Annotated in this window: 43 protein-coding genes (1 of these 43 running past the window's edge); 27 read left to right on the top strand and 16 right to left on the bottom strand. The window is 61.8% G+C overall.

What is annotated here, in order from left to right; genetic code table 11:
• From AC1Z3V_RS00215 to AC1Z3V_RS00170, 10 genes are all read left to right on the top strand, one after another.
• On the top strand, window positions 1–2,891 hold the 3' end of the coding sequence (locus tag AC1Z3V_RS00215) for an LEPR-XLL domain-containing protein (protein WP_483496540.1). Its footprint begins 24,085 nt before the window's first position; only the last 2,891 of its 26,976 coding nucleotides appear in the window; its start codon lies off the left edge, out of view; it ends in the stop codon at window positions 2,889–2,891.
• A 35-nt stretch (window positions 2,892–2,926) separates the two neighbouring features.
• A complete protein-coding gene (locus AC1Z3V_RS00210; protein ID WP_483496538.1) occupies window positions 2,927–4,801 on the top strand; it encodes a GAF domain-containing protein in 1,875 nt (624 codons plus the stop codon).
• A gap of 10 nt (window positions 4,802–4,811) precedes the next feature.
• The gene (locus AC1Z3V_RS00205) at window positions 4,812–6,959 is read left to right on the top strand and encodes a peptidase M50 (RefSeq protein ID WP_483496536.1); all 2,148 of its coding nucleotides are present in this window, start codon (window positions 4,812–4,814) and stop codon (window positions 6,957–6,959) included.
• Between the two features lie 111 nt (window positions 6,960–7,070).
• Window positions 7,071–7,892, top strand: coding sequence for a SapC family protein (locus tag AC1Z3V_RS00200; RefSeq protein ID WP_483496534.1), 822 nt, complete (start codon window positions 7,071–7,073; stop codon window positions 7,890–7,892).
• A 23-nt stretch (window positions 7,893–7,915) separates the two neighbouring features.
• The gene (locus AC1Z3V_RS00195) at window positions 7,916–9,892 is read left to right on the top strand and encodes a preprotein translocase subunit SecA (RefSeq protein ID WP_483496532.1); all 1,977 of its coding nucleotides are present in this window, start codon (window positions 7,916–7,918) and stop codon (window positions 9,890–9,892) included.
• Between the two features lie 52 nt (window positions 9,893–9,944).
• Window positions 9,945–10,757, top strand: a complete 813-nt coding sequence (locus tag AC1Z3V_RS00190; protein ID WP_483496530.1) for an efflux RND transporter periplasmic adaptor subunit — start codon at window positions 9,945–9,947, stop codon at window positions 10,755–10,757.
• A 198-nt stretch (window positions 10,758–10,955) separates the two neighbouring features.
• Complete coding sequence (gene cmoA, locus AC1Z3V_RS00185) at window positions 10,956–11,723, top strand: carboxy-S-adenosyl-L-methionine synthase CmoA (protein WP_429817849.1); 768 nt, start codon at window positions 10,956–10,958, stop codon at window positions 11,721–11,723.
• Window positions 11,724–11,735: 12 nt separating this feature from the next.
• Window positions 11,736–12,470, top strand: a complete 735-nt coding sequence (locus AC1Z3V_RS00180; protein ID WP_483496528.1) for a methyltransferase family protein — start codon at window positions 11,736–11,738, stop codon at window positions 12,468–12,470.
• Between the two features lie 157 nt (window positions 12,471–12,627).
• Window positions 12,628–13,281, top strand: coding sequence for a response regulator (locus AC1Z3V_RS00175; protein ID WP_483496526.1), 654 nt, complete (start codon window positions 12,628–12,630; stop codon window positions 13,279–13,281).
• Window positions 13,282–13,285: 4 nt separating this feature from the next.
• Window positions 13,286–14,602 (top strand): sensor histidine kinase, encoded by a 1,317-nt coding sequence (locus AC1Z3V_RS00170; RefSeq protein WP_483496524.1) that lies wholly within the window; start codon window positions 13,286–13,288, stop codon window positions 14,600–14,602.
• 30 nt (window positions 14,603–14,632) lie between these two features.
• On the opposite strand, the gene AC1Z3V_RS00165 is transcribed toward AC1Z3V_RS00170, so the two are convergent.
• Together AC1Z3V_RS00165 and AC1Z3V_RS00160 are read right to left on the bottom strand one after the other, a co-directional pair.
• Window positions 14,633–15,958, bottom strand: coding sequence for an MFS transporter (locus AC1Z3V_RS00165; RefSeq protein WP_429817855.1), 1,326 nt, complete (start codon window positions 15,956–15,958; stop codon window positions 14,633–14,635).
• Window positions 15,959–16,051: 93 nt separating this feature from the next.
• On the bottom strand, window positions 16,052–16,336 hold the full coding sequence (locus tag AC1Z3V_RS00160) for a hypothetical protein (protein ID WP_483499670.1): 285 nt from the start codon (window positions 16,334–16,336) through the stop codon (window positions 16,052–16,054).
• Here AC1Z3V_RS00160 and cyoA point away from each other — a divergent pair.
• The 5 genes from cyoA (at window position 16,251) to AC1Z3V_RS00135 (ending at window position 21,248) form a co-directional block, all read left to right on the top strand.
• The gene (gene cyoA, locus AC1Z3V_RS00155) at window positions 16,251–17,366 is read left to right on the top strand and encodes a ubiquinol oxidase subunit II (protein WP_483496522.1); all 1,116 of its coding nucleotides are present in this window, start codon (window positions 16,251–16,253) and stop codon (window positions 17,364–17,366) included. The two genes, AC1Z3V_RS00160 and cyoA, sit on opposite strands and share 86 nt — an antisense overlap.
• Window positions 17,367–17,442: 76 nt before the next feature.
• Window positions 17,443–19,446 carry a cytochrome o ubiquinol oxidase subunit I gene (gene cyoB, locus AC1Z3V_RS00150; RefSeq protein WP_483496521.1) on the top strand — a complete coding sequence of 668 codons (2,004 nt, stop codon included), beginning with the start codon at window positions 17,443–17,445 and terminating at the stop codon, window positions 19,444–19,446.
• A 5-nt stretch (window positions 19,447–19,451) separates the two neighbouring features.
• Entirely contained in the window at window positions 19,452–20,072 is a 621-nt protein-coding gene (gene cyoC, locus AC1Z3V_RS00145) for a cytochrome o ubiquinol oxidase subunit III (RefSeq protein ID WP_429817861.1), read from the top strand.
• A complete protein-coding gene (cyoD, locus tag AC1Z3V_RS00140; protein ID WP_483496520.1) occupies window positions 20,069–20,470 on the top strand; it encodes a cytochrome o ubiquinol oxidase subunit IV in 402 nt (133 codons plus the stop codon). Before cyoC ends, cyoD begins: the two co-directional genes overlap by 4 nt.
• Window positions 20,471–20,498: 28 nt before the next feature.
• Complete coding sequence (locus tag AC1Z3V_RS00135) at window positions 20,499–21,248, top strand: SURF1 family protein (RefSeq protein WP_483496519.1); 750 nt, start codon at window positions 20,499–20,501, stop codon at window positions 21,246–21,248.
• 420 nt (window positions 21,249–21,668) lie between these two features.
• On the opposite strand, the gene AC1Z3V_RS00130 is transcribed toward AC1Z3V_RS00135, so the two are convergent.
• The 3 genes from AC1Z3V_RS00130 to AC1Z3V_RS00120 form a co-directional block, all read right to left on the bottom strand.
• The gene (locus AC1Z3V_RS00130) at window positions 21,669–22,151 is read right to left on the bottom strand and encodes a GlcG/HbpS family heme-binding protein (RefSeq protein ID WP_429817978.1); all 483 of its coding nucleotides are present in this window, start codon (window positions 22,149–22,151) and stop codon (window positions 21,669–21,671) included.
• An 87-nt stretch (window positions 22,152–22,238) separates the two neighbouring features.
• On the bottom strand, window positions 22,239–22,847 hold the full coding sequence (locus tag AC1Z3V_RS00125) for a response regulator transcription factor (RefSeq protein WP_429817867.1): 609 nt from the start codon (window positions 22,845–22,847) through the stop codon (window positions 22,239–22,241).
• The gene (locus AC1Z3V_RS00120) at window positions 22,844–24,301 is read right to left on the bottom strand and encodes a sensor histidine kinase (protein ID WP_483496517.1); all 1,458 of its coding nucleotides are present in this window, start codon (window positions 24,299–24,301) and stop codon (window positions 22,844–22,846) included. Before AC1Z3V_RS00120 ends, AC1Z3V_RS00125 begins: the two co-directional genes overlap by 4 nt.
• Window positions 24,302–24,970: 669 nt before the next feature.
• On the opposite strand from AC1Z3V_RS00120, the gene AC1Z3V_RS00115 reads away from it, so the two are divergent.
• Window positions 24,971–25,180: a CsbD family protein gene (locus tag AC1Z3V_RS00115; RefSeq protein ID WP_483496516.1), complete on the top strand. Its 210-nt coding sequence runs from the start codon at window positions 24,971–24,973 to the stop codon at window positions 25,178–25,180.
• Between the two features lie 132 nt (window positions 25,181–25,312).
• Here the strand turns inward: AC1Z3V_RS00115 and AC1Z3V_RS00110 are convergent, their stop codons facing one another.
• From AC1Z3V_RS00110 to ric, 4 genes are all read right to left on the bottom strand, one after another.
• A complete protein-coding gene (locus AC1Z3V_RS00110) occupies window positions 25,313–25,966 on the bottom strand; it encodes a glutathione S-transferase family protein (protein WP_483496515.1) in 654 nt (217 codons plus the stop codon).
• A gap of 178 nt (window positions 25,967–26,144) precedes the next feature.
• Window positions 26,145–28,466 (bottom strand): PBP1A family penicillin-binding protein, encoded by a 2,322-nt coding sequence (locus tag AC1Z3V_RS00105; protein WP_483496514.1) that lies wholly within the window; start codon window positions 28,464–28,466, stop codon window positions 26,145–26,147.
• Window positions 28,467–28,637: 171 nt separating this feature from the next.
• Window positions 28,638–29,786: an NnrS family protein gene (locus AC1Z3V_RS00100; protein WP_483496512.1), complete on the bottom strand. Its 1,149-nt coding sequence runs from the start codon at window positions 29,784–29,786 to the stop codon at window positions 28,638–28,640.
• Between the two features lie 30 nt (window positions 29,787–29,816).
• A complete protein-coding gene (gene ric / locus AC1Z3V_RS00095) occupies window positions 29,817–30,488 on the bottom strand; it encodes an iron-sulfur cluster repair di-iron protein (protein ID WP_483496511.1) in 672 nt (223 codons plus the stop codon).
• A 433-nt stretch (window positions 30,489–30,921) separates the two neighbouring features.
• On the opposite strand from ric, the gene AC1Z3V_RS00090 reads away from it, so the two are divergent.
• On the top strand, window positions 30,922–31,179 hold the full coding sequence (locus tag AC1Z3V_RS00090) for a DUF6894 family protein (protein WP_334198469.1): 258 nt from the start codon (window positions 30,922–30,924) through the stop codon (window positions 31,177–31,179).
• A 68-nt stretch (window positions 31,180–31,247) separates the two neighbouring features.
• On the opposite strand, the gene AC1Z3V_RS00085 is transcribed toward AC1Z3V_RS00090, so the two are convergent.
• Complete coding sequence (locus AC1Z3V_RS00085; RefSeq protein ID WP_483496510.1) at window positions 31,248–32,369, bottom strand: HPP family protein; 1,122 nt, start codon at window positions 32,367–32,369, stop codon at window positions 31,248–31,250.
• A 38-nt stretch (window positions 32,370–32,407) separates the two neighbouring features.
• Window positions 32,408–33,466, bottom strand: coding sequence for a LysR family transcriptional regulator (locus AC1Z3V_RS00080; RefSeq protein ID WP_483496509.1), 1,059 nt, complete (start codon window positions 33,464–33,466; stop codon window positions 32,408–32,410).
• Window positions 33,467–33,484: 18 nt separating this feature from the next.
• Here AC1Z3V_RS00080 and AC1Z3V_RS00075 point away from each other — a divergent pair, with 18 nt between their 5' ends.
• Entirely contained in the window at window positions 33,485–34,081 is a 597-nt protein-coding gene (locus tag AC1Z3V_RS00075) for a 5-formyltetrahydrofolate cyclo-ligase (protein ID WP_483496508.1), read from the top strand.
• Window positions 34,082–34,086: 5 nt separating this feature from the next.
• Here AC1Z3V_RS00075 and AC1Z3V_RS00070 read toward each other — a convergent pair whose 3' ends face one another.
• Both AC1Z3V_RS00070 and metB read right to left on the bottom strand, forming a co-directional pair.
• Window positions 34,087–34,389: a hypothetical protein gene (locus AC1Z3V_RS00070; protein WP_429817888.1), complete on the bottom strand. Its 303-nt coding sequence runs from the start codon at window positions 34,387–34,389 to the stop codon at window positions 34,087–34,089.
• Between the two features lie 162 nt (window positions 34,390–34,551).
• Window positions 34,552–35,709: a cystathionine gamma-synthase gene (metB, locus tag AC1Z3V_RS00065; RefSeq protein ID WP_483496507.1), complete on the bottom strand. Its 1,158-nt coding sequence runs from the start codon at window positions 35,707–35,709 to the stop codon at window positions 34,552–34,554.
• A 291-nt stretch (window positions 35,710–36,000) separates the two neighbouring features.
• Between metB and AC1Z3V_RS00060 the strand changes: the two genes are divergently transcribed.
• The 3 genes from AC1Z3V_RS00060 (at window position 36,001) to AC1Z3V_RS00050 (ending at window position 37,865) form a co-directional block, all read left to right on the top strand.
• The gene (locus AC1Z3V_RS00060) at window positions 36,001–36,210 is read left to right on the top strand and encodes a dodecin (RefSeq protein ID WP_429817892.1); all 210 of its coding nucleotides are present in this window, start codon (window positions 36,001–36,003) and stop codon (window positions 36,208–36,210) included.
• 167 nt (window positions 36,211–36,377) lie between these two features.
• Complete coding sequence (locus AC1Z3V_RS00055) at window positions 36,378–36,998, top strand: pentapeptide repeat-containing protein (RefSeq protein WP_483496506.1); 621 nt, start codon at window positions 36,378–36,380, stop codon at window positions 36,996–36,998.
• A 135-nt stretch (window positions 36,999–37,133) separates the two neighbouring features.
• Entirely contained in the window at window positions 37,134–37,865 is a 732-nt protein-coding gene (locus tag AC1Z3V_RS00050; protein WP_483496505.1) for a GNAT family N-acetyltransferase, read from the top strand.
• 124 nt (window positions 37,866–37,989) lie between these two features.
• Here AC1Z3V_RS00050 and AC1Z3V_RS00045 read toward each other — a convergent pair whose 3' ends face one another.
• Window positions 37,990–38,196, bottom strand: a complete 207-nt coding sequence (locus AC1Z3V_RS00045) for a hypothetical protein (protein ID WP_429817898.1) — start codon at window positions 38,194–38,196, stop codon at window positions 37,990–37,992.
• A gap of 449 nt (window positions 38,197–38,645) precedes the next feature.
• Window positions 38,646–38,813 (bottom strand): hypothetical protein, encoded by a 168-nt coding sequence (locus AC1Z3V_RS00040; RefSeq protein WP_483496504.1) that lies wholly within the window; start codon window positions 38,811–38,813, stop codon window positions 38,646–38,648.
• A gap of 470 nt (window positions 38,814–39,283) precedes the next feature.
• Between AC1Z3V_RS00040 and AC1Z3V_RS00035 the strand changes: the two genes are divergently transcribed.
• The 5 genes from AC1Z3V_RS00035 to AC1Z3V_RS00015 all read left to right on the top strand — a co-directional run bounded on the left by AC1Z3V_RS00035 (window position 39,284) and on the right by AC1Z3V_RS00015 (window position 46,021).
• Window positions 39,284–40,045 carry a GGDEF domain-containing protein gene (locus tag AC1Z3V_RS00035; protein ID WP_483496503.1) on the top strand — a complete coding sequence of 254 codons (762 nt, stop codon included), beginning with the start codon at window positions 39,284–39,286 and terminating at the stop codon, window positions 40,043–40,045.
• A gap of 362 nt (window positions 40,046–40,407) precedes the next feature.
• Window positions 40,408–41,856: a TolC family outer membrane protein gene (locus AC1Z3V_RS00030; RefSeq protein WP_483499481.1), complete on the top strand. Its 1,449-nt coding sequence runs from the start codon at window positions 40,408–40,410 to the stop codon at window positions 41,854–41,856.
• A gap of 33 nt (window positions 41,857–41,889) precedes the next feature.
• The gene (locus AC1Z3V_RS00025) at window positions 41,890–44,067 is read left to right on the top strand and encodes a type I secretion system permease/ATPase (RefSeq protein WP_483499480.1); all 2,178 of its coding nucleotides are present in this window, start codon (window positions 41,890–41,892) and stop codon (window positions 44,065–44,067) included.
• A gap of 61 nt (window positions 44,068–44,128) precedes the next feature.
• Window positions 44,129–45,409 carry an HlyD family type I secretion periplasmic adaptor subunit gene (locus AC1Z3V_RS00020; protein WP_483496502.1) on the top strand — a complete coding sequence of 427 codons (1,281 nt, stop codon included), beginning with the start codon at window positions 44,129–44,131 and terminating at the stop codon, window positions 45,407–45,409.
• A 3-nt stretch (window positions 45,410–45,412) separates the two neighbouring features.
• Window positions 45,413–46,021 carry a ribbon-helix-helix domain-containing protein gene (locus AC1Z3V_RS00015; RefSeq protein WP_483496501.1) on the top strand — a complete coding sequence of 203 codons (609 nt, stop codon included), beginning with the start codon at window positions 45,413–45,415 and terminating at the stop codon, window positions 46,019–46,021.
• 55 nt (window positions 46,022–46,076) lie between these two features.
• Here the strand turns inward: AC1Z3V_RS00015 and AC1Z3V_RS00010 are convergent, their stop codons facing one another.
• Entirely contained in the window at window positions 46,077–47,003 is a 927-nt protein-coding gene (locus AC1Z3V_RS00010) for a transglutaminase-like cysteine peptidase (RefSeq protein WP_429817908.1), read from the bottom strand.
• Window positions 47,004–47,518: 515 nt separating this feature from the next.
• Between AC1Z3V_RS00010 and AC1Z3V_RS00005 the strand changes: the two genes are divergently transcribed.
• The coding region (locus AC1Z3V_RS00005) for a hypothetical protein (protein WP_483496500.1) at window positions 47,519–57,671 on the top strand (10,153 nt) is incomplete at its 3' end.

The following is a 57,671-nucleotide window of genomic DNA, read 5'->3' as shown; positions in this document are numbered from 1 at the left end:
TGGTCGGACTGGTGCGCACCGACTTCACCCGGCCGTGGAACCCGGGTGACGTCCTGCGCTTCGGCGCCGACACCGATCCCTGGAACGCGCCGAAGCCGGTTCAGAGCAAGCTCGGCGAATTCTTCCTTTATGACGAGTACGACCCGCGTCGGGCCATCCTGTTCAATGCGAACGGAAGCGTCTGGAAGTCGGGTGTTGCGCCGACGCAGTTCCAGTACTTCCTCAACCTCGTCGACAATGAAGGCCCGTTGGTCAATGGCGCGATCGCGTTCTCGCCCAACGGAACGCCGATTGCCTTCGCCGACCGCAACACGGACGGCAGCGACGCCATCTTCGGCGATCTCGGCAATGACTGGATCGTCGGCGGAACCGGGCGCGACCACATTTATGGCGGCTGGGGCAACGACCTCATGAACGCCGATGACGTGCTCAGCACCAATGGTTGGCTCAATGACCAGCCGGAGACACATCCGGTTTACGAGGACCGCGTCTTCGGTGGCGCCGGGCTCGACATCCTGATCGGAAACACCGGCGGCGACCGCCTGATCGATTGGGTCGGCGAGTTCAACAGCTATCTCGTGCCGTTCGCGCCGTTCGGTATTGCGACGGTTAGCCGCCAGGTGCCGCCACAGCTCTTCGACTTCCTCTATGCCCAAGCCTTCAGCGACGGTGTCGACATCACGCGGACGGCTGACACCGGCAACGTCAACGGGAGTGACAAGTACAGCCATGTGTCGCAGTTCCAGGGTGGTGTCGAAGGCGAGCTCGGTCTTGTGACCCAGAAGGATCACGGTATCTGGCAGGACCAGACCGGTGGTCCGACCGACCCGCAGGCCGGCAACATCCCCGGCGGCAAGCGTGACGTGCTACGCACAGCCGACTTCAACGACGGGACGCTCGACGTCTTCGCCGCCGACCAGGGCAAGTTCACGGTATCGAGTGGCATGATGTCGGTCGAATCCGCGACCTCGTCGGGGCAGGCGGCAGCGGTCTTCTACGCCGATCAATATCTGCCGATCTATTTCGAGATCTCGGCGAAGATCACGGCGCAGAAGCCGTTGGCAGGCTGGAAGGCGAACTCCTACGTCATCTTCGACTACCGCTCGCCGACGGACTTCAAATGGGCAGGCATCAACATTTCGAACGACCAGATCGAAATGGGCTATCGCGATGCCAGCGGCTGGCATCAGGTTGCCAAGTCGAACAAGCCCGTTCAGTTGAAAGCCGGCATAACCTATGACGTGCTCGTCGCCGTCAACGGCACGAACGTCACGGTGACGGTCGCGGGTGTGAACTGGTTCGGTTACACCTTCGCGCCAAGGATCGAGGACGGCGCGCCGGTGGGCCTCAACCGCGGCATGGTGGGCGTCGGCAACGATGGCTCCAAGTCGAAGGTGGACAACTTTTCGGTTCAGATCTTGCCACCGAACCTGTCGCTCGACTATGCCGACAACTTCGACGGAACGGGGCGCTTCCCGATGACGGGGACGGCTGCAACAGGCTGGACCGTCGCCGGCGGCCGGCTTGCCGGCGCGGCGGGCGCTGCTATCAATACGTTCAACCTCGGTACCACGCTTAGGGCAGATTCCTACCTTGAGCTGGAGGCCAAGCTTTCGACCGCGGGCATCGGCGGCATTGTCTTCGACAGCTACGGTCAGAACGACTATAAGTTCGTCGCGCTTGATGTCGCCGGCGACAAGGTGCTTGTCGGTCATGTCACCGCCAAGGGCGGTTACAAGGTTGATCAGTCCTTCAGCCGTGTCCTTGATGCCGGCGTCGACTATACGTTGAAGGTGATCTTCAAGGGGGCGGCGGTCAGCGTTCAGGTGAATGGCGGCCTCGTCGGCACTTATGGCTACAATGCTGTCCTGGTTGATGGCGGTTTCGGCACCATGTCGCGTGTCGGATCAAGCTCGTTCGATCGCTTCCTGATCCGGACCAATGACCCCGCCTTCAACACGGCGGCCAATCTGCTGGCCGCGACTGGCGATGCGGCCGTCACCGGTGGCGAGATCACCAGAGGACAGGCTTTCTCGGTGCTCGACGATGCCATCGCCCTCTGGGCGAAATCGGGTCTGCTCGATGCGGCAACCCTGGCGCGTCTCGGCACGATCGACCTTGAGATCGTCGATCTCGAGGGCGACCGACTGGCCGAAGCCGTGTTCGGTGCAATCAGGATCGACCGCAACGCCGCGGGCCGGGGCTGGTTCGTCGATCTCACGCCGCAGGATAACGAGGAGTACAGCCTGGTCGACGGCAAGTGGCAGGCCATTGCCGGCGGGCCGGCCGAGGGACGTTTCGATCTCCTCTCGGTCCTGCTCCATGAAATGGGTCACGAGGCCGGGTTGGCCCACTCTGCCGGCAATACTGTCGGCGACGTGATGGCCGAAACGCTCGGCATCGGCGAGCGCCGGTTGCCGTCGGCAGTAAACCAGCCCGAAGCGCGCAACGACGCGGAGGTGTTCGACGAAGAGTTGGGTCTGTTCGTAAGCCCGACTGAGCGACGGCTGATGAAACTTGCCGGCATCAGCGTCTCGGATCTCCAGATATCGGGAGGCGGTAACGCGAGCGAGGTTGCCGCGGCATCCGGTTGGACCAGAAACGGGGGAGACGTTCCGGCTACCACCTGGCAACCGGCAACCGGCGGAGGCCATGGCATGGCGCACTTCGGCAATGATGACGTGAAGGCCTGGGTCTTCGACGAGGCAACCGGCACATTTGTCGATCCAACGGCCTGGACGGCCGATATCGGTGATCATGCCGTCAAGACTTCCGGCGCCGGTGAGAACGACGCCGACACCAGTGAGCAGGACGTGTTGAACGGCATGATCGAGTGGGAGGCCCGAAAGGGACTGCTTTCTCGATTGGTCAGTCTCTTTGGAGGGCGATAGCGTGCGAATAAACTGTCTGGCCATCGCGTGCCGGCATGACTGATCAGATTGCCAGGGAATATTCACCACCGCCCCCGGTCGAAGGCCCGGGGGCGGTGAAGTACGCTATTTTGGACCAAGCGCTCTGGCAAAAATTCCGCAATGCGATCAAGCCGGAAGAATTCGTGGAGACATGGCTCGCCATACTCTGCCGTCAGATAGCAGGGGTCGCCAGCGGCATGGTCATGCTCGGGGAGCCGGACACCGGACCCTATACGCCGATCGCCTTCTGGCCGGAAAGGGGCCTCGACGAGGGATTGACCGCCGCCGCCGAAAAGGCGCTGAGCCAACGTCAGGGCATATCCACCGGAACCACCGGCAGCCGCATGGTGCAATTGATCGCTTCGCCCTTGATCGTCAACGAGCGCCTGTACGGCGCCTGCGCACTTTCGCTTTCCGCCGAGCCATCTGCCATCAACGAGGTGATGCGCAAGGTGCAATGGGCCTCCGGCTGGATCGAGGTGCTGCTCAGGCGCCAGCTCCAAGTCGAAAACGAAGAAATCAATGAGCGAAACCGGCTGGCCTTCGACATGCTTGCCGCGGTGCTTGAGGCGAAGGGTTTCGTCGAGGCGGCCACAGCGCTCGTTACCGAACTCGCCATGCGGCTTGCATGCGACCCCGTCAGCGTCGGTTTCGTCCGCGGACGGCGATGTCGGGTCGCGACCGTCTCGCATGCGGCGGGCTTCGGCAACAAGGTCAACATTATTCGCGACATCGGCGCGGCGATGGACGAGGCTGTCGATCAGCGTGCGATCGTTCTCTACCCGCCGCAGGAGCACTGGGAATATCGCGTCGTTCGGGCACACGAAGAGCTGGTCGAGACGCACAAGTGCGGGGGCGTTTTGACGATCCCCCTGCAATCGGGGCATCAGATCGTCGGGGCGCTGACGCTGCAGCGCCCACGCGGCAGTACCTTCGACGAGACCACGGTCGACCTGTGTGACGCAGTGGCAGCGGTCGTCGGACCGGTTCTCGAGGAAAAACGCCGCAACGACAGGAACGTCCTAGTGAAGCTCTGGGAGGCCGCCGGCGACCAGTTGCGGCGGCTACTGGGGCCAGGTTATTTCGGCCGCAAGCTCGCGACGCTGATTGCTGCCGTCCTGGCCGCCTATTTCAGCGTGGCGACGACGGAGTACTCCGTCACGTCTTCGGCCGTCGTTCGTGGCACAATCCAGCGAACCGTCGTGGCGCCGTTCAACGGCTACGTCTCCAGTCAGTCGGCAAGAGCCGGCGAAGTGGTCAAGCAGGGCCAGATCCTGGCGCAGCTCGACGACCAGGATCTGACACTCGAACGGCTTCGGCTGACGACCACTCGGCAGCAGAAGACGACTGAATACGACCGGGCACTGATGCAGCACGAGCGTGCCGAAGCGCTCATCGTCAAGGCGCAGATCGACCAGGCCGACGCCCAGCTCGCTTTGATCGACGAGCAACTCAAGCGCACCCGGCTGCTCGCTCCCTTTGACGGCTATGTGGTCAGCGGCGACCTCAGCCAGTCAATCGGCGCGGCGGTCGAGCGCGGGCAGGAGCTCTTCACGATCGCACCGCTGGAATCCTATCGCGTCATCCTCGAAGTCGATGAAAGCGACATCGATGATGTCGAGATCGGCCGCAAGGGCGTCCTGCGGGTTTCCGCACTTCCTCAGGAGCCGCTCACCTACCGGATCGAGCAGATCACCGCGATCTCCACACAGAAGGAGGGCCACAATTTCTTCAAGGTCGAAGCAGCGCTGGATCACGTCAGTGATCGGCTGCGGCCCGGCATGGAGGGTATCGCCAAGACCGCCGTGGACGAACGGCTCCTGATCCGCGTTTACACCGACAAGATGGTGCAATGGGCCTATCTCGCCGCGTGGCGCTGGTTGCCGTGAGGACGCGGATATGGAACGGTCCTACTTCAGTTCGTCCTGGTACCGCATCGCGCAACTGAAGCTGAAGCTGCGCGGCCATGTTCGCGTCCATCGCACGGTCTTCCGTGGTCAGCTCTGGTACGTGCTGCAGGACCGGACCTCCGGGCGTTTCCACCGTTTCACGCCCGAGACCTATTTCATCATCAGCCTGATGGATGGCGAGCGCACGATGCAGGCGATCTGGGACATCGCCTGTGACAAGCTCATCGACAAGGTCGTCACCCAGGATGAGGTCATCCAGCTTCTCGGGCAGTTGCACGCGGCGGACGTCCTGTTCGGCAATGTTCCGCCCGACATCAATGAAATCGCCGAACGCGGCAAGAAGGCGCGCAATCGCAAGTTATTGATGAGTTTCGGCAATCCGCTCGCCATTCGCTTCGGCCTGCTCGATCCGAACGAGTTTCTGAACGCCACCGCCATCGTCGGGCGGGTGCTGTTCTCGTGGTTCGGCGCGCTCGTCTTCATCTGTCTTGTCACCTATGCCGCCGTTCTTGCCGGCATGAACTGGAACGCGCTGACCGCCAATGTGACCGACCGCGTGCTGTCAACGTCGAACCTCTTCCTAATGCTGATCGCCTATCCGCTGATCAAGACCCTGCACGAACTCGGGCACGCCTACGCCGTCAAGCGATGGGGAGGCGACGTTCACGAGGTCGGCGCGATGATGCTGGTCTTCATGCCGGTACCGTATGTCGATGCATCCGACAGCCTGGCTTTTGCCAGCAAATGGCAGCGCGCCCTCGTCGGCGCTGCCGGCATTTTCGTGGAAATGACGCTCGCCGCGCTCGCCCTCATCGTGTGGGTCAATGCGGAGGAGGGGCTCGTTCGGGCCTTCGCCTTCAACGTCATGCTGATCGGCGGCGTGTCGACCTTGCTCTTCAACGGCAACCCGCTCCTGCGCTTCGACGGCTATTACGTCCTGAGCGATGTTCTGGAGATTCCCAACCTCGCGAGCCGGGCCAACAAATATCTTGCCTACCTCGTTCAGCGCTACGCGTTCAAGATCGGCGCGGTCAGTTCACCGGCGACGGCGCCCGGGGAGGAGTTCTGGTTCGTCCTCTATGGCGTCTCGGCGTTCTTCTACCGCCTCGTGGTCACGAGCGCGATCATCGCGCTCGTCAGCCAGAAGTTTTTCATCGTCGGCACGTTGCTCGCCATCTGGGCATTGATCCTGATGTTGGCCGTACCATTGGCGAAAGCCTTCTGGTTCCTGCTGACGAGCCCGCTGCTGCGAAGAAACCGGGGTCGGGCTTTCGCGGTCGTCGGATCGACGCTTGCCGTCGCCGCGCTGCTTCTCTTCGTGTTGCCCATCCCGCATGCGACCGTCGTGCAAGGCGTCGTCTGGCTGCCAGGCGAAGCGATCGTCCATGTTCAGACGGACGGCACGGTCGATGAAATCGCGGCTGCACCCGCCGCCGAGGTCAAGGCTGGCGATCCGCTGATCCGGTTGGAGGATCCGCTGCTGGCGGCGCGCGTCGACCTGCTCGAACTGCGCGTCGCCGAGCTCCAACGGCGTCTTACCAAGCAGGATCTCTCGGACCTTGCCCATGCGCGCATGGTCAAGGAGGAACTGCGGCTTGCTCTCGCCGATCTCGACCTGGCACGGCAAAGGCAGGAGAATCTGATCGTCCGAGCGCAATCGAGCGGCACGCTGATCTTGCCCGACGATCACGATCTGCCCGGCAAGTTCGTGCAGCGTGGCAAGGTGATCGCCTACGTCGCGCACTTCGACAAGCCGACCATTCGGGTCATCGTCCCGGAGGAGGACGCCGACCTCGTTCGCTCGCAGACACGGGACGTAAGCCTGCGTTTCGTCGAGGATATCTCGAAGGTCTACAGGGCGTCCGTTGTCCGTGAGGTTCCGGCGCTAACCGACACATTGCCCAATGCAGCGCTCAGTACCGTCGGCGGCGGCACCATTGCGCTCGACCCACGCGACCCGTCACAGCGGCGGGTGCTTGCCAATCTCTTGCATCTCGATCTGGTGCTGACCTCAAGCCCGACCGTGCCTCGGGTGGGCGGACGCGTCTTTGTGAGGTTCTCCCACGGGTCTTCCCCCATGGCAAGTAGAATTTATCGTTCAACGCGGCAAATATTCCTCCGATTATTTAAAGTTTGACTGGACACGAAGTCTAATAAAGTGTTCGATTAAATTAGCCTGAGTAAAAATCCGGCGGCTGTCTTCTCGAATACCTGAGTAACGCTTACAAGATACTAGAGGGAAAACACCATGGCAGCACAACTTCTTTTCTATCAAGACGTGCATCCCGTCTCGGCTGATCGCCACAAGGATGTCTCCATCAAGGCTGGAACTTCCTACAAGTTCGCAAAAGAAGTGAACTCGGTTCCGGTGACGGCCATCGAATTTGCTCAGGCTGCCGCCGAATATCCGATCGTCTTTGCCGGCACGGACGACACGGTCACGCCTGCGGTGGTTCTCGGCGCCCAGCAGACCCAGAACCTCTTCGTCGATGATGATGGTGCCTGGCTGGGCAAATATGTGCCGGCCTTCGTGCGTCGCTATCCGTTCGTGTTCTCGACGGACCGTGGCGGCAAGACGTTCATCCTTCACATCGATGAGAGTTTCGACGGCTTCAATCGCGAAGGCCGCGGCGAGCGCCTGTTCGACAGTGAGGGGCAGCAAACGCAATACCTGAAGAGCGTGCTGGGCTTCCTGCAGGACTATCAGGCAAGGCACCAGCGAACCCGCCAATATTGCGAGCGGTTGAAATCACTGGGGCTGCTGCAGCCGATGCAGGCCCAGTTCAACCTCAACAGTGGCGAACGCCGCTCGCTTTCGGGCTTCATGACGGTCAACCGTGAAAAGCTGAAGGCGCTGGCGAGCGAAGAGCTGCAGGCGATGTTCACCAATGACGAGCTGGAGTGCACATACCTGCATCTTCACTCGCTCAGGCATTTCTCCAGCATGCTGGAGCGCATGCCCGAAGCCGTGGATGTTGCCGGTAAGGGCGACGCTCCCGCCGCCGTGGCGAAGCAGTCGAAGAGCTACCGGAACGGCCATGATGCGCCCGTCGAGGAAGCGAGCGCCTAAGGGGGGGGGCCGGGCAAGCGACCATGAATATCCTCGTCCCAAGCTGGTCGCCGCCTCCACTGGTCGCCTACCCCGAACGCCAGGAGCGAGCCGAGCACTGGCTTGACGGCACCGAGAAGATGGTGACCAGCGTTCCGCAGATGGTTGCCGGTCGTTTGCACCGGCGCCATCTGAGGGAACTCGTCCAGAGGATCAATGCGACGGAAGCCGCCTTGCGCGGCGAAACCGGACAGGGGCTTGCAGCCCGCATCGGCGAAGTCCGTGCGGCCCTGCGGTGCCACGGCCTCACCGATGCCAATATTTGCCTCGGCTTTGCGATCGTGCGCGAAGTTTCGCGGCGCACGATCGGATTGCGCCATCTCGACGTCCAGATCCTTGCCGGACTTGCCATGCTGAAGGGGCGCGTGGCCGAGATGGACACGGGCGAGGGCAAGACCTTGACTGCCGGCCTGACGGCCTCGATCGCCGCGCTTGCCGGGCTTCCGGTTCATGTCATCACCGTCAACGATTACTTGGCGGCGCGCGATCGGGATATACTTCGCCCCATCTACGATTTTCTTGGGCTGACGACGGGTCTCGTCAACAGTACTGTCCCACGCCCGGAGCGGCCGGCCGCCTATGCGTGCGACATCGTCTATGCCAGCAACAAGGAAATCGCCTTCGACTATCTGCGCGACCGCATCACCTTTGGCGGCCAGCCACGGCCCGTTCATGCGAAGATAAACCGCATGCTCGACGAGCGCCGCGGTCAGGAGCCGCCTTTCGTCATGCGTGGACTGCATTTCGCTATCGTCGATGAAGCCGACAGCGTGCTGGTGGACGAGGCGAGAACGCCTCTCATCATTTCCCAGGAAACGGACGCGGACGGCGAGCGGCAATGGGTGGAGCAGACCTTCGCGCTGATCGACGGTTTCAAGGAACCGACCCATTATCACCTGCTGGTCGACGAACGCAGGCTGGAATTGACCGAAGCCGGAAAGGCCAAGCTTGCGGAGCGTGCCGAAGCGATCGGCGGGATCTGGCGCAATCGCATCCGGCGAGAGGAGGCCGCCAGCCAAGCGCTCGTCGCGCTGCTGCTCTTCAGGAAGGGCGAGCACTATCTGGTCAGCGATGGGAAGGTACAGATCATCGACGAATATACCGGCCGTGTGATGCCCGATCGCTCCTGGAGCGACGGTCTCCATCAACTGGTCGAGGGCAAGGAAGGCTGCGAGATCACCAGCCGCAAGCTAACAATGGCGCGGATGACCTATCAGCGGTTCTTCCGCCGCTACCTCCAGCTGGCAGGAATGACGGGGACCGCCCGCGAAATCACCGAAGAACTCCGGCATGTCTACGGGCTGCAGGTGATGCGCATTCCCCCGAACGCGCCTTCGCGGCGGTCGAAATTGCCGACGACGATTTGCCCCACGCTCGAGGACAAATGGCTGGCGATCGTCCGACGGGTCCAGGAACTGCAAATCGCCGGTCGGCCGGTCTTGATTGCGACGCGCTCGGTCTCCGCTTCCGAGGCGGTCAGCGCGGTGCTTGAGGGGCAGGGGATCGAGCATCGCGTCCTCAATGCCGAACAGAGTTCGGAGGAGGCCGAAATCATTGCGCAGGCCGGCGGCGTCGGTCGAGTGACGGTCGCCACCAACATGGCGGGACGCGGCGTCGACATTGCCGTAGTCCCCGAGGCCCTCGCGCTCGGTGGCCTTCACGTTTTGCTCAGCGAGCGGCATGACGCGGGGCGCATCGACAGACAGATGGAGGGGCGAACCGCCCGCAAGGGAGATCCGGGGAGTACGGAAGCAATCTTGTCCCTGGAAGACCCGCTGCTTGATCTCATTCCCTGGCAGCCGCTGCGTCTGCTCGGCCGGTGCGGACAGCGCGCCGGACTTTGGCTCTTCCACTTGGCCCAGCAGCGGGCGGAACGCACGCATGCCAGGGACCGAAAGAACCTTCTCGCTCAGGATCGACGCCTGGGCACATTGCTGGCCTTTTCGGGTCTGCCGGAGTGACGCCATGACAAAAGACCGGACGGATAAACCCTTACCGGGAAGGCCCAACCGGATGCGGCAATTTCTGGCCGTTCTTTTTCCCCTATGGGCCCTCTTGCCGGCTTCGGCGCAAGCCTACGATTGCGTCATTGACCCTTCTGTCGTCGTCCGCATCGGGAGTCCGGTTCCCGGCCTGTTGAAAGAGGTGCTGATCGCGCGCGGCGACCATGTGAGCGAAAACCAGATCATCGCCAGGCTCCATTCGGATACGGAGCGAGCGACCGTCGAGCTGATGTCCGAGCAGGCCGCGAGTACCTCCGAGATCGAGGCGCAAAAGGCGCGTCTCGATCTTGCGCGCAACCGCATGAAACGGGCGGAGGCGCTGCTGGCCCGCAACGTCACCTCGACCGACAAGCTCGAAGAGGCCGTGGCCGAGATGGAGGTCATCCAGAAGGAGCTTGCGACTGCCGAAACCCGCAAGCGCAGCGCAGAACTGGAACTGCAAAGGGCGCAGACGGTGCTCGAGCAAAGGACGATCCGCAGTCCGATCAGCGGCGTTGTGCTCGAGCGTTCACTCTTCAATGGAGAATACCTGGACCAGGACGGCAAGCTGGCGACGATCGCCAAGCTTGACCCGCTTTTTGTCGAAGCCTTCATCCCGGTCAGCGAGTTCGGCAAGTTACAAGTGGGAATGGAGGCGCAGGTGGTCCCGAATGCGCCGATCCAGGGCCGCTTTGCGGGTAAGATCAAGGTGATTGATCAGGTCTTCGACGCAGCGAGCGGCACGTTCGGCTTGCGGATAGAGCTTCCCAATCCCGACAACTACATACCGGCCGGGCATCGCTGCACCGTGACCTTTGACGACGGAGCCGATGGTCTCGAATAGTCCGCATCCGGACCGCCGGTATACAAGTTCATAAAATCAGGGTGTTAGATTGGCGCGCCGTTCGCGTGGTGTGTTTTGGTGCCCCTTTCAGGTTCATGTCAGGTTTTGATGGCCCTCTAGCCCACAAATCGGCCGCTGCCGCAACGCAGGCAGGGTGCCGGCACTGGAAGTGCTTCGGAAGGACAAAGGAACCTGCGAATGGTTGGCAAGGTACCGCACCTACAGGTGCACGAGAATAACAACAGACGGGACGAGGTATTCGCGGCGCCGGATCAGCCGGTGGGCGACTTCGCGTTCAACGCGACCGTGGCCGCCGTCTTCGACGACATGGTCAGCCGCTCGGTTCCCTATTACGGCGAGATCCAGCGCATGGTCTGTGAGCTCGCCGCGGATTTCGCAGAAGCCGGCAGCGATCTCTACGACATCGGCTGTTCGACGGCGACCACGCTCCTCGGGCTTGACGCCAAGGTCGATCCCGCCGTGCGCTTTGTCGGCATCGACAATGCACCCGACATGATCGAGAAGGCCAAGGAAAAGATCGCGCAAGCCGAGATCAGCCGGGCGATCGAATTGAGGGTCGGGGACCTGCATCAGGGGATCGACGTACACAATGCCAGCGTCGTAATGATGCTGCTGACGCTGCAGTTCGTGCGCCCGCTCTATCGCGAGCGCATCATGCGCACGATCTATGAGGGGCTCAACGAACGCGGCGCACTTCTGCTCGTCGAAAAGCTGACAAGCGAAGATTCGACGTTCAATCGTCTCTTCATCGAGCACTATTACGACTTCAAGCGCCGCAACGGCTATTCCGAGACCGAGATCGCCAAGAAGCGCGAAGCTCTCGAAAACGTGCTCATTCCCTACCGGCTGGAAGAAAACCTCCAGCTCCTGAAGGAAGCAGGCTTCCGCAGCGTCGAGGTCTTTTTCCGCTGGTACAATTTCTGCGGCATCATCGCGATCAAGTAGGAAAGTCAGGCCATGATCGCGATCGGCAATTTTCTCTTCCGCTTCCGGAACCAGCTCTTTCCGGCCATCATCATTGTTCTGTTCCTGCTGGCTCCGCCTCCGGCCCTGGTGCTGGATAGCCCGGCGCTGACGCTCGCAAAGGACCTTGCGGCCGTATTGGTCATCCTGGCCGGGCTCGCCTTGCGTGCGACCGTGGTCGGGTACAAATACATTCAGCGCGGCGGCCTGAAGAAAAAGGTCTATGCCAAGGATCTCGTTACGGAAGGCATGTTCGGCGTCTGCCGCAACCCGCTTTACGTTGGGAACATGCTGCTTTACTCGGGCGTGTTCCTTTTGCACGGCAACCCGCTTCTCGTCGTCTTCGGCATCGGGCTCTTTGCCTTCATGTACCAGTGCATCGTTTATGCCGAAGAGGCCTTTCTGAACAGGACATTCGGGGAAGCCTACCAGGCCTATTGCCGTGACGTGCCGAGATGGGCATTGCGCATGAGAAACTTCGCCCAGTCGACCGAGGGCATGACGTTCAACGTCAAGCGCGTCATCGGCAAGGACTATTCGACCGTCTCGGCCGCGATGATCGCGATTCTCGCGACCGAAATGTACAAATTCGCGAGCAATGCGCCGGTTGAACACAACACATTTACGCTCACGGCGCTCGGCGTTTTGATGGCGCTCGTCGGCATTGGCACGGCGATCATCAGCTACATGAAAAGGCGCGGTGCGTTTCGCGAACGCGCCGCATCCTAGCCATCCGTCAGCGCCCGTTCGCGGCTCAATCGCGATCATCATGCGCCGGCCATGCCGTTGCCGCATGGCGATACGAACCCAGCCGCGAACGCTCGAGGGCTTGACGCCCATCTCCCCGTCGAACATAGGCAAGGACGAACAAGTGTCCGGTGATATCTTGAGAGTCCTATTAGTCGAAGACGATCAGGTTCTGGGGGAAGCGCTGCGCGACCATGTCGCGGCGGGTGGTCACGCCGTCGACTGGTTTACACGCATCGTCGATGCCACGGCAGCGACGGAGACGGTTTTATACGGTCTCATACTGCTCGACCTTCGACTGCCCGATGGTTCGGGCTTGTCGTTGCTGCGATCTCTGCGAACACGCGGCGACGGCACACCCGTCATCATTCTGACGGCACACGACCAGATTTCCGATCGCATCGAAGGATTGAACAGCGGGGCCGACGACTATCTGGTCAAGCCGTTCGATCTCGGCGAACTGACTGCGCGCATGCTGGCCGTTTCCAGGCGGTATGTCGGCAATGCGACGCCAACGGTCAGGCTTCCCGGCATCGAGATCGACCAGGTTCATCGCAAGGTGCTGGTCGAAGGGGAAAGCCTGAGCCTCAGTGCCAGGGAATGGGCCGTGCTCGACAAACTCGTCGCCCATCCCGGTGCACTTGTATCGAAAGAGCAGCTCCACGACGCGCTCTACGCCTTTGGCGCCGAAATCGAGAGCAATACGGTCGAGGTCTATATCAGCCGCCTGCGCAAGAAGATCGGCTCCGACCGGATAGAGACGGTTCGGGGCCTCGGCTACAGCATCAGGTGACCCGATGGCGCGCGTGGCAAGCATGACCCGCAGGCTGACCATCGCGCTGACGAGCGTCGTCGCCGTCTTCTGGCTCGTCGCGCTCGGCCTTGGCGTTTATGTCATGCAGGATGAATTCACCGAGATTTTCGACAGCGGGGTCCAGGAGACGGCCGAGCGCCTGTTGCAGATCGTCGTCGATGACATCGCCCGTGACCGTGCCGACGGCACGCCCGCAGCCGGCCTCATTGCGCCTCCGCTGAATTCACAATATCTGATCTATCAGGTCCGCGATCGTGGCGGCAGGGTTTTGTTTGACGACGGCGCACCGGCACCCTTCGCGGTTCCGCTTGACGTCGGCTTCTCGCAAACGGCCACGCACCGTATCTACACCGCCGGGACGACCGACGGCTCTCTTTTCGTCCAGGTGGCCGATGCCTTCGACCATCGTACCGAAGCTCTCTTCGAAGGCGGTACGGCGCTTTTCTTGCCGCTGCTGGTGCTGATCCCAACCAGCATAATTGCCATCATCCTCGTCGCGCGCCGCGCGCTTGCGCCGGTCGAACAGTTGCGCGAAGAAATCCTCACGAAGGACAGCGGCAATATGGCTCCGCTCGACGAAGCCGCGCTCCCGAGAGAACTTCGCGCAATTGCCCGTTCGGTGAACCTGCTACTGACGAGGCTCAAGGCCGCGCTCGAAGCGGAGCGGGACTTCACCTCGAACAGTGCCCATGAACTGAGGACCCCGATCGCCGGCGCGCTTGCGCAAACACAGCGGTTGATGAGTGAGGTGCCTCCGGCCTTTCGGCAGCGAGCCGGTCAGATCGAGCGCGCGCTGCTTCATCTCGGTCGACTGGCCGAGAAGCTGTTGCAGATGTCGCGAGCGGAGGCAGGGATCGCTATCGCGGACGAAAGCACGGACCTGTTGCCAGTGCTGGCTCTTGTGCTGGAAGACATGGAACGCTCGGCGCTCGGCGCAAGCCGCCTCAAGATTCATGTCGCGGACGGCGCCGAACTCGTGCGTCCGATCCGCGCCGATGCCTTTGCGATCGTGCTGCGCAATCTTCTGGAAAACGCGTTGATACACAGCCCGTCCGGCAGCCCGGTCAGCATCGACGTGGACGCGCATGGTGTGCGCGTCACCAACGACAGCGCCGTCATCGACGCGGAAACGCTGGATGGCCTGACCAAGCGTTTCAGTCGCGGGCCAACCGAAGCTTCGGGTTCCGGCCTCGGCCTTGCGATCGTGCATCGGCTAGTGGAACAAATGCACGGACGATTGCGCATCGCCTCGCCGGTCCCGGGGATGGACCGGGGCTTCCACGTCGAGGTTTGCCTCTGACGAGACAAGGTAGAGCGGCTGCCGCCGTCACTACTGCTGATCGAGTGCCCGGGAAAGGCTGAGCGCCGCGATCGTGCAGATCGCACCCGAAATCAGATATCCGCCGATGAAGATGATGCCAAAGCTGCTGGCGAGACCGAGCGCCACGAGCGGCGCAAAGGCGGCACCAACGAGCCAGGCAAGATCCGACGTCAGTGCGGCGCCGGTGTAGCGATAATACTGCGTGAAGCGCGAAGATACAGCACCGGAGGACTGGCCGAAGGAGAGCCCGAGGATGGCAAAGCCGATCAGGATATAGGCATCCTGGCCCTTGCCGCCAGCATCGAGCAGGAAGGGCGCGGAGAAGCTGAAGATTGCGATCAGGATCGCGCCGATCATCAGCTGGTTGCGGCGGCCCACCCGGTCGGCGATCACGCCCGACAGCACGATGCCGATGGCGCCGACGGCCGCACCCGCCACCTGCACCCAAAGAAATTCAGCAGCCGACTGCCCACCATTGAGCGTTACCCAGCTCAATGGGAAGATGGTGACGAGATGGAACATCGCGAAGCTTGCAAGCGGCACGAAGGCGCCGAGAACGACGTCGATGCTGTGTTTGCTCAGCATTTCGAAGATCGGCCGGGCCTCGAGTTCCTTGGCCTCCATGGCTGCGCCGAATTCCTTGCTGGCAACGATGCGCAGGCGCGCGAAGAGCGCGACGACGTTGATCGCAAAGGCGACGAAGAAGGGATAGCGCCACCCCCAGGCGAGGAAGTCCGCCTCCGAGAGGTTGCTGACGAAAAAGCCGAAGAGAATGCTCGCCAGTGCAAAGCCGATCGGCGCGCCGAGCTGCGGGATCATCGCGTACCAGCCGCGATGATTTTGCGGCACGTTGAGGTTCAACAGCGTGGCAAGGCCATCCCAGGCGCCGCCGAGGGCGAACCCCTGTCCCAATCGAAACAGCGCCAATAGGGCCACGGCCCAGTAGCCGATCGTATCGTAGCCGGGCAGAAAGGCGATCGACGCCGTCGAACCGCCGAGAATGACGAGGGCCACAGTCAGCTTCGTGCCGCGCCCGTAGTTCCGGTCGATCCACATGAAGACGAAGGAGCCGACCGGGCGAGCAAGAAAGGCGAGGGGGAACAGCGCGAAGGACATCAGCGTCGCGGTCACCGCATTGGGCGCGAACGGGAAGATCAGCTTTGGGAAGACAAGGATCGAGCCAAGGCCGTAAACGAAGAAATCGAAGAATTCCGAGGTTCGCCCGATCACCACGCCGATGGCGATGCTGCCCGGAGAGAGGGGCTTGTCATCCTCATGAATGCGACGTGCATCGCGTTCGAGACCGGACGATGTGGGGTGAGCGACCGAAACCATGAACTTCTCCGACGAACTTGCGTCTTGTCGTTAGAGTGTTGACCAATTGGCGTCTGATATCAAGAATGCCGTGCACGTACTTGCGCACATGCCTCATTCGAGTTCGCGCCCAGCGTTCGCCGGAACGGCAGGCATCGAACCGATAATAGCCATTGCGCCAGTACAACGCGCATAGAGCGATAATGCCGTCACTGCACTGCGGCAAAATGCTGCGCTGCGACGATGGACCTCACTTCCATGCGCGATCGTGCCCGAGTAATGCCGACTAGACAAAACGCAAGTTGAGGCCGCAATGCCGAAGCCATTCAGTTTAGCCGGACGATCGGTGATATCGGTCCTGTTGCTCTCCGTTCTTACCGGATGCAACATGGTCGTCATGTCGCCGTCCGGCGATATTGCCGCACAGCAGAGGGATCTGATCGTCATCTCGACGGTCCTGATGCTGCTGATCATCGTCCCCGTCATTTTCCTGACGCTCTTCTTCGCCTGGCGCTATCGCCAGTCGAACACGGCTGCCAAATATGATCCGGAATGGCATCATTCCACGGGCCTCGAAGTCATCATCTGGTCGGCGCCGCTGGCGATCATCATCGCGCTCGGCGCGATCACCTGGGTGAGCACCCACAAGCTCGATCCTTATCGGCCGCTCGACCGGATCGATGCGGCTCGACCGGTGAGCGAAGAGACGAAGCCGATCACGGTCGAGGTCGTAGCCCTCGATTGGAAATGGCTGTTCTTCTATCCGGACTATGGCATCGCCACCGTCAACGAGATGGCCGCGCCGGTCGACGTACCGGTCAACTTCAAGATCACCGCATCCTCGGTGATGAACTCCTTCTACGTTCCGGCGCTCGCCGGCATGATCTATGCCATGCCCGGCATGGAGACCAAGCTGCACGCCGTCATCAACAAGGCAGGCGAATACGAAGGGCTTTCATCCAATTACAGCGGCGCCGGCTTCTCGCACATGCGCTTCAAGTTCCACGGTGTGGACCAGGTGGGCTTCGACCAGTGGGTCGCCCAGGTGAAGCAGAACGGCACGATGCTCAACCGTGATGCCTACCTGAAGCTCGAAAAACCGAGCGTCAAGGAACCGGTGCGTTACTTCGCCTCCGTCGAAGACGGCCTCTATGACGCCGTGCTCAACATGTGTGTGCGGGCCGGGCAGATGTGCATGAACGAGATGATGCACATCGACATGATGGGTGGCGCCGGCGTCGAAAGCCACGAGAATCGCGCCAAGCTTGAGCACGACAACCGCCATGCGGGCGGCGTGATCGAAGCGGCTGCGCCCGGCGCGACGGCTCCGGAAGCCGGCAACGCCGCCGGTAGCGAGCAGCCGGGCGAAGGCCGCGAACAGCAGCCGGCGGCCGAACCGATGAACCACGACATGCACAAGACAAATTAAGACTTTCGCGCGCTCGCCAGCCCTCCGGCGGGCGCCCAGGCCTTCGGGCCGCATACAAAGATAAATTGGACGACCCATGTTTGGTGACACCAGCCTCACGCAATTCATCTTCGGACGGCTTACCTGGGAAGCAATTCCCTATCATGAGCCAATCCTCGTCGTGACCTTCGCGGTCGTGGCGGTGGTCGGTCTCGCGATCCTCGCCCTGATCACGAAGTACAAGCTTTGGGGCTATCTCTGGCACGAGTGGTTCACGAGCGTCGATCACAAGAAGATCGGCATCATGTACATCATCCTGGCGATCATCATGTTGCTGCGCGGCTTTGCCGATGCCCTCATGATGCGCCTGCAGCAGGCGATCGCCTTCAACGGTAGCGAAGGCTACCTCAACCCGCATCACTACGACCAGATCTTCACCGCCCATGGCGTGATCATGATCTTCTTCGTGGCCATGCCTTTCGTCACCGGTTTCATGAACTATGTCGTGCCGCTGCAGATCGGCGCACGCGATGTTTCCTTCCCCTTCCTCAACAACTTCTCGTTCTGGATGACCGTCGGCGGCGCCGTCATCATCATGATGTCGCTGTTCGTTGGTGAATTCGCGCGCACCGGCTGGCTGGCCTATCCGCCGCTTTCGGGCGCGGATTACAGTCCCGGCGTCGGCGTCGATTATTACATCTGGGGTCTACAGGTGGCGGGCGTGGGCACGACGTTATCGGGCATCAACCTGATCGCCACCATCGTTAAGATGCGCGCGCCGGGTATGACCTTCATGAAGATGCCGGTGTTCACCTGGACGTCGCTCTGCACCAACATCCTGATCGTCGCGACCTTCCCGATCCTGACCGCCACGCTGGCGCTGCTGTCGCTCGACCGCTACGTCGGCATGAACTTCTTCACCAATGACCTTGGCGGCAATCCGATGATGTACATCAACCTCATCTGGATCTGGGGCCACCCGGAGGTCTACATCCTCGTCCTGCCGGCCTTCGGCATCTTCTCCGAGGTTGTCGCAACCTTCTGCGGCAAGCGCCTGTTCGGCTACACCTCCATGGTCTACGCCACTTGCGTCATCATGATCCTGTCCTACATCGTGTGGCTACACCACTTCTTCACGATGGGTTCGGGGGCCTCGGTCAACGCCTTCTTCGGCATCACCACGATGATCATCTCGATCCCGACGGGCGCGAAGATGTTCAACTGGCTCTTCACCATGTATCGCGGCCGCATCCGCTACGAATTGCCGATGCTGTGGACCATCGGCTTCATGGTGACCTTCGTCATCGGCGGTATGACCGGCGTGATGCTGGCGATCCCGCCAGCCGACTTCGTGCTGCACAACTCGCTGTTCCTCATCGCCCATTTCCATAACGTCATCATCGGCGGCGTTCTGTTCGGGTTGATGGCCGGACTCGTCTATTGGTGGCCCAAGGCCTTCGGCTACAAGCTCGATCCGTTCTGGGGCAAGATGAGTTTCTGGTTCTGGCAGATCGGCTTCTTCTTCGCCTTCATGCCGCTCTATGTCCTCGGCCTCATGGGCGTCACCCGCCGCGTCAGCCAGTTCGAAGACCCGTCGCTGCAGATCTGGTTCATCATCGCCGCCTTCGGCGCGGTGTTGATCGCAATCGGCATTGCGTCCTTCATCATGCAACTGATCGTCAGCTTCCTTCGTCGCGAGGAACTGCGCGAGACATCCGGCGATGCCTGGGATGGGCGCACGCTCGAATGGTCGACGTCATCGCCGCCACCGGACTACAACTTCGCCTTCACGCCGGTCGTGCACGACCATGACGGCTGGTATGACATGAAGAACCGCGGCTACGAGCGTCCGCTCGAAGGCTTCAAGCCGATCCACATGCCGAAGAACACTGGCACGGGCATCATCCTCGCCGGCATCAGCGTCGTGCTTGCCTTCGCACTGATCTGGTATATCTGGTGGCTGGCGGCCGTGTCCTTCATCGCCCTGCTGACGGTCGCAATCGGCCATACCTTCAACTATCAGCGAGATTTCTTCATCCCCGCAGAGACTGTTGCGGCGACTGAAAATGCGCGCTCCAAGCTGCTCGCGGAACGGACCTGAGACCGATGAACGAGACCCAAGTCCAAGAGAAAGAAAAGCCGCAGTTCTATCTGACGGAAGAGCATCATCCGGAACACAGCACCATGCTGGGCTTCTGGCTCTACCTGATGAGCGACTGCCTGATCTTCGCAGTGCTGTTTGCCACCCACGGCGTCGTCGGCCGCAACTATGCGGCGGGACCGTCGCCGGCCGACCTGTTCGACCTCGGCCTCGTTGCCTTCAACACGGCGATGCTCCTTCTGTCGTCAATCACCTATGGCTTTGCCATGCTTCAGATGGAGCGCAACGCCAAGATGGAGACGCTGTTCTGGCTCGGTGTCACCGGCGTGTTCGGCGCGACATTCCTCGCAGTCGAACTCTACGAATTCTATCACCTCATTCATGAGGGCGCCGGTCCGACGCGCTCGGCCTTCCTGTCGTCGTTCTTCACGCTGGTCGGCACCCACGGCCTGCACGTCACCTTCGGCACGATCTGGCTGATCACGCTGATGGTGCAGGTCAGCAAACACGGGCTGATCCCGGATAACCGGCGCCGCCTGATGTGCCTGTCGATGTTCTGGCACTTCCTCGACGTCATCTGGATCGGCGTCTTCTCCTTCGTCTATTTGCTCGGAGTTCTCGGATGAGCGCACATTCTGATCACGAAAGCGCATTCGAACCTCATCACGCGCATAGCCATCACGGTGACGCTGCCGGCCACGGATCGTTCAAGAGCTATATGACGGGCTTCATCCTGTCAGTGATCCTGACGGCCATTCCATTCTGGCTGGTCATGGGCGGCGTGCTCGACAGCAAGCTTTTGACTGCCGTCATCGTCATGGGCATTGGCGTCGTCCAGATCGTCGTGCACGTCATCTACTTCCTGCACATGAACGCCCGCTCCGAAGGCGGCTGGACGCTGATGGCGCTGATCTTCACGATCGTCATCGTCGGCATCGCGCTCGCAGGATCGCTTTGGGTCATGCATCACCTCAACGCGAACATGATGCCGATGAGCCACGAAATGATGAAGAACATGCCCTGAGCGCCGGACAGGCCATGCGGACACGACGATGATTGCCGATCGTGAGGTGAGGGGAACAGACCGCGCATCCTCGCGCGCCCGTCTGAAACTGACGGGCGCGTTGCTGCTTCTCACCGCCGTGTTCGTTCTGCTCGGTAGCTGGCAGGTCCAACGGCTTTTCTGGAAGCTCGACCTCATCGCTCGGGTAGAGGCGCGCGTCCATGCACAGCCGACGCCGGCACCCGCCAGAGCGGAGTGGAGCGAGATCAGCCGTGACAAGGACGAGTACCGCCGCGTCATCGCGACGGGCGCTTTCAGCCATGATAGATCGGTGTTTGTCCAGGCGGTGACGGAGCGCGGCGCCGGCTTCTGGGTGTTGACACCCATGGTGCGCGAGGATGGTTCGGCGGTCCTCATCAATCGTGGCTTCGTCCCCTCCGATCGCCGCGATGTCGGCGACCGCGCCGCGGGCGAACTTGCCGGAAATGTGACGGTCACGGGCCTGCTGCGTATCAGCGAGCCCGGTGGCGCCTTCCTGCGATCGAATGATCCGGCGCACGATCGCTGGTTTTCCCGCGATGTCGCGGCGATCGCCGCGGCGAAGGGCCTGCAGGATGTTGCACCCTATTTCATCGACGCGGACGCTACGCCCAATCCTGGTGGGCTGCCGATCGGCGGCCTTACGATCGTCCGCTTTCGCAACAGCCATCTGGTCTATGCGCTGACGTGGTTCGCACTCGCGACGATGAGCGCCGCAGGTGCGTATCTCGTCTATCGCCAGCGGATCAAGGCGGGCTGAGAGCCCTGGGTAAGGTCGATTGCGGCAGGAGATCGATGATGTCGCTTATCGACGACATCGCCGACAGTATTCCCGTTCAACGAAACAGGGCGCTCGACCCGTGTTCCGGGGAGCGCCCTGCTCGAACCCGGAGTGCCGTCATTGAATGCCAATGGCATCGCTGATGACAAGCTCTCGAAACGGGTGGTGGCCCTTAGATGGAGTGGGCGGCTGTAATTTCAAGGGGTCAGCGCGGAGCCGGGTTCGGCCAATCATGCTTCCTGCTGATTGAGGGGGCGGAGCGCTCGGATGTTCGCTGTCGAGTTCTCCGACATATCGCCTGATTCACAACCCCCCAGCTCTCGCCAGGGGGGTGTCAGCGGTCTGGGTGGCCGTCCTGGGACGGCCACCTCTGATGCTCTGCAGATGACTTGGCGCAGATTATTTGGCGCCGATTGCCTGGAGGCCGGCCGTTGCGCAGTTCGCGTCGATATCGCCCGACGGTGCTCCACCGACGCCGATACCGCCCACCAGGGCCTTGCCGAACTTGATCGGCACGCCACCGGCCTGGATCACCATGCGTGCGTCCATGTCGCGAAGACCTTCATTCGCCGGCTTGGAGGCGATGAACTCGCCGAGGCCAGCCGTATCGCGGCCCATGGCAGCGGAGGTGAAGGCCTTGCCCTGTGCGCTTTGACCGGTATGCGGGCCGGAATTGTCAGCCTTCAGCAGCACCTTGGTTGCGCCATCGCGACCAACCACGGCAACGCTGACATTGTGGCCTTCCGCGGCGCAGGCCTTCACCGCGGCTTCGGCAGCCTTGACGGCCATGTCGAGCGGCAGGTAGGCCGCGGTCGGCAATTCCTGCGCCGTGGCGGCGACAGGAGCGAGAAGCGCGGCGGCGAGCACGATATTGCGGATCATCATGGGTTCCTTTCCTGTTGATGCGGAAAGGTTATCCCGCCTCGGATATCGCGAATATTCGTAGGCCTTGCACGCCTATCCGTAGTTCTACGGAGTTTTCGTTCCATCCAGCCAGATGCGGGTCATCTCCGCCTGCGACGTGCTGCCGAGCTTGGCACCGATCGCCGCCCGGTGGCTTTCGACCGTGCGCGGCGAAAGACCGAGACCTTCGGCGATCTGCCGGGTGGTAAACCCCGCAGCGATGCGGTCGAGAACCTCGCGCTCACGTTGGGTGAGCGAGGCCAGCAAAGCGAGCGTTTCCGCCTTCTCGGCATGCGCGCGCATCGTGCGCTCCAGCAGTTCGTGGCCCTTGTGGATCGCGTCGATCAAGTCCTGCTCGTCCACCGGCTTCGAGAGAAAGTCAATCGCGCCATTGCGAAAGGCGCGTCGGCAGGCTTCGATATCGCCGTGCCCGGAGATCACGATCGTCGGCCAGTCTATCCCATGGTCTGCCAGTTTTTCCTGCAGCTTCAGGCCGGAGATGGCGGGCATGCGGATATCGAGCACCAGGCAACCGGGGTCGAGGCGAGAAACCTGCGCGAGAAAGGCTTGCGGATCGGAAAAGCCCGTGACCTTGATGCCGACGGTCGACAGCAACAGGCTGAGCGCACGACGCACCGCGTCGTCGTCGTCCACGAGATAGACGGGGAGGGTCATCGCATCGGCTCCTCGGTTCGGCGGGGCCGGGGCAGCGTTACGCTGAAGATGGCGCCGCGCTCGCTCTCAACCAGGGCGATCTCGCCACCGGCCCGCTCCACCAGTCGCTGGCTCAGCGCCAGACCGAGCCCGGTGCCACCGGCCCGGGTCGTCACGAACGGCGTGAACAGCCGCGGCCGAAGTGTTCTCGGGACTCCGGGGCCGTTGTCGGCGACCTCGAAGACCACCGAGGTGTCGTTCTCGCTCAATGTAACGATGACACGCCCTGTGTCGCCGGCCTGGGTGGCCAATGCCTCCAGCGCGTTACGGACGAGATTGAATGTGACCTGCTCGATCTCGACAGGGTCGGCAACGACCGAAACTGGCGTTCCCGGAACCCGAAAATCAAGTTGAATGCCGCGCGATCTCGCATCCGGTTGAAGTAGCGCTTCAACATTTAAGAGCGCGTGACGGAGATCGAAAGCAGCGACCGGCGCTGCATGGGGCTGCGACCAGTTGCGGAACCTTTCCAGTATGGCGGACGCCCGGCGCGCTTGGCTCACCGTATCCTCCAGCACCGGAGCAAGTGCGGCATCCTGCCCTTGAGTAAGCAGCCGGCGCCCGGCCTGCGCCTGCGCCAGGATCGCGGTCAGGGGCTGGGTCAATTCATGCGCCATGCCGCTCGCCATTTCTCCGAGCGCGTTGACACGTGATGCGTGCGTCAGCCGCGATTCCAGGGCGCTGAGCGTTGCCGACCGTTCGGCGGCGCGCGTGCGGGCGCGCTGGCGCAACGCCGCCAAACCCGCGAGATAGGCGAGACTGACCCCAACAAGCGTCAGGCCGGTCTGCACGGGCGGGAACATGTCCGCAAGCCCTATTTCCATGCCTGTTTCCAAAAGCAACGGCTGCGATGCACTGCTCAGCGCTTTTGAGAACCGGATTGCGTCCGGCAGGGCGGTCGGCTCGAGCAGGCGGTGTCCGTCGGGCAGCGACAGGCGCACCGCGACACCCGTGCGAGACCAGAACGGCCCGCCGTCGCCGATCAATTTTGCGGCATCTATCCCGAGCATCAAACCATAGCGCGCCTCGTCTGTGTTCGGGCTGCGCTTGATCATGATGTAGTGGTCGGGGCGTTGCGGATGGGGCAGGAGCGTGATGCGCCCGTCCGATGCTCTTGCCGCCACACGGATAAGCTCTGCTGCTCCGACGTCGAGTGGGGCGGTTCCGACCGTCTCCGCATTGGAATCCAGCGGAACGAGCTGAACCTCGTCGATCCGCGGATAGAAGCGCGCAATCGTGCGGGAGACTTCCAGAAACAGGTCGTGCCTGCGGCCCTCGGAGGCGACAGCCACGGCCGACAGCGCCGTCAGGTGCGCATCGTGCTGATCGACACGCTGTGAGGCCAGGCTGTGGAGGAGCGTGCTCTCTTCCTCAAGCTCGGCCACCAGCACCTGCCGCTCCCAGCCCGCAAGCATGCCTCCGCCGAGAAGCAGAAGGAGGCACCAAAGGACGATCAGAGTAAGGGGGCGTTCGAAGATCGAACGATTGCCGTGCTTCATCGGTTCAGCGGTCTTGTCGTTATGCCTTCAGCAAAGAGCGATGGTGCTCGCCTGGATCATCTCGCCGTTGGAGTGCGCTCTGTCAATCCGTCGAGCCGCAAGCGCCGGCCAAGATGGCGTAACAGCAGGGCCGCGCCGATCGTGAATGCATGTGCGGTGGCGATCGCCATTCAAACCAATACCATCGGCTCTCCGCGCCGCGCCTCCGCCTTCCTTCGCCGCTCTTGCGGACGCGCTGAAAGAAACTGTGCGTCAGTTCATGGGTGCTCGCTGATCGAGATGCGTCCCGTCAGGCTGGCAAGTCTTCGCGGTAGGGTACGGGGCAATTCGGACCCCAGAGCGCGGGAATGATTGGCGGGCCGCGCTCTGGGGTCACTAGCGTCAAAGGTGCGGTTAACGCTCAACTAGTAATGGCGGCGCCGTTCAGATTCGACAATGCCGTTAGGACCTTTGCCGGAGCACACCGGACTTAAGTCGGAGTTTTCCCGTCGCCCATGGCTCTGGGAACCAATTGCGACCGGGGCGATTGGATGCTGGCCTGGATCGAACATCATCGGGCAGCCGAGAGAGTTTTGGAGGACTATGATGGATTGGGATCGCGTTGAAGGTAACTGGAAACAGGTAAAGGGCAAAATCAAGGAACAATGGGGGCGCCTCACGGATGACGATCTGGATGAGATTGCCGGGGTGCGCGAGCAGCTCGAAGGCAAAATCCAGGAGCGCTATGGGATCGAAAAGGATCGCGTGCGCCGGGATATTGATGATTGGTATTCGCGACAGACGTGGACCTGGTAGTCTCGGGACCACGGGAAAACTGTCTTCTAAGCCATCATTTGGCTTAGCGACGCCGGTCACGGGCAACCAACTCGCATGACGATGCGGCTGGCCCCGCCAGCGTTCACGTCCCCGACCTTCATGATCGAACCGTCACAATCCAGCCGACGTGGCATGGAAGACCGCCAATTGAGCGGCAAAGGCGCGCTTGTATGCGGGCCGCGCTTCGCCGCGCGCCACATAGGCGGAAAGGTTTGGAAATTCCTCCAGCAAGGTCGATCCCTTCAATCTGAGCAGCACCGAAACCATCTGCAGATCACCGACGCTGAATTCCCCGTCGAGCCAATCGGCATCACCGAGCCGGTTGGAAAGCTCGCCCAGACGCTTGCGGATGCGGTTCTCGACGGCCGGTAGTCGCTGCTCGTACCAGCCCTCGCCGCGTTCGAGCAGCCTGGTCACCTCGCGATCGAGAATCGGTGGTTCCATCGTGCTAAGTGCGGCAAACATCCATGTGATTGCCCGCGCCCTGGCATTGGCATCGACTGGCAGCAGGCCCTCGTGGTGCTCTGCGATGTGAAATACGATCGCGCCGGATTCGAACAGGGTGAGTTCGCCGTCCTCATAGGTCGGGATCTGCCCGAAGGGGTGAAGTGCAAGATGCGCCGGTTCTTTCATCGCCTCGAAAGAAAGCAGGCGAACCTCGTAGGGCTGACCAACTTCTTCGAGCGCCCAGCGAACACGCATGTCACGCGCCAAACCCTTGCCGCGGTCGGGCGACCGTTCAAAGGCGGTAATCGTGATAGGCATCGTCATCCTCCCTGGCTTGTCTGTCTTGAAGACGACTGGTGGATCAAGAGTCCGACACTTGGTGAAAAAATCATTCTCTCAACGGATGCGGTTGTCACTATTTGATAGGCGGCACCATTCCCAATCTGGAAGCGAGGAAGTCCTTGCCGTTGCTGGTTCACGCCACCAGACAGGAGGGTCACTTCTCACATAGCCGTCGCCCGCCATAATAGGGCTGGTAGGTGCAGTCCGACGGCCGGAAGGAACGGTAGCTACGGGAGCAGGCGGTGATATTGCAGGACTGCGGCGCGGCCTGGCCTTCGACAAGCGCGTCTGCCGCCGGCGCTGCCATTGCTTCCCGCATGAAATCTCGCCAAATATGCGCTGGCAAGGCGCCGCCCGTAACCCCCTTCATCGGCGTGTCGTCGTCATTGCCAACCCATACGCCGGCCACGAGCGGCTCGGTGAAGCCGACGAACCAGGCGTCGCGATTGTTTTGGCTGGTGCCGGTCTTGCCGGCCGCGAACGCGCCGGGATCGGCACCACGTCCGGTTCCGCGCTCGACCACCAACTGCAGAAGGCCGAGAAGATCTGGCTGATAGGCCGAAAGATCTGTGGCCGGCGCGGCTGGCGGATCAACCCGAAACGCCTTCGGCTGTCCGGCTGCCTGAAAATCGATGATACCCCAGGGCTTGACGGGTGCCTTGCCGAGATGGACGGACGCATAGGCACTCGTCAGGTCAAGCAAGCTGACCTCCGATGTGCCGAGTGCCAGGGACGGTGTGTTGGCGAGCGGTGTGGTGATGCCGAGTTCGCGCGCAGCGGCGATCACATTATCGAGCCCGACCTCTTGGGCAAGCGCCACCGCCGGAGCATTCAGCGACCGGGCGAAAGCTTCGGCAAGCGTCACCCAGCCGCGATAATGGCCACTGGAATTGTCCGGCGACCAGCCATTGATGTCGATCGGCGCGTCCAGGATCTGGTCAGACAGGGTGAACCCCGCCTTCAGCGCTGCATAGTAGACGAACAGCTTGAAGGTGGAGCCCGGTTGCCTCATCGCGGTCACCGCGCGGTTGAACTGGCTTTGCCTGTAGTCGCGGCCGCCAACCATGGCGACGACTGCGCCGTCGGGCGTCATCGCAACCAACGCGGCCTGAGATGCCCCAACAGCTTTTCCTTCCGTGTCCAAGGCGTTTGCCAGGACTTTTTCTGCGATCCGTTGCAGTTGTGGCGACAGTGTCGTGCGCACCGTGGTCGAACCCGGCGATGCGCCGGCGATTTCGCTCGCCTGCGGCGAAATCCAGTCCGCGAACCAGCTTCCCGAACGTGGCGTCGGCGTCGTCGGGTGAATCGTCGCGAAGCTCATCTTGGCTTGTGCAGCCTCGGGCTCGGTGATCTTGCCATTGGCCACCATCGTGTCGAGGACGACGGATGTGCGTTGCCGGGCGCCTTCGAAATTGTCGATCGGGTTCCATTGGCTCGGCGCCCGCAGCAACCCCGCCAGCATCGCCGATTCCGGCAAGTTGAGTGCGCCGATGTCCTTGTTGAAATAGATCCGCGCGGCCGCAGGCATGCCGGTTGCGCCGGCGCCGAGATAGGCGCTGTTAAGGTAACGTGTCAGAATCTCCTGTTTGCCGAGCTTCCACTCCAGCCAGAGAGCAATAACGAACTCCTGTATCTTTCGTTTTATCGTTCGGTCGCTGTCGAGATATTGCAGCTTGATGAGCTGCTGGGTGATCGTGCTGCCGCCCTCCACCACCGAACCCGCTTCGAAGTTCCGCACGAGCGCCCGTCCGATCCCTCTGAGATCGATGCCGAAATGATCCATGAACCGGCGGTCTTCAATAGACAGGACCGCATCGATCAACCGTGGCGGGAATTCACCGTATTGCGCATAAGGTCCTTGATAAGGGCCCTGTCTCACCAGCGGTTCTCCGTCCGCCGTTTCCAGCACCACGATAGGCTTCAGGGTGCCGTCCCTGATCTCACTCCAGGGAACATCCTTCAACGCCCACACGAGCACGCTTGCCGGAAGAAGAAGACCGGCAAGGAGGCCCACGCCCATGGCGACTTTCCACCGGCTCGACCTGGCGGAGGTGCCGCCGCGAACTTCGGAACGCCTTTCACGCAGAGCGCGAACGCGGCTCCCGACCTTGGCCAGGGCAGCAAAGAACCACCCAGGGGACACGTCGATCGTTGATGCGGCTTCGTCTTCATTCGAAGGCCGGAATTTCTTTCTCAAGCGGTAAGCCGCATGTTTGGCCTTTGCACGGGCCAAGGTCAACGTCGCCTGCAAATCATGGCCGAGCGCATGGAGAAGATGTTGGACCGCCTGACTGCTTTGGCTGAATAATCTGCGGGGCGGTGGCGTTTCAGTGGATTGGCTGACCCCTTCTGATGGGACTGAAGCCGAGATCTGCGGTTCGCTATGCTCAACGGTCGATTTCGGCCCCTCCGGGGGATCGATCCCCGCACTTGAGCTATTGATATTCTGGGGGGAGGTTTCGGGAGGACGTGGCATCGGTTACCGCTAAAAGAATTTTTCAGAATTTAGCGCGGCCTTGTGGCCTGACAATGTTCACGACGCGTTGTGAAATGGGCCGGCAGGCCCGCGATTGCGACGGCTGAGATCATCTTCCGCGCTCAATTACGCGATCCCATGGCGTACCCGCGAAAGACGTCTATCGTTCGGCTAGGTTAACGGCAGTCGCGCGCCGTCAGCGCTTAGGACTGGTCTGGGAACAGGACCACTTAGCGCCGGCACATAGGCGATGAGGAACAGCCCCCATGCCAGCATCCAGCACGCCGCCGCGGTGACGATGGGATCGAAATAGGCGCCACCGATCCAGCCGGCCAAAACGCGTGCCATCGTCGCGACGCAAATAAGGGCGAAGGCGCACGCCATCGTACGGCTGAGCAAGAGCATACCTCCGTCCCGCGCCATGGCGGCTCGCATCATGACGGCCGCCATCATTGTTCCCATTGCCCCCATCGTCGCCGAATGCAGCGCGGCCGCAGGTGGGAGTTGGTCCGGAAACATGTTTGCGAACCCGATGAGCAGGAGAGCCGCCGGCGTCCAGGCAAACGCCAGGTTTAGGATGAACAGCGCCGGGTAGCGACGGGTTTTGAGGCATTGCCAGCCGCTCATCTGTAACACCAGCGCTAAACCGGACAGCACGAGGGCAATGCCCTCTGCGTGCGTTTGCTTGGCAGCACTGAACCAGGCCGCGGAAATTACGCCGCCGATCGCCAGGTAGGAAAGTTTGGGCCGGTTGCGAATGCAACGTCCGACATTGCATCGAGCGATCCAGGAATGCGTGAAAGCGGGCACGGCGCGGCCGCCGATCAGGATGATCAAAACGAGGAAAACCCGCGGCACTGAGTCTGCGACGAGATCGTTCGCCTCTCCGTCAAGCCACAGCAGCTTGAGCAGGCCAATCAGCACCATGGCGAACGGTGCCCAGATGCGGCGCCCCGCTCTGCTCGACGCAATCCCGTGAGCGAGAACGGCCGCGACAAACACAAAGTAGGCGGATGCTCCGAACACGCCGGCGGCGGCCGGCAGGTGCTGAGACAAGGCCGTAGACAGGCGGGCCACGCACCACAGAACGGTCGCGAATATGGTGACACCGGGGGAGACCGGGCCCTTCTTCGTCCAGGCGGGCAGGGCGGTCAACAAGTAGCCACCCGCCGCCGCCCCGGCCATGCCGAAGAGGAGCTCTTGGCGATGCCAGGCAACTTTGTCCAACTGAACACCTTCCGGCAGAAGCCAGACCGCAGGTGCGACAAGCGCCCACAGACCTGCCAGAAAGAACAGGGGCCGGTGCGGAGCCTGCCACATCACTGTCCACGCCCTTGGCGCGCGTGATCATCAAACCGTCTGGAGGCCGGCCTCAAAGCGCGGAAACAGCACGGCATTTTCGAGATGCATGTGCCTGACGAGGTCGTCGGTGAGCTTGCGCAATCCGGTATAGAGCGCCGTCCAGGAACCGCAGGCGCCTTCCGGCAGCGAAAGACCGTGGGTGACATGCTCGATCATTCGCAGATGCTCCACTTCGTCATCATGCTCGCGGCGCATCTGTGCGATCGGATAGGAAGTCGTCGTGCTATCGCCACGCTGCATCATAGGGAAGAGGACGAGTTCTTCCTTCATCATGTGGCTTTCGAGTTCGTCCCGGAGCGCTTCCAGGGCCTGGGAAAGCCCGACCGGCGCCGACGGATGGCCGCCGTGCACCCGTTCCACTTTCTGGGCGAGCGGGATCAACCATGCAAACTCCGCACGGTGCGTCTGGTGGTATCTGTGGAGGAGATGAGCGATAAGGTCGACGGTCTCCTCCGGTGCATCTCGACTTGCCGCCCGCTCAAGCGTTTCCAGCTCTGAAAGCAGCGCCGAAGGGGCAAGACCGGCCTTGAGTGCGGCTTCCGAGAGCAACATCTTGCCGCCGCAACAGAAGCTGATACCGTAACGGCGGAACAGTTCCGCGGCCCCCGGCAATTCGGCGGCGATCGTTGCGACTATACTTTCGAGATTGAGAACGGTCATCATCTGTTCCTTGTTGGACGTTTGCAGACGATTTCCGAGCGACGCTTGGTCGAACCGGATGCATCGAAACCGTCTGGGACTGCAGGCAACATGTATCGGCCCCTCTGGCCACCGGCGACTGCCGGGTCGCCGTGCGGCGCAGAGATCGCCTTGATTAGGCGGGGGAGGGATCTTCGTCTTTGTGCCTGCGCAAACAGTCAGGATCGGGTGTGGGTCTCTGCGCTGACGGTGGGAGCAGATCGACATCGCGCCGATGCGGCGAAAGCTGGTGATGCTTAACGCAGAGTAAATGTCACGCTCGGGTCACGCGACAAGAAGACGAGGTCGCGATAAGTTGCTGGGTCATTTCAAACCCTGCAATGCCGCTTATAGCGCCTTCGGTTCCTTTGGTATGGCCAGCGCCGGCGTGGCATCCCGTACGGAGTGGAATATCATGCGCCGCTATCTCTTCAATATCTATGCAGCAGGCGTCGTCAGCCGCGATGAAGTTGGCCGGAAATACCCGTCAGACGGACCCGCAGTTGCCTATGGTCAAAGACTTGTCGATGAATTGACCAAGGACGACGAGTATCACGACGCCGTCATCGATGTGATCACGGCGTCGGGGCGCCTGGTTGCGCGCCTGATATCGAGGGAAACGCCGTTGATACATCATGTGAGGCAACCAACACGCCAGGCTTCGCTGCACTGAACCCTTGCTGATCTCGGCAATCTCGGGACGCCCATGCTGGATTGATCCGGTGCATCCAACGGCAAAGGTTAAGCAGCCTGTTCGCGGCCTGAGTTATGATCGAATAACGTCCGCGCTGCGGCCGCCAGCAGATCCGTTTGCGAAATCAGTCCCAACACATGATGGTCCTCATCGACTATGATGACCGCGTGAATTGCTCCGCTGGTCAGCGCCGGGAGCAAGCTCATCGCCCGGTCGTCTTGGCGCGCGACGACCGGCGTCGCGACGTTGCTGCCGACGGTGGCGCCGGGCTCAGTCAACTCCCTTAGGCCGACCGTGCCGACAAGCCTCTCATTCCCATCCTTCACCGGGATGGTCCGGATATTGTGTTTGAGAAGCAACGAGCGCGCGGCCTCGCTGCTGTCGTCCTGATGGACGCAGATGACGTCGCGCGACATGATATCCCGGCACAGAATGTGCGGTGTTGCCCGAATTGCCGCCTGCAATTCCACCTGGCGCAGCACCCGATCAAGATCCTCTCGGCTGATGTCAAATGTTTCATCCAGCGCTTCCAGCGCTGCATCGACGTCTGTACCGGTAAAACCGACCCGGCGACTGGCCGGCGGGTCAATGGTCGCGTGCGTGTTTGCCGGAGGAGCGACGACATGCGGGTAGTTACGCCTCGCCAGCTTGTGAAACAGGATCCCAAGGGCGACCAGGAGACACGAATTGAGCGCGACGGGCACCAACGGAAACAGGAGGCCCCAGTTCGCCACGACAGGCCCGCCAAGCACTGCTGTCAATGCGGCAGCGCCGCCGGGCGGATGCAGGCAACGGGTGAAGGACATTACCGCAATCGCGACCGCCACGGCGATACCGGTTGCGATCAGCGGATCCGGCACGAACATCGCCGACAGGACACCGACGAAGGCAGAGATCGTGTTGCCGCCGACAATCGACCACGGCTGGGCAAGCGGGCTCGCGGGAACCGCAAACAGCAGAACCGCGGATGCGCCCATGGGCGCAACGATCAACGGGAGGCTGGCACCGCCGCCGAAGATGCTGCCGCTGATCATGCCTGTCAGAAGGATACCAACCAGCGCTCCGAGACACGCAATCAGGCGCTCCCTCAACGTCGCACCCGCCAGGATCGGCGTAAAGAAGCGGCGGCCCGGCGGTTGCTGGGATGCGGGGTTGGGCGAATTGGTCATGCAGTCACCTGTGATTGGCCGTGCGTAGGTTCTATTTTTCAGTGGACGCCAACGTCGTCGAGCAATTCGCGACGCAGGATTTCAATCGCGGGGGAGCAGGCCCCCTTGCGATAGACGAGCAGTGTCTGAATTTCTCGCAAAGAATGGGTTTGAGCGTCGCCGGGCCAGTCCATGAGCTCGAATACGGAGCGTGGTACTACACCGATCGCGTCACCCGCCGCAACGCTCGCCAACATCGCGTGGTAGGAGGAAACCTCCTTGGTCGCGATCGTCGCGGACGGACGCGCCCACTGTTCCGCAACACGGCGGTACGTGCATCCCGGTTCCAACGCAGCCAACCAGGTGACGCGCACGTCGAGGGCGGTCTTGATTGGCGGATGGGATGCGGGCAAGACGATCAATACGTCTTCGCGATAGATCGGATCGCCGTCGAGTTCATCCAGCAGATCAGGTCGCGAGATGGCGATATCGCCTGGCAAACGCGCGATCAGGGCGCAGTCGATTTCTTCGGCAAGCACGGCGCGGGTCAGTTCCTCCGTCGAGCCCATCGTGAGCCTCAGCGCCAAATTCGGGTGCGCCCGGGTAATCGACTGCAGAACCGGCGGTAAGCGGCTGGCGGCGGTACTCTCCATGCTGCCCAGCCGCAAGACGTCTGGCATCAACGACGGTTTGAGCGCGTTGCGCGCTTCGTCACCAAGCGCGACCAATCGGGCGGCATAGGAACGAAAAAGTCGGCCCTCGCGCGTCAGCGTCATCTTCTTGCCGTCGCGATTGAACAGGCTGACGCCCAGCTCCTCCTCGAGTGCCCGAATACGATTGGTCACGTTGGATGGCGCGCGGCCGATCTCCATGGCGGCGCGGGTTACGCTGGTGCGTTCGGCCACCAGAAGGAAAATCTCGAGAGTCGTGAAGTCCATTTTTATCTGCGAAGGGAATGAAGCTGCTTTATTGTTCTCGAACGGGAAACGATAATCAAGGTGATCTCGTGAAACTGCGTTCGAAACATTCCCGGAAACGGAGAAAGGCAATCGACTATGAGCATGCCTGAAGAGGACGATATTCCGCCGCGCTTTTCGTCGCCGCCATGCCTGATGCATGAGGTAGATCCAGCCTATATGGGCCTCGATCTTCCGGGGACCATCACGACTGCCGAATGGCGCGAGCAAGAGCGAAAAAGGCTGATACCCGCACGGCAGGGCATTCCCGCGAGAGAACGGTCGGCAAAGACAGATGCCATTGTCACCGCGCTCGACAAGCTTCTGTCCGACGTTCGTGGCGAAACGGTTTCATTGTATTGGCCGTTCCGCGGCGAGCCGGATCTACGCGGTTGGATGCACACGCTCATTGCCCGAGGGGCAGACTGTGCGCTTCCGGTGGTACTCGCCAGGGCGAAACCTCTCGGCTTTCGATCCTGGCGCGCTGGGGAGGACCTCGAGCGAGGCGTTTGGGGGATCCCAATTCCGGCAAAGGGGAGGGAAGTTCAACCGACCATCGTTATCGCACCGGTCGTCGGTTTCGATGAGAGCGGCTATCGCTTGGGCTACGGCGGCGGCTATTACGACCGCACGCTCGCCGTCCTGCGACCGAAGCCGTTCGTGATCGGCGTTGGGTTCGAGCAGCAAAGGATGGAGAGCATAAGACCGCAATGGCACGACATCGCGATGGATGCCATCGTGACCGAAGAGCGAGCACCCTCACCACCCCTTGGCTAAGGGGTTTAATGATGCGAGTTCGCCAACTGCAGATAGAAGCCGAGCGAAAGGACGGCTATGGCGAGAGCAACTGTCCGTGAGGCGAACCGTGCCGCGAGCCACGAAAGCCCTATGCCAGTAACGACCGCCATCACACCCAATGACGGCCCCTGATGACTGAAGGCCAGCCCCAAGGCGGTCAAACCGGCTGACATTGCAAGCGTCGCCCGCACCGCATCGCCGCGCGCCTGCGGGCCACTGTCATTCCGCACGAAACTGAGTTCCGTCAGACTGAAAGCCATCGAAACACTCAGCAGCAACGACAGCAACAACCCACTCCACATCATCCGACAATCCCTTGGCTGGATGTTTCAGATGGTGTGAAGCAAGAGTTGGGCCATCTGAAACGGTGCCGTATTTTCCGCGTTTGCGCGCCCGATCGGAGGGAGAAACCAGCTTGCGCCAGGCAAATGCCCGTTCCTTGTGCAATATCAAGTTCTGGCGAAAGCCTGGGCAAGATCGGCTTTCAGGTCACGCTCGCCTTCGAGGCCCACGGACATGCGAAGCAATCCATCGCCGATGCCCGCAGCCCGACGTGCGTCGGTGCCCATCGATGCGTGCGTCATCGTCGCAGGGTGGGCGATAAGGCTCTCAACCCCGCCGAGCGACTCCGCCAGGGTGATGAGCTTGATGTTGGACACGAAGCGCCGCACCGCCTCCAGGCCACCCTGGAGTTCGAAGCTCAGCATGGCACCGAAGCCCAATTGTTGCTTGCGAGCCAACCCGTGCCCCGAATGGGAGGAAAGACCCGGGTAGTGAACTGCGCGGACCTGCGGCTGTCCTTCCAGAAACTCTGCGAGCGCCATTGCGGTGATCTGTTGCCGTTCGATGCGCGCGAACAAGCTGCGAATGCCCCGCAGCGTGAGATAGGAATCGAAGGGCGAACCGGTCACCCCTGTCAGATTTGCCCAGTCTCGCAACGGTTCGACGTCGACCGCCTTGGCTGCAACCACGACGCCACCGACCACATCGGAGTGGCCGTTCAGATATTTGGTGGTGGAATGGACGACGAAGTCGGCACGATGCGCTATCGGGCGCTGGAGGGCCGGTGACAGAAACGTGTTGTCGACCGCAACCTTGGCACCCGCGGCGTGGGCGATGTCGGCAATCGCCCTGATGTCGGTTACCCGCATCAGCGGATTGCTCGGCGTCTCTATCAGCACCAGCGCAGCCGCTGGTGAGCAGGCTGCCGCCACGGATGCAAAATCGGACTGATCGACAAACTGCACATCGAAATGACCCTTGGCCTGCCTCAAGACCAGCAGGCGGTAGACGCCGCCGTAGCAATCATGGGGAGCAACGATCCTTTGTCCAGGGTTCAACTGGTCGAGAAGCAGGTTGACGGCCGCCATTCCCGACGACGTCACCACCGCGCCGGCTCCGCCCTCAAGCAAGGCGAGCGTTTCCGACAACAGGCTCCGCGTCGGATTGGACGTGCGGGAATACTCGAATGCCCCCGGTTTCTCCAATGCCGGAAATGCGTAGTTGCTCGACAGGTAGATCGGCGGCGTCACGGCGCCGAACGCACTGTCGGTTGCGATGCCATTGACCGCTGCGATCGTGCGCTCGTCCCTTGAGCTTGTATCCATCTGTGTCTCCTGATCTGACGTCGTCGCAAATAGAAACATCCGGAATAATTCCGAATATGAAAATGATATGGCGATATCATTCTCACAATCCGTGAACGTCAAGCGATAAACAGATCAGCAAAAGTTATAGGGAGGGCAGAATGCATCGCCGCTGATCGGCGATTGACAACCGCCCAACGCAAGCCGGCGGGTCCGATGCTGAAAGGAACTCAATTCTCGCGGCGGAGGTGATGTTTTCGTGATTTGGTTGTAGGCTTGGTGGTAGTTTCCAGAGGCAACCGGGAGGGTGTCATGAGTGACCATGTCTACAAGAAAGTAGAACTTGTCGGCAGTTCGAAGTCTTCCGTCACCGAGGCGATCGAAACGGCGATCGCGCGGGCTTCGAAAACCATGAGAAATCTCGAATGGTTCGAGGTCGAACAGATCCGGGGCCACATCAAGGATGGCGAAGTGGCGCACTACCAGGTGGTCATGAAGGTCGGGTTCCGGATTGACGACTGACGCGCGACGGGGGGCGATCTCCGGCCCTTTCGCCAAACCACCCTATAAGCGAATAGATTATTGGCGCTTGCGTGAAGCGAGATCGTTCTCGGATTCCCTAAGCGTCGGCGCAGGCGACGAAACAGCAGGCGTTCGCTGCACAAGCCGGGCGCAGCGGATGGATGATGATGGCTGAACGACGATATGGCGAGGCGCCGCCGAAGACAGATATCAAGATTGCCGGCGCCGACTGGTATGGCCGGCAGATCGATCGCGAGCGTCATCAGAACACCTTGTTCGTCGATCTCGATCTGACCGAGGCTCAGACCGTTGGCGTCGTCTTCCACGAATGCACCTTTCGGCGCGCGCGGTTCAATGCCTCGTCGCATCAGGCGGGTGCTTTCGTGAATTGCACCTTCGTGTCCTGCAAATTCTTCGACAGCCGTTTCACCGAGTGCAAGTTCGTCGGCAGCATGTTCGACGCCTGCGACTTCGACCAGATGCGGGTCGCAGGCGGCGATTGGTCCTTCGTCGGCTTGCCCGGCGCCGCTCTCGGCCGCGCATCTTTCAAGGAAACCCGCTTGCGGGAAGCAGACCTTACCGGCGCCTCCTGCAAGGGCGGTTCGCTAAGGGACGTCGACCTCTCCGGCGCCTGGCTGCACGGCGTAGATTTCACTGCCTGTGACCTCAGGGGCAGCGACCTCAGTGCAATCGAACCGGAAAACGCCCGACTCAAGGATGCGATCATCACGATCGACCAGACCATCACCATCGCCGAGGCGCTGGGCCTCGACGTACGGCGGAAATGAATCGTCCCAAAAGTGGATACATTGACGGGCTTCCACGGCCACCGAGAAAAATCAGCCGCGCCCGTCAACATACCCGCCCTTGAATGGGCGTTGCGAACAGCTAATCATGCGCCAAAACTTTAGAGCCCGCGCCGAATGATCACTGATAGCCACTGCCTCAGAACCGATTACCGCACCTTATTTCGACTGCGTCCCGACGGGAGAATAGCACGCGAGAACGACCCGGACGAAAGCGAAGGACCCCGGTTCTGGCTCGCAGGCTGCCCGGAGGGCAATGTCTTTGGACTTCGTGCCGATCTGCCGGATGACTTGGCGGCAAGGCTTGAAGATCTCGCTTTCGCGGAACCGCCACTCGTACACCCCGCGATACCGCAGCATCTTGACCGCTACCTGTCATTGCTCGGTGGCGATGGCGCCGCTGCCTACCATCTTGGCCTAATCTACGAACTTCCACACGCACATCCCTATCCGAGCGGGGTTCGTCTCATAACCAGCGACACCAGCGACGGTCACGCTCTGGTGCGGTCCTGGGCGGGAGCAGGCATGCCCGCTGGCCTGGTTGAGCTTGGCTTCCAGACTCTGGCCGACCTATGGGCGCCCTGGTGTGTCGCGGTCATCGACGGCGAAGTCGCATCCATCGCCTTCGCTGCGCGGCTCGCCGACGACGGTGCCGAATTGGGCGTCGTAACCGTGGAAACTTTCAGAGGGCAGGGCCTCGCTGCGGCGGTGACTGCGGGCTGGTCGCGAATTCCTGCGCTTCGCTCGCGCACGCTCTTTTACAGTACAACCCTCGATAATGTCTCGTCACAACGCGTAGCAGCCCGCCTCGACCTCCCGCACCGTGGGACAAGCCTACGGATACCGTAAAGAGGACTGGCCGCACGCGAAGGCCGGCACCCCGCGCAAGCATGATCGATCGCAACTCACCAGGCCACTCTGGATGTTGGTGCCCTGCGTCTATTGAGGTTTGGGGCGCGACCCGAAGATCAGATCACTCCGCGGTAAGACCGTCAAAAATCTCAAGCATGGCATCGCTGATGGCTTGGCCGAGCGCAGCCGCCGTTTCGGCGAGCATCTCCTCGTTCATGTCGCGAGCCGCCATCGCAAAGGCCGCGCCCTCGACCGTGACGATTTCCTGGGCACGCTGGATTGCCCAGAGCGCAAAGTCACTGCGGCCATTGATCTCGACGGTTTCCATAATTCCTCCTGATTGGTTCGAGCGTGCCGCTTATAGCCGATTTAACGGGAGCCGCACGCTGAGAATGAATTTGAAAACCCCTGCCTGCCATTGGATGCCTTCTCATCGAACCATCCTTTCGAGCGCCGAGTGTCCGTGGCTGCGCAGTCGCCCAGCTGCCAGGGCTGTTCCCCTTGCTTTCCGCCTAGCCCAAATTGAGTAGTTCGCCACCCTTTTGATTCATTGCCTTCGACGGCTGCCGCTGTCACGTTGATAGCGCGTGAGTGGCCACCGGATGGGCGGTATCCCCCGTAATGCTCGCCGGATTCATTGCCGGTCACTCATGGCATTGCTTGTAGGAATATTTCGAGCCTGTCGTGAACTACGGGACGGAGGAGGAGCCGCCCCGTCTTCACGCCGCAACGCGCTGCTCGCGGACAAAGCTACCGTGCGTTGCCGGGCCGCGAGGATTACTTTCCAATCGCCTGGGGGATGTACACGACAACCTGATCGCTACCGTCCGAGAAGGCGCCCCCGACGGCGAGATAGGCGGTTATGGCTAATGCTGAAAAAAGCATGATGCCGACCGGCAGCCCGGTTGATGCCCTTTGTTCTGGCCAACGCTCCCTGTCGTACATCGTCCGATCCTTTCGTGGCGCTCGACAACCGGGCGATGGCGCCCGGAGAAAATAGGAACGCTGAAAGACGGGGAGAGTTCCAACCCTGCTGCAACCGAACGCACGCATGGACCTCGTCTATAGCGCCGCGCCGCGTGTCAGACGCGCAAAGGTCGCCAACCGCGACTGCATGCCGAGAATGATGCGAATCGATGGGCGCCTGCGACCGCTTCCGACAGCGTTGCCGTGCGCGATCCCGGTCGATAGGCTGGCAGCCTGTGTCGAATCGGTCTCGTTTGGCCAGGAGCGTTTCAGGGCCTGTTCATGCACCGCGGGAGGCGCCGGCAATTGCTGTCGGCGAGCCGGATATCCCGTTTTGGAGCATTTTTCTTGGAAAGCCTGCGCACTGCATAAAGTTGTAGGTACTATGGAAATGGAATATCCATAGACTCGCGCTAGACCGATCGACATTGGTGAATCGGGAGCGGCGCATGCGAAGAGAAGTACAGTTCAACGGGCAAAGGGACTGGCGAATCGCGCGATATGTCATCGGCGGCATTGTTGGCTTCGCCGTACTCGCGCAGGTTTTGGTCTATCTGAGCCTGGTCGCTCTCGTCGATCGGCCCTATGCCGCCGCCATGGTCGGAGCCGCGTTGATCTCGCTGCTGATGGGCGTGCCGCTGATCGTGCTCGCAGCGACGCAGTTTCGCCGGGCCCAGCGCCTGCGCAACCAGATCAACCATGTCGTCGCCCACGATGCCACGACCGGCTGCGTAACCGGCCGCGGGCTGGTGCAGCAGGTCAACGGTCTCGAGCGCCGCCGGCAACGCGCCGGCGAAGAGCTTCACGGCGCGCTCATCCACCTCAGAATCAACAACCTCGATGACGTCGGTGCCGCTTTCGGTCCGGCCTGGAGCGAGGAACTGCTCCAATTCGTCGCCTCCACCATCAGCACCTCGGTGCGGCGCGATGACATCGTCGCTCGAACCGGCCCGGCAAGCTTTGACGTGCTCCTGATCGGCGCGACCGAATCAGACGCCGAACAAGTTTCCATGCGCCTGACAAAGGCGTTGGCTTCGGCGCACTTCTCAGCCGACGGCAGCAAGGTCGATCTGGCGCTGAGCGTCGGCGGCGCTTTGTTCGACGGTAGCGTCGATCTCGAACGGTTGCGCCGTGCCGCAGCATCCGAGACGGTGATGGTTGCCGGCGAAGGAACCCAAAGCGTCGATTTCGTCCGGCTGCCTTCGGCCTGATATACTTGATTCCATCGCGTGTGCGCGGGAAGAGATCTGCTCTTCGCTCGCAGTGGATGAGGTTGCAGGAATGAGTTCGCGCTGACGTTGAGCTGTCGGCGGCGTTGCAGTTGAACGAGGCGCCTCACGACCTTGTCCGTCTGCGCATGATTTATTTTATTTCAATAGGTTAACGGTTTCTCTTGCTGCCGCGCGGATGTTCCATTTTTGCAACATAGCCGTGCGAAAGCTTGCGACGCTCGGGAACCACCCCAAAATTGGTGGCCGCGTTATATTACCTCTGTATTATCTATCGATAAATTTCGGCAGTTGTAACGCACGCTCGGATTAGCCAGCATGACGTACTGATTGCGAGGGGGATAATATTGAACGTCGGGAAAACTTTTAAGAGCGGGCTTTTTTCCATTCTGCTCACCTCCACCGTCTTTGCGGGTGGCACGGCCGAAGCGATGACGTTGAAGGAAGCGCTTCAGATCGCGATGGAATCGAACCCGGAAATCGGGCAGTCGGTCGAAAACCGCGAGGCAATCGAGTTCGAGCTGCGGCAGGCACGCGGTCTCTATCTGCCGAGCGTCGATGTCGAAGCTTCAACCGGCGTGCGCCATCTCGAGGATGAGAGCCGTCGACTGGGCTCCATCGAGAACGATCCGCTCTATCCGTCCGACGTCGGGGTTACCATCACGCAGAAGCTCTTTGATGGCGGTGGCCGTCGCGCCGAGCTGGAGCGTCAGGCGGCGCGCGTTGACAGCGCATCCTTCCGCGTCCTCGAACGCTCCGAGACGATCGGTCTCCAGATCGTCCGCGAGTATTTCGAATACATCCTCCAGCAGCAGATCGTTGCCGAAGCGCGCAAGAACGTCAGCGTCCACCAGTCGATCCTGTCGGATATCAGCTCGCTGATTTCAGGCGGGGCCTTGACCGACGCCGATCGCCAGCAGGCAAGTGAACGGCTATTGTCGGCGAAGGCTCGCCTGCAGGAAGCTGAAGAAGCGCTCGAAACCGTAAAGATCAGCTTCAATCGCCTGGTCGGCCAACCGCTCACGAAGCCGTCCATGCCGAAGTCGGTTGCCGGCGTCCTCCCGAAGACGCTGGAGACGGCAATCGGTATTGCCCGTGGCAACAATCCGCGCATCAAGGCCGCCGATTCCGACATTAGCGCTGCGGATTCGCAGGTCAAAGCCGCGCGCTCGAACATGCTTCCGGAAGTTTTCGCCGAGGGGCGCGTACGCACGGGCAACGATATCGACGGCTCGACCGGCAATACCTGGGATGCCCAGGCACGCATCGTGGCGAAGTGGAACCTCTATCGCGGCGGTATCGATATCGCCAACGAGCAGGAGCAGATGCGCCGCGCCAGCGAACAGCGGCTGGTCTTCCACCAGGCACATCGCGAGGTCGAGGAAGCCGTTCGCATCTCCTGGGAACGCCGCACCAGCCAGTATGAAATCGCCCGTACTCTGAATGCGCAGGCTCAGATGAACGTACAGCTCGTCGAATCCTATCGCGAACAGCTCAAGGTCGGACAGCGCTCGTTGCTCGACGTGCTTGGCGCCCAGAACTCGCGTTTCAACGTCAGCGTGCTCGCAAAGACCGCGCAGTACGCCGCCCTGTTTGCCGAGTACCGCCTGCTTGCGGCTACCGGCCAGCTCTTGTCGACGATGCAGATCAAGGCCCCGGCCCAGGCCGAAGCCTATGCTCGCAACGAGTTCAATGTCCCGGAGACGCCGGCTACGGAGACCTATCGCCGTGTTCCGTCGCGCCAGACGAACGACTTGCCGCTCGATTTGTTGGCGCCGATCCGGCAGAAATGATAGTCCTCGTCAGGGCGGACACAATCGGTGGTAGTGCAAAGCATTGACAGGCATGTGCAGATTGGCCCGTCTGTGACTGGGTTTTCCGAGGCGTTCAAGGAGATCTGTATCTTCTTGAACCGTCCCTCGTCGGACAGCGTGCTTTATTCGGATGTTCCCTTCGACGCACGCTTGCCGAGCGCCGAGGACGTCTCGCGTATTGCAGAGCGCGTCGGCCTGGAAACGGAACCCGTGTCCGGGCGCGCGATCGGCAATCGTGATTTCGTATATCCTCTGCTGCTCGTTTTTCGCGACGGCAGTGCCATGGCGCTTTTGGAAGAGGCACCTGACGGTACCTTGAGCCTTTCGAACAGAGCCGCCGCTCCGGGCGAAGCGGCGATGAAGCTCTCCGAGCTCCAGCTCGGGAGTCTCGCCTATGCGGTATCCTTCTCGGCCACTTATCTCAATGCGGCGACGGGCCGTGGCGTTGGCGAGGCCCGCAACATTGACCGCCGGCATTGGCTGACAGCCACTGTCAAGCCTTTCTGGCAGGCCTATGTGCAAGTGGCGATCGCGGCCTTTTTCATCAACGTGCTGGCGCTTGCCGCGCCGCTCTTCACGATGAACGTTTACGATCGGATCCTCCCGAACAAGGCGATCGCGACACTTTGGGTGCTGGCGCTTGGCATCAGCACGGCCATCCTGTTCGACTTCCTGCTGAAGACGGTTCGTGCGGCACTGATCGACTTTGCCGGGCGGAAGGCCGATCTGAAGCTCTCCTACATGCTGTTCGAGAAGATCCTGCATGCAACGATGGCCTCGCGGCCGCCTTCTACCGGCGAATATGCCAACAGGGCGATGCAGTATGAATTCGTTCGCGAATTCTTCACGTCGAATACACTGAGCACCCTGATCGACAGCCTTTTCGTCTTCGTTTTCATCGCGGCCGTCTATGCGGTCGCGGGCTGGATTGCACTTGTGCCGGCAATCGCTTTTCTCTTGAGCCTCGTGATCGGCTATGTCGCGCAGTATAAGATCGGCAACCGTGTCGCTGCGGCGTCGAACGAATCTGCCCAGCGTCAGGCGCTGCTGGTCGAGACCATCAGCGCCATCGAGACGGTGAAGACTCTGCATTCGGAAAAGCAGCTTTTGCGCCGCTGGAACGAACTGGCCAAGCATTCTTCGAACACGGCCGAGCAGATCAAGGAAATCTCCTCCTGGGCCTCGCACGCCACACAGTTCGTGCAGCAATTGGTGACCGTCTGCATTGTCGTTGCCGGCGCCTACCAGTTTACCGAGGGCAAGATCTCCTCCGGTGCGATCATTGCGGCCAGTATGCTGGCGGGCCGCGCCGTCGCGCCGCTCGGACAGATCGCGATGACGCTGGCCCGGTTGCGTCAGGCGATTTTGTCGCTGCGCATCCTGAATGCAGTGATGGAACAGCCGGAGGACCGGCCCGACACGATTGGCTTCGTCAATCGCGAGATCCGCAACGGCAGCATTACTTTTACCAATCTCGACTTCGCTTATCCGGGAACCGACTACAAAGTGGTCAGCGGTATGAACGTCACGATAAGGGCGGGCGAACGCGTTGGCATCATCGGCCGCATCGGTTCGGGCAAGACCACGATCGGCCGGCTTCTCGCCGGTCTCTACGCGCCCAGCGCCGGCCGGATCCTGCTCGATGGTGTCGATATCCGACAGTTGCATCCCTCTGTGGTCCGCTCGGCGGTTTCCTTCGTGTCGCAGAATTCCGACCTGTTTTCCGGTACCATCAAGGAAAACCTGCTGATGGCGAATCCGACCGCCAGCGATGAAGAGGTGGTCGCGGCAGCACGGCTCGCTGGCGTCGACGATTTCGTCTCCCATCATCCGCGCGGCTATGACATGCCGGTGGGCGAGCGTGGTTCGCAACTTTCCGGCGGGCAGCGCCAAGCGGTCGCCATCGCCCGGCTGTTGTTGCGCAAGCCGAAGGTTGTGTTCCTTGACGAGCCATCCGGGGCAATGGACCTCGCAAGCGAGCGCGAGTTGATCAACAAACTTTCCAACGTTTTCAGCAGCGATGTCACCCTTTTGATATCCACGCACCGCCACAGCATGCTGAGCCTCGTCGATCGCCTGCTTGTCCTCGACCGCGGGCGAGTGGTTGCCGATGGTCCCAAGGCTGCGGTTATCGAACAGCTGCAGAGGCGGTCCGGTCCTGCCGGACCGGTGGAGGGGGCCGGGCTATGATCGATGCTCTCGGCATGACGGTCAAAGAATATCGGTCCGCAAGTGGCGGGAGGGCGGCAGCATGACTGAGAAACCGCCGCTTGCCGCACGTGCGGGCCTGCTTGTCATCGGCCTGCTGATCAGCTGTTTTGTCGCCTGGGCGGCGATAGCCGAAGTTGACGAAATTGCTCGCGGCGAAGGCAAGGTCATTCCCGTTTCAAAGACGCAGATCATCCAGTCGAGTGAGCCCGGAATTGTGCGCGAGATCGCCGTGCAGCCCGGCCAGGTCGTTCGCCGCGGCGATCTGATCCTGCGGCTCGACGATACGGCCAGTGGCTCCTCGCTAGGCGAGCTCGAGGCCAAGGCACGGTCACTGCGGGCGCAAGTCGCGCGCCTGGAGCTCGAGGAGACCGGGGCTTACGACGCAAAATACAATTGCCCTGAGGACATCACCAAGGTCGCACCGGCGATCTGCGCCAACGAAGAACAGCTACTTCAGGCGAAAGCTGGCAACTTCAACAACAAGCTGTCGGTCATGCAGGCCCGGGAAGGCCAGCGCCAGAAGGAACTGGCCGAAGCAGAAGCCAACATCACCCGGCTCACCGAGAGCCTGCAGGTCACCGAGCGGGAGCAGGGGCTGCTCGAGCCGATGGCCAAGCGCAAGCTCGTCGCTCAGACGGAACTGTTGCGAGTCGAAAAGGAACTGACCGACACCCGCGGGCAGCTTGCCCTCTGGAAGGAGTCGGTCGGCAAGCTGGAGGCGGCGCTCAAGGAGGCGAGCCTCCAAGTGACTGAGCTCTCGCTGCAACTCAAGCAGGAAGCCCTGGCGGAAAAGACGGAGGCGCTCTCGCAGCTTTCGGTAATCGAGGAGACGATCCGCGGGGCGAGCAGCCGGGTCGCCAATACCGACATTCGTTCGCCTGTTGATGGCATCATCAACACGCTGGATGTCAACACGGTCGGTGCCTATGTGACGCCGGGCGCGGTGATCGGCGGCGTCGTGCCGACGTCGGAGACACTGCTCGTCGAGGCAAGGCTTTCACCGCGCGACGTCGCCTTCGTGCGCGCAGGCCAACCTGCACTAATCAAGATTTCGGCCTATGACTTCTCGATCTATGGCGGCATCGGCGGGATCGTGGAAACCGTCAGCGCCGACAGCCTCGTCGACCAGAACAATGGCGAGACCTATTATCTCGTGCGCGTCAAAACCGACACGGCCGCGCTCGTGAAGGACGGGCGCGAATATGCGATCATGCCCGGCATGATCGCATCGGTCGATATCATGACCGGCAAGAAGACCATCCTTGCCTATCTGATGAAACCGATCAACAAGGCGCGTGAGGAAGCCCTGCGGGAGCGTTAATGAATGGACGAAACGCAGCCTCCACCGTCCGATGAGGACCTGAGCGCGCTGCGGTTTCGCGTCGTCACCGTCGGCGGTCAGCGCCGCGGGATCAAGCTCGAGGAAATCTATTGGCAGTGCCTTGGCGAGCTTGCAGCACGGCAGGGGCGTCGGCTTGCCGATATTGTTGCGGCCTGTGAAAGAGAACTCGAAGGCGAGGGGAACCTGACGGCCCGACTGCGTTATGTCGCGACCCGCCACCTGCGTGAAGAACTGAGGACGGCCAAGGATCGCAGCAATCTCGCGGTCGTGGCGGGACAGGTCCGGGCCAGCCCGTCGCCAGCCTTCGCGCTCACCGGGAACAAGCATATCATTGCCTATAATCCCGCATTTCTCTCCTTCATCCAGTCCCGCGTCCTGCGCTCGCAGCAACCGCAACCGGCGCGCGGCCTGAGGCTCTCTTTCGACGTTCAGTTCGTCGATCTCGTCCGTCGCTTGAAGACAGCCCCCGGGGAGCCGCAACCGGCCGGCTTTACCATCGGCGTGCAGGGGCAGGTGACGCGCGGCAAGCTCAACGCGGCGCTGGCGCCGCTCGCCGACCAGGACGTGATCATTGGCTTCATCCTGGCGTGAGCGCGCGGGAGTAGCCGTCAGGGCACAGTGAAAATGTCGACGTTAGAGACGATGCTCAGCGAACCGCGATACCTTCGCCGGGCATTACGTCCGCGAGGGGCGCCGCAGCGGCGACCTTGTCTCCGGTGGTCTTGATGCCGTGGATCCAGGAGCGGTCGGCACTAACCGAAAACAGTGGCTGATAGCTCGGAAGCGCACGATCGAGCTTCACCTCGTCGCTCAGATTGTCGAGGATGAAATGGCCCTGGCTCGTCGTGATCGCGAGCACCGCGTGATAGAGGTTGCGTCGGACATCGCGAAGGACCACGATCGACATGGCCTCTGACGGCAGGCCGGCTGCCCTCAGGGCAGCCATCTTCAGGATGGCATAGTCTTCGCAGTCACCCTTGCCGCGGGCAAGAATTTCATCCGGCGTCGCCCAATAGTCCTTGGAACCGTAGTTCTCAGTGTCCGGCTGGTAGCGTACGATTCGGTTCACCGTGCGGTTGATGCCGCTGATCTTCTGGCGGAATGCGAGGCCGTTGGCGTTTTCGATCGCCTTGCCGACGATGCCGCGGGCGGCACACCCGTTCTGCTGTGCGCAGTGGTTGAAATCCGCAGCCACGACTGCCGGATAAACGGTCTTCCATTTGCGCGCCACGGGGATTGACGAGACACGGAAGGCAACCGAATGGAACACGGCGGAAGGTTCCGATGCTGCCGGCGCCTGACTACCAAGGCTTGGGCGTGCAGTCACTGCCACTTTCTGCACCTGCTGGCTCTTCAGCGCCTCGGCAGCTTGCTTCGACCAGGTGTTGATCGTCTCCGTGGCGACGGCTGCCAGGGGGCTTGCCATGCTCAGCATCTGTTGGAAAAGGCCGGGGTGGAGCATGCCGGGTTGGCCCGCCTGAACGGATGATGTCGCGGATAACGACACCAAGCCGATCGCGAACACCGAAGTCTTCAGGTATTTTCCGCAGCGCTTCCAGCTCTTCTTGTTCATTGCCGTGTCTCTCGGTTTCGTGAGGACACTGTACGAACGAAAAGAAAAACGCCGGTAAAGCTGTATGTATTATTTAGTGTGTTTCGGAGTAATACGTTTTACATAAAATTTTATTCAAATTCTATACTTATGTATTCTTTTGATACGGATACAGCCCGACTTCGCCGATGCACCAATATCACCATCGATGGCGGCATGCGGCGGCAGTTGCCGATCGCGACCGCTTGTTTCGATCGGGCACCCATATGGCTCCCTCAGTGACAAGCCTGCACTGCGAGTGAACGGAAGAAATCCGGTGTCATGGAGCACGATTTCGGGGCACTTAATCGAGTCGCCGTTCGCCCACGCGGCGGATGGTTACGAGCCGATGACCAGAAATACTAAATTTGTACTAACGTCACCAATTTTGGGTATTGGCATAAGATATTATGCTGTTTTTCGCGAATCTCGCCCGGACCGATTGCGATCCCAAAAGCTTGGTGTTTTCGTGCTCGCAAAGGTCGAGGGGTATTTCTATGGCAACCGAAGGCACCGCAATTTCCAACGAAGCCGCCGCTGCGCAGGCAGACGCAATCGAGTTCCGCAACGCGCCGGATGGCAAGGGTGATCGACTGGTGGCACAGGCTGCGACCGGAGCGGAGGAAGAACCCCAGCTCGTCGATCCTGCGACCGGAGCGCCGGTGAAAGGTGCCGAGACTGCGCCCCAGACGCCGCCCATGCCGGCGACGGTCACCGCCGATGCTTCGAACGTGGTGCACCTGCCCGCAGGCGCGTCGATCGAGAAAATCAAGGTCGTCGGTAGCGATATCGTTTTGGAACAGCCGGACGGCTCTACGATCACCATTCACAACGCTGCATTGAAGGTTCCGACCTTCGTGATCGGCGACGCCGAAATTCCGCGCGAAACGCTCGTGGCGGTGTTCGGCGAGAACGGCATCAACGTTGCAGCCGGCCCGGACGGCAGCATCAGTGTCGTTTCGAACCAGAGCAGCGGCGGCGGATTCTCCGATGCCAACGGCGACATCGGCCAGGCTGGTCCGGTCATCGACCTGCTGCCGCCGACGTCCCTGCAGTTTCCGGCGCTCGAGGCGACCGAACTCCTTCCCTTCACGCTTGGTGCCAATGAGAACCCATCGATCATCCCGGACGGTGGCAGCAGTGATCCTAGCGGCATCTTCGTGAGCCACCGTGAGGTTGACGAAGCCGGCCTCGCCAGCGGATCGCGCGCCGGCGACGGCAGTGCTTCGGTCAACGGCGTCTTCACAATTTCCGATCCGGATGGCCTCGGCGATATCGCCAGCCTGACGATCAACGGTCAGACTTTCGCAATCGGTGGTCTCGCCGGGCAATCGGTAACGGGCCTGTTCGGTGTGCTGACCATCACCGCTTACGACCCGCTCACCGGTGTCGCGCAATATACCTATCAACTGACGAGCCCTGTTACCGGCTCCGGTCCGGGCACGAATATCGAACAGGACCGCGATATTTTCAATCTGACCGTCACGGACAGTGATGGCGCGACCGGTGCGGCGACGCTGCGCGTCGATGTCGTTGACGACGTTCCGGTGATCGGCATCACGGATCCGGCCTCGTCGAACGTGGTCGAAGGTCAGACGCTGGCCGGCAACTGGACGCTTGCGGCCGGTGCTGACGGTGTCGGCACGGTGAACGTGACGGTCGGCAACACGACGCAGACGCTGACGCTTGCGGCCGGCGAGAAGGTGGTGTTCGCGCTGGCCGAGGGCACGCTGACGGTCAATGCCGACAAGAGCTGGTCGTTTGCTGCGGCCAACAACCTCAACAATCCGGCTGGCGTCAATGTCAGCTTCTCGCTGTCGGCCACGGACGCCGATGGCGACACGACGAGCGACAGCCAGACGATCACGGTCGTCGATGGCGCCGGCCCGACGGTTGATCCGGCATCCGCCTCAGCGTCGCTGACGCTCGACGACCAGAACCTTGCTGACGGCTCGACGCCGGGTGCGACGACGAGCGCCGGCACGATCGGCTTTGTTGCCGGTTCGGACGCGATCGCCACGATCGTGTTTGGCAACACCAGCTCCCTGAGCGGCGCGCTGACCTGGGACCGCGTCTCCGACACGCAGATCGTCGGCCGCGCCGGCGGTGTTGCGATCGTGACGCTCGATCTGGTCCGCAGCGGCGACAGTGCGACGGTGACGGCGACGCTGAACGACAACTACGCCAGCCATCCCGGCATCAACGCCGACGATCTTGCGAGCCTCGGTTCGGTTAAGGTGATCGCTTCCGATACCGATGGCGACACGGCCGAGGGCACGGTGAGCGTATCGGTCTCCGACGACGTGCCTTTGGCGTCGAACGAAGCCGGCGGGTCAGTCGCTGAAGGCACGACGATCAGCGGTTCGTTCGACTTTGCGGCTGGTGCGGATGGTGCAACGCTGACGCAGATCAATGGGGCTGCTGTCGGTGCGTTCGATGCGGTCAGCGGCTGGTCTGCGTGGATCGATGTCGGTGCAGGCGAGATCCGGGTGAAGGCGGACGGCAGCTACGAGTTCAAGGCGGATGCTGCGACGGTCGGCGCATCTGTTCCTGTCACCGGCAACTATACGGTGACGGATGGCGACGGCGACACGTCGACGGCAAACTTCGGTTTCTCGGTGGCGGATGCCAACAAGCCGACGGGCGGTGTGGCGTCTGCGAACGTCGACGATGACGGTCTTGCTGGTGCCAACCCGGCCCCGGTTGCCGGTGCGGCGACCTTCTCGGGCACGCTCGGCGGCAGCGTCGGACTGGACGGCGCCGGTGCGAACGGCTTCTCGTTTGCCGGTCTGCATGGCACGAGCGGCACGGTCGGCCAGGAGACGGTGAACTACAGCTGGAGCGGCAACATTCTGACGGCGACGGGTCCGCGCGGTGTTCTGTTCACGGTGACCGTGACGAATGCGGCCACGGGTGCTTATACGGTCGAGCTCAAGGACAACGTGCTGCACACGGCCGGTCCGAACGGCGAGGACACCGTCTCGGTCGGCCTCGGCTATACGGTGACGGACGCAGACAACTCGGTTGCCAACGGCACGCTGACGGTCAACTTCAACGACGATGCGCCTTTGGCGTCGAACGAAGCCGGTGGGTCAGTCGCTGAAGGCACGACGATCAGCGGTTCGTTCGACTTTGCGGCTGGTGCGGATGGTGCAACGCTGACGCAGATCAATGGGGCTGCTGTCGGTGCGTTCGATGCGGTCAGCGGCTGGTCTGCGTGGATCGATGTCGGTGCAGGCGAGATCCGGGTGAAGGCGGACGGCAGCTACGAGTTCAAGGCGGATGCTGCGACGGTCGGCGCATCTGTTCCTGTCACCGGCAATTACACGGTGACGGATGGCGACGGTGACACGTCGACGGCAAACTTCGGTTTCTCGGTGGCGGATGCCAACAAGCCGACGGGCGGTGTGGCGTCTGCGAACGTCGACGACGACGGTCTTGCTGGTGCCAACCCGGCCCCGGTTGCCGGTGCGGCGACCTTCTCGGGCACGCTCGGCGGCAGCGTCGGACTGGACGGCGCCGGTGCGAACGGCTTCTCGTTTGCCGGTCTGCATGGCACGAGCGGCACGGTCGGCCAGGAGACGGTCAACTACAGCTGGAGCGGCAACATTCTGACGGCGACGGGTCCGCGCGGTGTTCTGTTCACGGTGACCGTGACGAATGCGGCCACGGGTGCTTATACGGTCGAGCTCAAGGACAACGTGCTGCACACGGCCGGTCCGAACGGCGAGGACACCGTCTCGGTCGGCCTCGGCTATACGGTGACGGACGCAGACAACTCGGTTGCCAACGGCACGCTGACGGTCAACTTCAACGACGATGCGCCTTTGGCGTCGAACGAAGCCGGTGGGTCAGTCGCTGAAGGCACGACGATCAGCGGTTCGTTCGACTTTGCGGCTGGTGCGGATGGTGCAACGCTGACGCAGATCAATGGGGCTGCTGTCGGTGCGTTCGATGCGGTCAGCGGCTGGTCTGCGTGGATCGATGTCGGTGCAGGCGAGATCCGGGTGAAGGCGGACGGCAGCTACGAGTTCAAGGCGGATGCTGCGACGGTCGGCGCATCTGTTCCTGTCACCGGCAATTACACGGTGACGGATGGCGACGGTGACACGTCGACGGCAAACTTCGGTTTCTCGGTGGCGGATGCCAACAAGCCGACGGGCGGTGTGGCGTCTGCGAACGTCGACGATGACGGTCTTGCTGGTGCCAACCCGGCCCCGGTTGCCGGTGCGGCGACCTTCTCGGGCACGCTCGGCGGCAGCGTCGGACTGGACGGCGCCGGTGCGAACGGCTTCTCGTTTGCCGGTCTGCATGGCACGAGCGGCACGGTCGGCCAGGAGACGGTGAACTACAGCTGGAGCGGCAACATTCTGACGGCGACGGGTCCGCGCGGTGTTCTGTTCACGGTGACCGTGACGAATGCGGCCACGGGTGCCTATACGGTCGAGCTCAAGGACAACGTGCTGCACACGGCCGGTCCGAACGGCGAGGACACCGTCTCGGTCGGCCTCGGCTATACGGTGACGGACGCAGACAACTCGGTTGCCAACGGCACGCTGACGGTCAACTTCAACGACGATGCGCCTTTGGCGTCGAACGAAGCCGGTGGGTCAGTCGCTGAAGGCACGACGATCAGCGGTTCGTTCGACTTTGCGGCTGGTGCGGATGGTGCAACGCTGACGCAGATCAATGGGGCTGCTGTCGGTGCGTTCGATGCGGTCAGCGGCTGGTCTGCGTGGATCGATGTCGGTGCAGGCGAGATCCGGGTGAAGGCGGACGGCAGCTACGAGTTCAAGGCGGATGCTGCGACGGTCGGCGCATCTGTTCCTGTCACCGGCAACTATACGGTGACGGATGGCGACGGCGACACGTCGACGGCAAACTTCGGTTTCTCGGTGGCGGATGCCAACAAGCCGACGGGCGGTGTGGCGTCTGCGAACGTCGACGATGACGGTCTTGCTGGTGCCAACCCGGCCCCGGTTGCCGGTGCGGCGACCTTCTCGGGCACGCTCGGCGGCAGCGTCGGACTGGACGGCGCCGGTGCGAACGGCTTCTCGTTTGCCGGTCTGCATGGCACGAGCGGCACGGTCGGCCAGGAGACGGTGAACTACAGCTGGAGCGGCAACATTCTGACGGCGACGGGTCCGCGCGGTGTTCTGTTCACGGTGACCGTGACGAATGCGGCCACGGGTGCCTATACGGTCGAGCTCAAGGACAACGTGCTGCACACGGCCGGTCCGAACGGCGAGGACACCGTCTCGGTCGGCCTCGGCTATACGGTGACGGACGCAGACAACTCGGTTGCCAACGGCACGCTGACGGTCAACTTCAACGACGATGCGCCTTTGGCGTCGAACGAAGCCGGTGGGTCAGTCGCTGAAGGCACGACGATCAGCGGTTCGTTCGACTTTGCGGCTGGTGCGGATGGTGCAACGCTGACGCAGATCAATGGGGCTGCTGTCGGTGCGTTCGATGCGGTCAGCGGCTGGTCTGCGTGGATCGATGTCGGTGCAGGCGAGATCCGGGTGAAGGCGGACGGCAGCTACGAGTTCAAGGCGGATGCTGCGACGGTCGGCGCATCTGTTCCTGTCACCGGCAACTATACGGTGACGGATGGCGACGGCGACACGTCGACGGCAAACTTCGGTTTCTCGGTGGCGGATGCCAACAAGCCGACGGGCGGTGTGGCGTCTGCGAACGTCGACGATGACGGTCTTGCTGGTGCCAACCCGGCCCCGGTTGCCGGTGCGGCGACCTTCTCGGGCACGCTCGGCGGCAGCGTCGGACTGGACGGCGCCGGTGCGAACGGCTTCTCGTTTGCCGGTCTGCATGGCACGAGCGGCACGGTCGGCCAGGAGACGGTGAACTACAGCTGGAGCGGCAACATTCTGACGGCGACGGGTCCGCGCGGTGTTCTGTTCACGGTGACCGTGACGAATGCGGCCACGGGTGCTTATACGGTCGAGCTCAAGGACAACGTGCTGCACACGGCCGGTCCGAACGGCGAGGACACCGTCTCGGTCGGCCTCGGCTATACGGTGACGGACGCAGACAACTCGGTTGCCAACGGCACGCTGACGGTCAACTTCAACGACGATGCGCCTTTGGCGTCGAACGAAGCCGGTGGGTCAGTCGCTGAAGGCACGACGATCAGCGGTTCGTTCGACTTTGCGGCTGGTGCGGATGGTGCAACGCTGACGCAGATCAATGGGGCTGCTGTCGGTGCGTTCGATGCGGTCAGCGGCTGGTCTGCGTGGATCGATGTCGGTGCAGGCGAGATCCGGGTGAAGGCGGACGGCAGCTACGAGTTCAAGGCGGATGCTGCGACGGTCGGCGCATCTGTTCCTGTCACCGGCAATTACACGGTGACGGATGGCGACGGTGACACGTCGACGGCAAACTTCGGTTTCTCGGTGGCGGATGCCAACAAGCCGACGGGCGGTGTGGCGTCTGCGAACGTCGACGACGACGGTCTTGCTGGTGCCAACCCGGCCCCGGTTGCCGGTGCGGCGACCTTCTCGGGCACGCTCGGCGGCAGCGTCGGACTGGACGGCGCCGGTGCGAACGGCTTCTCGTTTGCCGGTCTGCATGGCACGAGCGGCACGGTCGGCCAGGAGACGGTCAACTACAGCTGGAGCGGCAACATTCTGACGGCGACGGGTCCGCGCGGTGTTCTGTTCACGGTGACCGTGACGAATGCGGCCACGGGTGCTTATACGGTCGAGCTCAAGGACAACGTGCTGCACACGGCCGGTCCGAACGGCGAGGACACCGTCTCGGTCGGCCTCGGCTATACGGTGACGGACGCAGACAACTCGGTTGCCAACGGCACGCTGACGGTCAACTTCAACGACGATGCGCCTTTGGCGTCGAACGAAGCCGGTGGGTCAGTCGCTGAAGGCACGACGATCAGCGGTTCGTTCGACTTTGCGGCTGGTGCGGATGGTGCAACGCTGACGCAGATCAATGGGGCTGCTGTCGGTGCGTTCGATGCGGTCAGCGGCTGGTCTGCGTGGATCGATGTCGGTGCAGGCGAGATCCGGGTGAAGGCGGACGGCAGCTACGAGTTCAAGGCGGATGCTGCGACGGTCGGCGCATCTGTTCCTGTCACCGGCAATTACACGGTGACGGATGGCGACGGTGACACGTCGACGGCAAACTTCGGTTTCTCGGTGGCGGATGCCAACAAGCCGACGGGCGGTGTGGCGTCTGCGAACGTCGACGATGACGGTCTTGCTGGTGCCAACCCGGCCCCGGTTGCCGGTGCGGCGACCTTCTCGGGCACGCTCGGCGGCAGCGTCGGACTGGACGGCGCCGGTGCGAACGGCTTCTCGTTTGCCGGTCTGCATGGCACGAGCGGCACGGTCGGCCAGGAGACGGTGAACTACAGCTGGAGCGGCAACATTCTGACGGCGACGGGTCCGCGCGGTGTTCTGTTCACGGTGACCGTGACGAATGCGGCCACGGGTGCCTATACGGTCGAGCTCAAGGACAACGTGCTGCACACGGCCGGTCCGAACGGCGAGGACACCGTCTCGGTCGGCCTCGGCTATACGGTGACGGACGCAGACAACTCGGTTGCCAACGGCACGCTGACGGTCAACTTCAACGACGATGCGCCTTTGGCGTCGAACGAAGCCGGTGGGTCAGTCGCTGAAGGCACGACGATCAGCGGTTCGTTCGACTTTGCGGCTGGTGCGGATGGTGCAACGCTGACGCAGATCAATGGGGCTGCTGTCGGTGCGTTCGATGCGGTCAGCGGCTGGTCTGCGTGGATCGATGTCGGTGCAGGCGAGATCCGGGTGAAGGCGGACGGCAGCTACGAGTTCAAGGCGGATGCTGCGACGGTCGGCGCATCTGTTCCTGTCACCGGCAACTATACGGTGACGGATGGCGACGGCGACACGTCGACGGCAAACTTCGGTTTCTCGGTGGCGGATGCCAACAAGCCGACGGGCGGTGTGGCGTCTGCGAACGTCGACGATGACGGTCTTGCTGGTGCCAACCCGGCCCCGGTTGCCGGTGCGGCGACCTTCTCGGGCACGCTCGGCGGCAGCGTCGGACTGGACGGCGCCGGTGCGAACGGCTTCTCGTTTGCCGGTCTGCATGGCACGAGCGGCACGGTCGGCCAGGAGACGGTGAACTACAGCTGGAGCGGCAACATTCTGACGGCGACGGGTCCGCGCGGTGTTCTGTTCACGGTGACCGTGACGAATGCGGCCACGGGTGCCTATACGGTCGAGCTCAAGGACAACGTGCTGCACACGGCCGGTCCGAACGGCGAGGACACCGTCTCGGTCGGCCTCGGCTATACGGTGACGGACGCAGACAACTCGGTTGCCAACGGCACGCTGACGGTCAACTTCAACGACGATGCGCCTTTGGTGTCGAACGAAGCCGGTGGGTCAGTCGCTGAAGGCACGACGATCAGCGGTTCGTTCGACTTTGCGGCTGGTGCGGATGGTGCAACGCTGACGCAGATCAATGGGGCTGCTGTCGGTGCGTTCGATGCGGTCAGCGGCTGGTCTGCGTGGATCGATGTCGGTGCAGGCGAGATCCGGGTGAAGGCGGACGGCAGCTACGAGTTCAAGGCGGATGCTGCGACGGTCGGCGCATCTGTTCCTGTCACCGGCAACTATACGGTGACGGATGGCGACGGCGACACGTCGACGGCAAACTTCGGTTTCTCGGTGGCGGATGCCAACAAGCCGACGGGCGGTGTGGCGTCTGCGAACGTCGACGACGACGGTCTTGCTGGTGCCAACCCGGCCCCGGTTGCCGGTGCGGCGACCTTCTCGGGCACGCTCGGCGGCAGCGTCGGACTGGACGGCGCCGGTGCGAACGGCTTCTCGTTTGCCGGTCTGCATGGCACGAGCGGCACGGTCGGCCAGGAGACGGTGAACTACAGCTGGAGCGGCAACATTCTGACGGCGACGGGTCCGCGCGGTGTTCTGTTCACGGTGACCGTGACGAATGCGGCCACGGGTGCCTATACGGTCGAGCTCAAGGACAACGTGCTGCACACGGCCGGTCCGAACGGCGAGGACACCGTCTCGGTCGGCCTCGGCTATACGGTGACGGACGCAGACAACTCGGTTGCCAACGGCACGCTGACGGTCAACTTCAACGACGATGCGCCTTTGGCGTCGAACGAAGCCGGTGGGTCAGTCGCTGAAGGCACGACGATCAGCGGTTCGTTCGACTTTGCGGCTGGTGCGGATGGTGCAACGCTGACGCAGATCAATGGGGCTGCTGTCGGTGCGTTCGATGCGGTCAGCGGCTGGTCTGCGTGGATCGATGTCGGTGCAGGCGAGATCCGGGTGAAGGCGGACGGCAGCTACGAGTTCAAGGCGGATGCTGCGACGGTCGGCGCATCTGTTCCTGTCACCGGCAACTATACGGTGACGGATGGCGACGGCGACACGTCGACGGCAAACTTCGGTTTCTCGGTGGCGGATGCCAACAAGCCGACGGGCGGTGTGGCGTCTGCGAACGTCGACGATGACGGTCTTGCTGGTGCCAACCCGGCCCCGGTTGCCGGTGCGGCGACCTTCTCGGGCACGCTCGGCGGCAGCGTCGGACTGGACGGCGCCGGTGCGAACGGCTTCTCGTTTGCCGGTCTGCATGGCACGAGCGGCACGGTCGGCCAGGAGACGGTGAACTACAGCTGGAGCGGCAACATTCTGACGGCGACGGGTCCGCGCGGTGTTCTGTTCACGGTGACCGTGACGAATGCGGCCACGGGTGCCTATACGGTCGAGCTCAAGGACAACGTGCTGCACACGGCCGGTCCGAACGGCGAGGACACCGTCTCGGTCGGCCTCGGCTATACGGTGACGGACGCAGACAACTCGGTTGCCAACGGCACGCTGACGGTCAACTTCAACGACGATGCGCCTTTGGCGTCGAACGAAGCCGGTGGGTCAGTCGCTGAAGGCACGACGATCAGCGGTTCGTTCGACTTTGCGGCTGGTGCGGATGGTGCAACGCTGACGCAGATCAATGGGGCTGCTGTCGGTGCGTTCGATGCGGTCAGCGGCTGGTCTGCGTGGATCGATGTCGGTGCAGGCGAGATCCGGGTGAAGGCGGACGGCAGCTACGAGTTCAAGGCGGATGCTGCGACGGTCGGCGCATCTGTTCCTGTCACCGGCAACTATACGGTGACGGATGGCGACGGCGACACGTCGACGGCAAACTTCGGTTTCTCGGTGGCGGATGCCAACAAGCCGACGGGCGGTGTGGCGTCTGCGAACGTCGACGATGACGGTCTTGCTGGTGCCAACCCGGCCCCGGTTGCCGGTGCGGCGACCTTCTCGGGCACGCTCGGCGGCAGCGTCGGACTGGACGGCGCCGGTGCGAACGGCTTCTCGTTTGCCGGTCTGCATGGCACGAGCGGCACGGTCGGCCAGGAGACGGTGAACTACAGCTGGAGCGGCAACATTCTGACGGCGACGGGTCCGCGCGGTGTTCTGTTCACGGTGACCGTGACGAATGCGGCCACGGGTGCTTATACGGTCGAGCTCAAGGACAACGTGCTGCACACGGCCGGTCCGAACGGCGAGGACACCGTCTCGGTCGGCCTCGGCTATACGGTGACGGACGCAGACAACTCGGTTGCCAACGGCACGCTGACGGTCAACTTCAACGACG

This window comes from Ensifer sp. 38_S197 (genome assembly GCF_056924495.1).
The sequence above is the reverse complement of the archived record's forward strand: the minus strand, read 5'-3'. Positions and strand labels throughout refer to the sequence as shown.

What these genes read in the sequence shown, in the direction of transcription:
- ric (WP_483496511.1), bottom strand. Translation starts at nt 30,488, where the DNA reads ATGACCGTTCTCAATCTCGAAAGTATAGTCGCAACGATCGCCGCCGAA.
- AC1Z3V_RS00055 (WP_483496506.1), top strand. Translation starts at nt 36,378, where the DNA reads ATGGCTGAACGACGATATGGCGAGGCGCCGCCGAAGACAGATATCAAG.
- AC1Z3V_RS00210 (WP_483496538.1), top strand. Translation starts at nt 2,927, where the DNA reads ATGACTGATCAGATTGCCAGGGAATATTCACCACCGCCCCCGGTCGAA.
- cyoB (WP_483496521.1), top strand. Translation starts at nt 17,443, where the DNA reads ATGTTTGGTGACACCAGCCTCACGCAATTCATCTTCGGACGGCTTACC.
- AC1Z3V_RS00010 (WP_429817908.1), bottom strand. Translation starts at nt 47,003, where the DNA reads ATGAACAAGAAGAGCTGGAAGCGCTGCGGAAAATACCTGAAGACTTCG.
- AC1Z3V_RS00205 (WP_483496536.1), top strand. Translation starts at nt 4,812, where the DNA reads ATGGAACGGTCCTACTTCAGTTCGTCCTGGTACCGCATCGCGCAACTG.
- AC1Z3V_RS00015 (WP_483496501.1), top strand. Translation starts at nt 45,413, where the DNA reads ATGGACGAAACGCAGCCTCCACCGTCCGATGAGGACCTGAGCGCGCTG.
- AC1Z3V_RS00080 (WP_483496509.1), bottom strand. Translation starts at nt 33,466, where the DNA reads ATGCATCAGGCATGGCGGCGACGAAAAGCGCGGCGGAATATCGTCCTC.
- AC1Z3V_RS00200 (WP_483496534.1), top strand. Translation starts at nt 7,071, where the DNA reads ATGGCAGCACAACTTCTTTTCTATCAAGACGTGCATCCCGTCTCGGCT.
- cyoA (WP_483496522.1), top strand. Translation starts at nt 16,251, where the DNA reads ATGCCGAAGCCATTCAGTTTAGCCGGACGATCGGTGATATCGGTCCTG.
- AC1Z3V_RS00100 (WP_483496512.1), bottom strand. Translation starts at nt 29,786, where the DNA reads ATGTGGCAGGCTCCGCACCGGCCCCTGTTCTTTCTGGCAGGTCTGTGG.
- cyoC (WP_429817861.1), top strand. Translation starts at nt 19,452, where the DNA reads ATGAACGAGACCCAAGTCCAAGAGAAAGAAAAGCCGCAGTTCTATCTG.
- AC1Z3V_RS00180 (WP_483496528.1), top strand. Translation starts at nt 11,736, where the DNA reads ATGATCGCGATCGGCAATTTTCTCTTCCGCTTCCGGAACCAGCTCTTT.
- AC1Z3V_RS00130 (WP_429817978.1), bottom strand. Translation starts at nt 22,151, where the DNA reads ATGATCCGCAATATCGTGCTCGCCGCCGCGCTTCTCGCTCCTGTCGCC.
- AC1Z3V_RS00085 (WP_483496510.1), bottom strand. Translation starts at nt 32,369, where the DNA reads ATGACCAATTCGCCCAACCCCGCATCCCAGCAACCGCCGGGCCGCCGC.
- AC1Z3V_RS00090 (WP_334198469.1), top strand. Translation starts at nt 30,922, where the DNA reads ATGCGCCGCTATCTCTTCAATATCTATGCAGCAGGCGTCGTCAGCCGC.
- AC1Z3V_RS00105 (WP_483496514.1), bottom strand. Translation starts at nt 28,466, where the DNA reads ATGCCACGTCCTCCCGAAACCTCCCCCCAGAATATCAATAGCTCAAGT.
- AC1Z3V_RS00135 (WP_483496519.1), top strand. Translation starts at nt 20,499, where the DNA reads ATGATTGCCGATCGTGAGGTGAGGGGAACAGACCGCGCATCCTCGCGC.
- AC1Z3V_RS00120 (WP_483496517.1), bottom strand. Translation starts at nt 24,301, where the DNA reads ATGCTTGCGGGCTGGGAGCGGCAGGTGCTGGTGGCCGAGCTTGAGGAA.
- cmoA (WP_429817849.1), top strand. Translation starts at nt 10,956, where the DNA reads ATGGTTGGCAAGGTACCGCACCTACAGGTGCACGAGAATAACAACAGA.
- AC1Z3V_RS00165 (WP_429817855.1), bottom strand. Translation starts at nt 15,958, where the DNA reads ATGGTTTCGGTCGCTCACCCCACATCGTCCGGTCTCGAACGCGATGCA.
- AC1Z3V_RS00075 (WP_483496508.1), top strand. Translation starts at nt 33,485, where the DNA reads ATGGGCCTCGATCTTCCGGGGACCATCACGACTGCCGAATGGCGCGAG.
- AC1Z3V_RS00170 (WP_483496524.1), top strand. Translation starts at nt 13,286, where the DNA reads ATGGCGCGCGTGGCAAGCATGACCCGCAGGCTGACCATCGCGCTGACG.
- AC1Z3V_RS00035 (WP_483496503.1), top strand. Translation starts at nt 39,284, where the DNA reads ATGCGAAGAGAAGTACAGTTCAACGGGCAAAGGGACTGGCGAATCGCG.
- cyoD (WP_483496520.1), top strand. Translation starts at nt 20,069, where the DNA reads ATGAGCGCACATTCTGATCACGAAAGCGCATTCGAACCTCATCACGCG.
- AC1Z3V_RS00125 (WP_429817867.1), bottom strand. Translation starts at nt 22,847, where the DNA reads ATGACCCTCCCCGTCTATCTCGTGGACGACGACGACGCGGTGCGTCGT.
- AC1Z3V_RS00190 (WP_483496530.1), top strand. Translation starts at nt 9,945, where the DNA reads ATGCGGCAATTTCTGGCCGTTCTTTTTCCCCTATGGGCCCTCTTGCCG.
- AC1Z3V_RS00050 (WP_483496505.1), top strand. Translation starts at nt 37,134, where the DNA reads ATGATCACTGATAGCCACTGCCTCAGAACCGATTACCGCACCTTATTT.
- AC1Z3V_RS00160 (WP_483499670.1), bottom strand. Translation starts at nt 16,336, where the DNA reads ATGACGACCATGTTGCATCCGGTAAGAACGGAGAGCAACAGGACCGAT.
- AC1Z3V_RS00110 (WP_483496515.1), bottom strand. Translation starts at nt 25,966, where the DNA reads ATGCCTATCACGATTACCGCCTTTGAACGGTCGCCCGACCGCGGCAAG.
- AC1Z3V_RS00040 (WP_483496504.1), bottom strand. Translation starts at nt 38,813, where the DNA reads ATGTACGACAGGGAGCGTTGGCCAGAACAAAGGGCATCAACCGGGCTG.
- AC1Z3V_RS00045 (WP_429817898.1), bottom strand. Translation starts at nt 38,196, where the DNA reads ATGGAAACCGTCGAGATCAATGGCCGCAGTGACTTTGCGCTCTGGGCA.
- AC1Z3V_RS00115 (WP_483496516.1), top strand. Translation starts at nt 24,971, where the DNA reads ATGGATTGGGATCGCGTTGAAGGTAACTGGAAACAGGTAAAGGGCAAA.
- AC1Z3V_RS00020 (WP_483496502.1), top strand. Translation starts at nt 44,129, where the DNA reads ATGACTGAGAAACCGCCGCTTGCCGCACGTGCGGGCCTGCTTGTCATC.
- AC1Z3V_RS00195 (WP_483496532.1), top strand. Translation starts at nt 7,916, where the DNA reads ATGAATATCCTCGTCCCAAGCTGGTCGCCGCCTCCACTGGTCGCCTAC.
- AC1Z3V_RS00060 (WP_429817892.1), top strand. Translation starts at nt 36,001, where the DNA reads ATGAGTGACCATGTCTACAAGAAAGTAGAACTTGTCGGCAGTTCGAAG.
- metB (WP_483496507.1), bottom strand. Translation starts at nt 35,709, where the DNA reads ATGGATACAAGCTCAAGGGACGAGCGCACGATCGCAGCGGTCAATGGC.